This window comes from Pseudomonas sp. 8209, from assembly GCF_028682105.1.
Lineage (GTDB): Bacteria > Pseudomonadota > Gammaproteobacteria > Pseudomonadales > Pseudomonadaceae > Aquipseudomonas > Aquipseudomonas palmensis.
Map to the genome: position 1 here is coordinate 626,941 of NZ_JANIAH010000002.1, position 49,135 is coordinate 676,075.

A 49,135-nucleotide genomic window follows, 5' to 3' on the forward strand; every position below is an offset into this window, starting at 1 on the left:
GGCCTGACCATCCTGCTCAGCGTGCTGGCAATCAACCTGATGGGCGACGGGCTGCGCGATGCGCTGGACCCGAAACTCAAGAATGCCGCCTGAGGAGAAGCCCATGTCACTTCTACACATCAAGAACCTGAGCGTGCGCTTCGGCGACGCCTCGGCGGTACCGGTGGTCGACGGCCTCGACCTGAGCGTGGAAAAGGGCGAGGTGCTGGCGATTGTCGGCGAGTCCGGCTCGGGCAAATCGGTGACCATGATGGCGCTGATGGGCCTGATCGACGCCCCCGGGCGCATCACCGCCGACGCCTTGACCTTCAACGGCAGCGACATGCTCACCCTGAGCGGCCGGCAGCGGCGCAAGGTGGTCGGCAAGGACATGGCGATGGTCTTCCAGGACCCCATGACCGCACTCAACCCCAGCTACACCGTGGGTTTCCAGATCGAGGAGGTGCTGCGCCAGCACCTGGGGCTGCGCGGCAAGGCGGCGCGCCAGCGTGCGCTGGAGCTGCTGGAGAAGGTCGAGATCCCGGCCCCGGAAAGCCGCCTGGATGCCTACCCCCATCAACTCTCCGGCGGCATGAGCCAGCGCGTGGCAATCGCCATGGCGATTGCCGGCGAACCCAAGCTGCTGATCGCCGACGAGCCCACCACGGCCCTGGACGTGACCATTCAGGCGCAGATCATGGAGCTGCTGCTCAACCTGCAGAAAGAGCAGGACATGGCGCTGATCCTGATTACCCACGACCTTGCCGTGGTGGCCGAAACCGCCCGCCGCGTGTGCGTGATGTATGCCGGCCAGGCAGTGGAAGTCGGCCAGGTGCCCGAGCTGTTCGAGGTGCCTGCGCACCCCTACAGCGAAGCCCTGCTGGCAGCGATCCCCGAGCACAGCGAAGGCGCCGAGCGCCTGGCGACCCTGCCCGGCATCGTGCCCGGACGCTACGACCGGCCCCACGGCTGCCTGCTGTCGCCGCGCTGCCCCTACGTGCAGGACCACTGCCGCCAGCAACGTCCGAGCCTGGACCCCAAGGCCCACAGCCTGGCCCGCTGCTTCTACCCGCTCAACCAGGAGGTGGCGTGATGAGCGTCGTACTGACCGCCCGTGACCTCACCCGTCATTACGAAGTGTCCCTGGGCCTGTTCAAGGGCCATGCCCTGGTACGCGCCCTCAATGGGGTGTCGTTCGAACTGGAGGCCGGCAAGACCCTGGCCGTGGTCGGCGAATCCGGCTGCGGCAAGTCGACCCTGGCCCGCGCCCTGACCCTGATCGAGGAACCGTCGTCGGGCTCGTTGCAGATCGCCGGGCAGGAGGTGGCCGGTGCCAGCAAGCAGCAGCGCCGGCAACTGCGCCGCGATGTGCAGATGGTGTTCCAAAGCCCCTATGCCTCGCTCAACCCGCGCCAGAAGGTCGGTGACCAACTGGCCGAGCCGCTGCTGATCAACACCCGGCTGTCCAGGGCCGAACGCCGCGAAAAGGTGCAGGCGATGATGCAGCAGGTGGGCCTGCGGCCCGAGCACTACCAGCGCTACCCGCACATGTTCTCCGGTGGCCAGCGCCAGCGCATCGCCCTGGCGCGGGCCATGATGCTGCAACCCAAGGTGCTGGTGGCGGACGAGCCGACCTCGGCGCTGGACGTGTCGATCCAGGCGCAGGTGCTGAACCTGTTCATGGACCTGCAGAAGGAGCTCAACACCGCCTACGTGTTCATCTCGCACAACCTGGCGGTGGTGCGGCATGTGGCCGACCAGGTACTGGTGATGTACCTGGGGCGCCCGGCGGAAATGGGGCCCAAGGAGGATATCTATGCCAGGCCTTTGCACCCTTATACCCAGGCCCTGCTGTCGGCGACCCCGACCATTCACCCCGACCCGCTCAAGCCAAAGATCAGGATCGTGGGCGAGCTGCCCAACCCGCTGAACCCACCGCCGGGGTGCGCGTTCCACAAGCGTTGCCCGTATGCCACCGAGCGCTGTGCCAGTGAAGAGCCGGCGTTCCGGCCAGTGGGTACACGGCAGGTGGCGTGCCACTATGCGGAGCAGTTTCTCTAGAACCGCTGCGCCAGCAATCGCGGGTCAAGCCCGCTCCCACACGGATCACTGCTGTCCTTGTGGGAGCGGGCTTGACCCGCGATAGGGCCCTGCAGGTATTCTGCTTTCCTACCTCCAATGAGCCAGCCCCATGGCCGCACACCCGATCCCCGACGGCCCCGAACACACCGCCGAAACCGCCGCCACCGTGCTGCGCTACCACCTGTGCTGGAAACACCGCGACCTCGACGGCGTGATGGCGCTCTATCACCCCGACATCCAGTACAACGACTTCTTCCAGAACCGCGTACTGCACCTGGCCGAGCTGCGCGAATACGTGGCCGCCAGCATGCCGCGCCAGGACGGCGAGGACATCGTGCACAGCGACCGCATCCGCACCGACGGCTGCACCGCCTTCATCCAGTACCAGGTAACGCTGCGCGGCGGCGACGGCATCACCGCGTTTCGTGCCAGCGAGGCCATCACCGTGCGCGACGGCCTGATCTGGCAGGTCAACGAATACGCCTCGCTGGTGCGCGAGCCTTCACGCCACACCGGCCACCCCAGCCTGCGCCCGGCCACCAGCCGCCTGGGCCTGTCACCGCGCCAGCTGAGCTTCATGGCCCAGGACCTGCAGCACTACTTCACCCGTCGCCAGCCCTATCTGGACCCGCAACTGGACCTGCAACAGGTCGCCCGCGAGTGCGGCTACAGCCGCAACCAGATCTCCTACCTGCTCAACCAGGTGCTGGGCCAGAGCTTCTACCGCTACGTCAACCAGGCCCGCCTGCAGCATCTGCTGGCTGAACTGGAGCGCGCAGGCCCGGCGCCCAAGGTCGATGACCTGGCCTTCGCCGCCGGCTTCAATTCACTGTCGGCGTTCTACAAGTGCTTTCGCCAGCACACCGGCCTGTCGCCCAAGGCCTACGTGCAACAGATTTCTCTGCGGACACGCACGCAAGACAATCCGCCCGCCCGGCCCTAGCATCGGCCCACACCGTTACGGATGTGGAGCCGAACACAATGCAGGCATGGCGCAGTATCAGCCTTTGGATGGACCAGCTTGACGAGCCGCTGATCGCGCGCCCGGCGTTGCGCCAGGACCTGGACGTGGATGTATGCATCATCGGCGCTGGCTACACGGGCCTGTGGAGCGCCTACTACCTCAAGCGCCAGGCACCGCACCTGAACATCGCCATCGTCGAGGCCAACATCGCAGGCTTCGGCGCCTCGGGGCGTAACGGCGGCTGGCTGATGGGCAACCTGCTGGGCGAAGACCGCCTGCTGGCCGACTGCTCCCCCGAACAGCGCCGCGACGCCTATGACCTGCTGCACGGCATCCCCGACGAAGTGGAAACGGTACTCGAGCGCGAAGGCATCCACTGCGACTACCGCAAGGGCGGCGCCCTTTATTGCGCGGCGCGCTACCCCGAGCAGGAAGCGAGCCTGCGCAGTTACCTGCAAAAGCTCTACCGGCAGGGCCTGAACGAGGCCGAGTATCGCTGGCTGAGCCCGGTCGAGCTGGCCGCGCAGCTGCGCATCGCCAAGCCCTATGGGGCGATCTACACGCCGAACGTGGCCACCGTGCACCCGGCCAAACTGGTGCGCGGCCTGGCCCGGGCCGTCGAGCGTCTGGGGGTGAAGCTCTACGAGAACAGCCCGGTCATCGACTGGCACAAGGGGCAGGTACGCACCGCCCAGGCACAGGTGCGCTGCCAGTGGGTGGTGCCGGCGGTGGAAGGCTATGCCGTCGGGCTGCCGCCGCTGGGTCGCTATCAGTTGCCGGTACAGAGCCTGCTGGTGGCCACCGAGCCGCTGCCCGAGCAGGTGTGGGAGCAGATCGGGCTGAACGCCGGTCAGGCCTTCAGCGAAAACAGCCGCCAGGTCACCTACGGCCAGCGCAGCGCCGACAACCGCCTGGTGTTCGGCGCCCGCGGCGGCTATCGCTTCGCCGGGCGCCTGCGCGAAGACTTCACCCTCAGCGACAGCGAAATCGGCCTGCGCCGCTACCTGTTCGGCGAGCTGTTTCCGCAGCTCAAGAACGTCGACATCACCCACGCCTGGGGCGGCAACCTGGGCATGGCGCGGCGCTTTCGCCCGCACATGCTGTGCGATGCCGAGCAGGGAATCGCCCTGGCCGGTGGCTATGGCGGCGAAGGCGTGGGCGCCAGCAACCTGGGCGGGCGCACCGTGGCGGCGCTGATCCTGGGCCAACGCAACGCACTCACCGCCCAGCCCTGGGTACACCCCGCGGCGCGCCTGAACAGCCTGGCGCGCTGGGAGCCCGAGCCATGCCGCTGGCTCGGCTACAACGCGATCATCAAGAGCTTCGTCCACGAAGACCAGACCCTTGCCAACCCGGCCAGCGCCCCCTGGCGCCGGCGCCTGGCCAGCGGTGTGGCGGACTTCATGGAAAGCCTGATGCACTGACTTCCCCCTGCACAGGACCACCGGCATGCGCATTACCCAGTTCAAGCACACCCATAGCGTCGCTCTCGAACAGTCAAACCCGGTGGCCGTGCCCCTGGGCGAGCCGGTGGCGGTCACCTCGGTGACCTGCGTGGAGCGCAACGACGGCGTCGAAACCGGCATCTGGGAATGTACCCCGGGCCGCTGGCGGCGCCAGATCGAGCAGCAGGAGTTCTGCCACTTCATCAAGGGCCGCTGCACCTTCACCCCCGATGGCGGCGAGCCGCTGACCATAGAAGCCGGCGACGCACTGATGTTGCCGGCCAACAGCACCGGTATCTGGGATATCCACGAGACCGTGCGCAAGACCTACGTATTGATTTTCTGATCCTTTGATCGCCTGCCTCCTTCGACAAAAACAGACCAAGCAAGGAATCCGGACATGCGCCCATTGCTCTTCGCCCCGCTGTTGCTGGCCGCCTCCATCGCCCAGGCGGCCGACTCGGTAAAAATCTACAACTGGTCCAGCTACATCGCCCCCGACACCCTGAAGAACTTCCAGGCCGCCAGCGGCATCGTGCCCACCTATGACGTGTTCGACAGCAACGAGACCCTCGACGGCAAGCTGATGACCGGCAATTCGGGCTACGACGTGGTGTTCCCCTCCAACCACTTCATGGCCCGGCAGATCCAGGGCAAGGCGCTCAAGGCGCTGGACAAGCGCCAGTTGCCCAACTGGAAGAACCTCAACCCGGTGCTGCTCAAGGCGCTGGAAGTCAACGACCCGGGCAACCGCTACGGCTTCCCCTACCTGTGGGGCAGCACCGGCATCGGCTACAACATCGACAAGGTCAAGGCGGCGCTGGGCGAGAATGCCCCGGTGGACTCCTGGGACCTGATCTTCAAGCCAGAGAACATCAGCAAGCTCAAGAGCTGCGGCGTGGCGATCCTCGACAACGGCCCCGAACTGCTGCCGATCGCGCTCAACTACCTGGGCCTGCCGCACCACAGCCAGGACCCGGCCGACTACGAGAAGGCCAAGGCCCTGCTGATGAAGGTGCGCCCGTACATCAGCTACTTCCACTCCTCCAAATACACCGGCGACCTGGCCAACGGCGATATCTGCGTGGTGGTGGGCTTCTCCGGCGACGTGCTGCAGGCCAGAAACCGTGCAGAAGAGGCCAGAAACGGGGTGAAGGTGGGCTATGAGATTCCCAGGGAAGGCGCGCCGATGTGGTTCGACATGGTCGCCATGCCCGCCGATGCCCCGGACGAAAAGGCCGGCTATGCCTACATGAACTACCTGTTGCAACCCGAGGTGATGGCCGACATCAGCAACCATGTGCAGTACGCCAACGGCAACCAGGCAGCCGACCGCCTGGTGGACCCGGCACTCAAGGCCAACAGCATGATCTACCCGACCGATGCCATGCTCGGCAAGCTGTTCGCCCTGCAGGCCATGCCGGCCAAGATCGACCGCCTGCGCACCCGTATCTGGACCAGCATCAAGGCCGGCAACTGAGCCACCCTGCAATAGATACCACCCTCGGCCTGTGTGCCCCGGCAGCCTGAAGCCCTTGCCGGGGCAACAGCGCAGCCCGCCCGTTGCCCGGCGCCCACCCACTGCCGAGCACACACCATGCCCTTGAAGACCCTGCCGTACTTTCACCGCATTGCGCTGCGCCAGCGCTTTGCCGATCACCTGGCACAGGCCCGAGACAGCCTCGATGACGAGGAGCATCGCTGGCTGCAAGGCTGGCTGCAGGCGCCAGGGCCCGACGCGCCGCGAATCGACCGCCTGAGCGCGATCACCGCCAGCGCCCACGCCAGCGAACTGACCGCCAGCCTGCTGCTGAGCCGCAGCACGCACCCCCGTGTTTTTTTCTACCACCCGTTGCTGGGGCTGCTGCGCTTCGAAGACCGTACCCAGCTCAAGCACCACCTTGTTGAACTGCTGAGCAGCGGCCACCCGCACGTACTGCTGCACTACATCGCCCCCAGGGATCGCCTGCTGGCAGGCCAGGGCGGCATCGTGGATGTTCAGGTCGAACGGCTGGAGGACGAGGTGTTCGAGTACCTGATGCTGGTCATCGCCGCTCGCCAGGGCCAGGCGCTGGGCGAGCTGCAGCAGCAGGTACTGGGCCAGCCGCCAGCAGACTCGTTATGGGAGCAGGCCCTGGCCACCACCACCGCTACCGCTGCAGCGGCGCCGCAGCGCCTGGCGGCGGCACGCGACTGCCAACGGCAACTGCACCGGTACTGGCATACCGCCAAGGCCGGCAGCGAAACGCCGGCCCGGCAACTGGCCCGCCTGATGGGCGCGCGCGTGCGCGAGGCGATCACGCGCCAGGCCTGGGCCGGCGCCCTTGCCGAAACCGACCATGCAGCGCTGCTGCAATGGCTGGACACCGAGGCCCTCTCGCCCCTGCAGGCGTTCAGCCTCAACGTCACCACCGCGCAAGGCCACAGCCAACTGCTGGAGGGCGTGCTCGCGCTCGACACCCGTGCCGGCCCGGTGTTCACCTGGTGTGCTGCACGCGGGCTGGAGCGCCATGCCAGCAAGCGGGCGTTGTTATCGTCGCTGGCCGACCCCCGGTTACGCGACAGCTGGCGCCCGGTGGTCAGCCCATCGCGGCAGAGCCAACTGGGCGCCTTGCGCATCAGCGCCCTGCACCTGCAACCGCTGACCGCCCCTGCACTGGACAGCTGGGTTGGCCAGGTGCTGAGCGCCCAGCAACAGGACATCGAAACACAACTGCGCCCTGACAGCGGCCAGGACGGTTATCAGGCATGCCGCCAGGCGCTGGACCTCGACAGTCGACTGGCCGGCGAACTCGCGCGTCTGGGCACCTCGCCCCACGCCCACGACAGCCCGGCCACCCTGGCCCGGCTGCAAGCGTCGGCACAGGCAGCCGGCGCTGGCCTGGAGGAACTGAACCGGCTGGTGAGCGCACTGACCGGCCACGCGCAGGCACTGTTCGAAGAGGTACCAGGCCTGGAGACGGTGACTGCGGCAGGGCTCGACCAGGCCCTTGCCGCAGTGCTGGACAAGGGCCCGCCAGTGCCCCAGGTACGCCTGGGCCAGCCCGGCGCCGGGCGCACCTGGCTGAGCCTGGCCGAGCTGGTGTGGCAGCGGCTCGGCGGTATCGGCACCTCGCTGGATGAGCGCTGGCTGGTCAGCGGCCCGGTGGTGGCCGAACAGCCTGTGGCCTTGCCTGCGCTCGACCTGGCGCTGGCCCGACAGGCTGTCGCACAGGTCGCCGATGCCACCGCCAGCCAACTGACGAGCGCCCTGACGCAGTATCAAGCGCAGCGACGCACGTACCTCAAGCACCTGTGGCAGCTGGCCCTGACCCTCGAGTACCGCCTGCTCGACCACGACTGCCTGCTGCCAGCCCCGGCACGCGCGCTGATTCACGCCGCCCTGTTTCCGGCGCCCTCGCCGGCAGCGCCGGCCTGGGCCTGGCAACTGGCCCTGGACCAGGCACCCAGCAGCGAGGCCCTGCTGCTGACCCGCCAGCCGCTCGAGGCACAGCCAGATCTGTGGCTGCTGTGGACCCTCGACCAGGGCTTTGCCGCATTCACCTCGCGCCTGGCGCTGGAGCAGGCCGTCGCAGCGCGCTACCCCGCCGCGCAACGCTTTCAATGGCTGGCGCTGGCAGGCGCACCTGCGCACCACCTGCAGAGCTGGCAGGCCGAACACGACGTGGCCGCAACGCGGCGCGCCTTCGAGCGGCTCACCCGGCGCGGCCTGCCTGCCGCGCACCTGCCCGACCTGCTGCGCGGCACGCTCGACACGCCTGGCACGCTGCGCTACCTGCAGCGTCTGCAGCGCCTGGCCAGTGCCCGGCGCCTGCGTGGCCATCTGCCTGACTGGCTGGCGCAGGCCGCCCCCACCGAACAGTACGGCTACCTGCAGGTTCTGGGGCGCAACCTGCTGCAAAGCCCGTCACCACAGGACTACCTGTTCGACATCCCGGCGGTGACCGACTATGCCCGCCAACGGGTTCAGGCCCGCCTGGACCAGGACTTCGCGGCCGGCCGCTACCCTGCCGACCAGCTGTTGATCACCACCACGCGCTGGGTCACCGCGTTGCCGCCCACCGGTGAGGTCCCCACAGGCGAAGCGGCCGCCAGCATCCAGCATCGCCAGACGCTGGTCGACTACGCGCTCAACCATTACCGCGACTGGGACCACGCCATCACCGCAATCACGCTTGAGGGCGACATGACCGTGCCTGCGCGCATCGATGCCGCCTACCTGCGGGCGCTGGTGCGCGAACTGGACCTGGGTCAAGGCTATCGCCAGCTGCTGGCCGAGCAACTGGACCGCAACCATGCGAGCTACCCCAGGCGCCTGCGGCTGTTCTGCAGGCAATTGCCGGGGCAACTGCTGGAGGCGGCGTGGCGCGCCCGGCTCCAGGGGCAACTGGGCGCAGCCGACGTCGAGTGCATCCGCGCCGTCGTCGAGCAGCCCGACGCCACCGCCCGTGACCAGCTGCCAGCCCCCGCCGCACAACTGGTGCCCCTGGAACTGATCGCCGACAGCGACCTGCCCCCCGATACCGTGCCCGGGGTGTACCTGTTCATGTACGCCAGCCCCGCGCCCGGCCCCGTGGTGATGTACACGCCGTACCAGGCCGGCGGTCTGTTCCAGGCCTTCAGCAGTTCGGCCGACCTGCTGCAGCAGCTTCGCAGCGTGCCGGCCCTGCAGGCCCGGATACTGGCCTGCATGCCCGACACGATGCGCCCGCGCTACGACCACGGTGGGTTCACCGAGGCCCACCTGCCCTACAGCGCCGAATTCGATTTCGAGCTGCCCCTGTATGCCCAGCAGCCGGTGACCCTGGCCTGGCGCCCGGTGCATGGCAACGCCCTGCAGTACCTGTTCGAGACCAATGCAGCGTTGCTGCAGGGCATGGCCCATACGCAACTGGTGAGCACCGCCGAAGCCCGCTGGGCCACCCTGAAAGAGGTACTCGGGCTGCTCTGGAGCCAACTGACCCTGTTCATCCCCGGCCGCATCGGCCTGCTGCTGGCCGCGTGGCAGGGCGAACTGTCGCTGCTGCAATTGGCCGAGCGCCCCTCAGGCGACTGGGCGCAGGCCTTGTCGGAACTGACCTGCACCCTGGTGCAGGGCCTGCTGGCCGGGCATGGCGTGCGCGAACAGGGCCCTGGCGCGCTGCCGGCCGACGAAGGCGAATTCTGGCGGCGCCTGGGGCAGGCGTCGCACCAGCGGCTGTCCGCCTACGAAGTGCCGCAGCAGTCCCTCGATGGCCTGGCCAGCCGCGAGCAGATCTATACCGACGTCGATGGCCAGACGCAGTTCGCCTGCCTGGAGGGCAAGGTGTACGGCGTTCGCCAGCTGGACCAGCGCTGGCACCTGAGTGCGCCGGACATCGACGAACCAGGGCCACGCCTGCGCAGCGAAGGCAACGGCCGCTGGCAGATCGACCCGCAGCAGGCCATACCCGTGCTAAGTGGTGGCATCATCGGCAGGCTGGGCGGGTGGGCCTCGCGTCAGGTGATGGCCGGCAACGATATCGTCATCCGGGCCGTGGGCATGCGCCAGATCCAGCGACTCATGCCGGCCCGCGCGCGCATGCTGCGCCAGGCTCACCGCACGGCGCTCGACTACCTGGGCATCTGCCTGGACAACCTGCAGCAGGCCAGCCCGGTGCAACGCATGCCGGCACAGACCCGCACGATCCTCAGCGATTTCTTCGGCGTCGAACCCGACGAAGCCCTGCTGCAGCGCGTACGCGAACCGGTGGAAAAACTCTTCGAACTGATGACCTCGCAGGACTATTCGGTCGCCACGTCCAGGCGCTACATCCTGGCCAGCAATATCGGCAACTACACCGGCATCGCCTTCACCTCGCCCCATGACCCGCTCCGGCAACTGTTTCTGCTGGACGCCTATTTCGACGTCAGCTACCTGGGCAGGCTCCAGCTCAGGCCCGAGCTGTCCTGGCAGGAAGCCGATGCCATTGCGCGTGCCAACTGCCTGCTGCACGAGTTCTCGCATATCGCCTATGACACACGCGACATGCGCTACCTGGATGCCTCGCTGGCGTTTGCCGACCTGCTCATGCCCGGCGAGCAGCAGGATTGGCTCAGGCGCCAGCACGACGAGGCGTTCTCTCACCGTTCACCGGCCCGGCGCCTGTTCGTGGTGCGCTCACGCGACGGTACCCGACGCGACATCACCCGTGACGACAACAAGGGCCTGAGCCTGATCCTCAAGATCGCCGACACCCATGACCTGGCGGTCGCGCGCCAGCGCTTTCTGGACGATGCGGTGGTGCGCTCGCGAATCATGCTCAAGAACGCCGACTCGCTGACCTTGCTGGTCTACCGCCTGGGCCAGGCAAGCCATCGCCCACCGGCGGCGGGGGGCTGAAACGAAAACGCCCGCGCAGCCAAGGGCTGCGCGGGCGTGGGGGCGTGCGAAAACTCAGTGGTGTTCGCGGGTGGCGCGGAATTTCACGTCCGGCCAGCGTTCTTCCATCAGCGCCAGGTTGACCCGGGTCGGCGCCAGGTAGGTCAGGTGACCGCCACCGTCGATGGCCAGGTTTTCCACGGCCTTGTTGCTGAATTCCTCGAGTTTCTTCTTGTCGTCGCAGCTGATCCAGCGCGCCGACCACACGGTGATCGGCTCGTAGCCGCACTCGACCTTGTACTCTTCCTTCAGGCGGCTGGCGACCACGTCGAACTGCAGCACACCCACGGCGCCGAGGATGATGTCGTTGCTGCGCTCGGGGAAGAACACCTGGGTGGCGCCCTCTTCGGCCAGTTGCTGCAGGCCCTGGCGCAGCTGCTTGGACTTGAGCGGGTCCTTCAGGCGCACGCGGCGGAACAGCTCTGGGGCGAAGTGCGGAATACCGGTGAAGCCCAGGCTCTCGCCCTCGGTGAAGGTGTCGCCGATCTGGATGGTGCCGTGGTTGTGCAGGCCGATGATGTCGCCGGCGAACGCCTCTTCGAGCTGCTCGCGCTCGGACGAGAAGAACGTCAGGGCGTCGCCGATGCGCAGGTCCTTGCCGGTGCGCACGTGGCGCATCTTCATGCCCTTCTCGTACTTGCCCGAGCAGATGCGCATGAACGCGATGCGGTCGCGGTGCTTGGGGTCCATGTTCGCCTGGATCTTGAACACGAAGCCGCTGAACTTCTCTTCGGTCGGCTCCACGGTGCGCTCATGGGCCACACGTGGCAGCGGACGAGGCGCCCAGTCGACCACCGCGTCGAGCACATGGTCGACACCGAAGTTGCCCAGCGCGGTACCGAAGAACACCGGGGTCAGCTGGCCGTTGATGAACTCGTCCTGGTCGAACTCATGGCAGGCGCCCTGCACCAGTTCCAGTTGCTCGATGAAGCGCTCGTACTCGTCACCCAGGTGGGCGCGGGCTTCGTCCGAGTCGAGCTTCTCGATGATCTTCACCTCGGTACGCTCGTGGCCGTGGCCCGGGGTGTACACGATGATGTAGTCACCGGCCAGGTGGTACACGCCCTTGAAGTCGCGGTAGCAGCCGATCGGCCAGGTGATCGGCGCGGCCTTGATCTTGAGAACCGCCTCGATCTCGTCGAGCAGCTCGATCGGGTCGCGGATATCGCGGTCGAGTTTGTTGATGAAGCTGACGATGGGCGTGTCACGCAGACGGCACACGTCCATCAGGGCGATGGTGCGTGGCTCTACGCCCTTGCCGCCGTCGAGCACCATCAGCGCCGAGTCCACTGCGGTCAGGGTGCGGTAGGTGTCTTCGGAGAAGTCTTCGTGGCCGGGGGTATCGAGCAGGTTGACCATATGGTCGCGATACGGGAACTGCATCACCGAGGTGGTGATGGAGATGCCGCGCTGCTTTTCCATTTCCATCCAGTCGGAGGTGGCATGGCGGTCGGACTTTCGCGATTTCACCGTACCGGCGACGGCAATCGCCTTGCCCATCAGCAGCAGCTTCTCGGTGATGGTGGTCTTACCCGCATCGGGGTGGGAAATAATGGCGAAGGTGCGGCGTTTCGCGACTTCGGCGGCCTGGTTGGTCATGGGAAATCGCCTGACTGGAGATTCAAAAAAGGGCGGCGATTATAGCCCAAACTCACCCCCTAACTGAACCACTGGGTCGATCTGCGCTGGCCAAATGCCGCTTCGGATGGGAACCTTTGCGACTGCGGAGACGTCCACTGCCCTGTTACGAGATGTTACGTATACGGTTTTCAACCGTTCGTCAGGGTGGGTTTCATCGGCAACATGCGCCTGACGAGGCTGCGCTCATGGCGTGTTCCGCTCTACCGGAGCGACCCGCTGCTTATCGCGATCACACTGCCTGCTGCCTGGACCGGCAGCCGCCACGGGAGTGTGCCCGCCGACAAAAAAAGGAGTCCGCCTGTGGCTAAACGCTATGGCAAGGGGCTGATGGGATGGGCCGCCGCGCTCGTCATCCTGGCCCTGCTGATCCACTGGATCGGCATCGATACGATCGCGCACTACCGCGCCGATCTGTGGTTCTACCTGCAAGCGCACCTGATGCTGGTGGCGTGCTCGATGGTGGCGGCGCTGGCCGTGGGTATCCCCGCCGGCATTGCCTTGAGTCGACCGCACCGGGTCGACCGCGCCGAACGCTTCATGCAGATCTTCAACATTGGCAACACCGTTCCCCCCCTGGCCGTTCTGGCCATCGCCCTGAGCTTTCTGGGCATCGGCGCAGGCCCGGCAATCTTCGCGCTGTTCCTCGCCTCCCTGCTGCCCATCGTGCGCAACACCTACGAAGGCCTGAAAAACGTCCCCGCCTCGCTCAAGGAAGCCGCCACCGGCATCGGCATGACCCCGCGTCAGACGCTGTGGCGGGTCGAGCTGCCCAATGCGGTACCGATCATCGTCGGCGGCGTTCGAGTGGCACTGGCAATCAACGTGGGTACCGCGCCGCTGTCGTTCCTGATCGGCGCCAACAGCCTGGGCAGCCTGATCTTCCCCGGCATCGCCCTTAACAACCAGCCGCAACTGTTGCTGGGCGCCGCCACCACGGCCTTGCTCGCCCTGCTGCTCGATGCGCTGGTCAGCCAATGCAGTCGCCGCTGGCTCGAACGCGGCCTGGCCAACTAAGCGAAGGAACCCCCATGAAAAGAATCGCCTTGTTGCTGGGTGCGGCCCTGCTGTTCGCAGGATTCGCCCAGGCCGCCGACAAACCCCTGATCCGCCTCGGCGCGCGGGTGTTCACCGAACAGACCGTGCTGGCCGAAATCACCGCGCAGTACCTGCGCAGCCACGGCTTCGACGTGCGCATCACCGGCGGCCTGGGCAGCACCCTGGCGCGCAGCGCGCAGGAAAGCGGCCAACTGGACATGGTGTGGGAATACACCGGCGTGTCGCTGGTGTCCTACAACCATATCGACGAACGCATGGACAGCGCCGAGGCCACCTACGCCCGGGTCAAGCAGTTGGACGCGAAGAAGGGCCTGGTGTGGCTGGCACCCTCGAAGTTCAGCAACACCTATGCCCTGGCGCTGCCGCGCAACATCGCCGAGCAGTACCCGCAGGTCAACACCATCAGCCAGCTCAATCAGGTGCTGCGCGACGAGCCCGACCGCAGCCATGTACTGGCGCTGGACACCGAGTTCGCCAACCGCCCCGACGGCCTGGTGGGCCTGACCCAGACCTACGACCTGCAGTTCACCCGCCGCGACATCCGCCAGATGGACGCCGGGCTGGTGTACACCGCGCTGCGCAACGGCCAGGTGTTCAGCGGGCTGGTGTACACCACCGACGGGCGCCTGAGCGCCTTCGACCTCAAGCTGCTGGACGACGACCTGCACTACTTCCCCGACTACACCGCCGCCCCGGTGGTGCGCCAGGCCGTACTCGACGCCCATCCGCAACTGGCCGGCCTGCTCAAGCCGCTGGCCGAGCAACTGGATGACGAGACCATGCGCCAGCTCAATGCCAAGGTGGACGTCGAGCACCAGAGCCCGAGCAAAGTCGCCGCCGCCTACCTGCGCCAGCATCCACCTGCCGAGGAGCAACCATGAGTCTGCTTGATACCTTCGCCCACCTGGACTGGGCCCAGGTGCTGCAACTGACCTGGGAGCACATCACCCTGGTCGGCATCGCGGTCACCCTGGCCATTCTGATCGGCGTACCGCTGGGCATCCTGATGACCCGCTTTCCGGTGCTTGCCGGGCCTCTGCAGGCCAGCGCCACGGTGCTGCTGACCGTGCCGTCGATCGCCCTGTTCGGCCTGCTGCTGCCGTTCTATTCCAAGTTCGGCCAGGGCCTGGGCCCGTTGCCGGCGATCACCGCAGTGTTTCTGTATTCACTGCTGCCGATTCTGCGCAACACCTACCTGGCGCTGACCAACGTCGAGCCCGGCATACGCGAAGCCGCCCGCGGCATCGGCATGACCTTCGGCCAGCGCCTGCGCATGGTCGAGCTGCCGATTGCGGTGCCGGTGATTCTGGCCGGTGTACGCACCGCCGTGGTGATGAACATCGGCGTGATGACCATTGCCGCGACCATCGGTGCCGGTGGCCTTGGCGTACTTATCCTGACCTCCATCAGCCGCAGCGACATGTCGATGCTGCTGGTCGGCGCCGTGCTGGTGAGCCTGCTGGCCATCTTCGCCGACCTGCTGCTGCAAGCCCTGCAACGCTCGCTGACTCCAAAAGGACTGCTCAAATGATCGAACTTCAGAACCTGTGCAAGACCTTCCACAGCAACGGCAAGGACGTAAAGGCCGTCGACTCGGTAAGCCTGACGGTCAACGAAGGCGAGATCTGCGTGTTCCTCGGCCCGTCCGGATGCGGCAAGAGCACCACCCTCAAGATGATCAACCGCCTGATCGCGCCCACCTCGGGCAAGGTGCTGATCAATGGCGAAGACACCACCGACCTGGACGCGGTGACGCTGCGTCGCACCATCGGCTATGTGATCCAGCAGATCGGCCTGTTCCCCAACATGACCATCGAGGAGAACATCACCGTGGTGCCGCGCCTGCTCGGTTGGGACAAGCACAAGTGCCACGAGCGGGCCCGCGAGCTGATGAGCATGATCAAGCTCGAGCCCAAGCAGTACCTGCACCGCTACCCGCGTGAACTGTCCGGTGGCCAGCAGCAGCGTATCGGCGTGATCCGCGCGCTGGCGGCGGATGCGCCGCTGCTGCTGATGGACGAGCCGTTCGGTGCGGTCGACCCGATCAACCGCGAGATGATCCAGAACGAGTTCTTCGAGATGCAGCGTGCATTGAACAAGACCGTGATCATGGTCAGCCACGACATCGACGAGGCGATCAAGCTGGGCGACAAGATCGCCATCTTCCGCGCCGGCAAGCTGATCCAGATCGACCACCCCGACACCTTGCTGGCGCACCCGGCAGATGACTTCGTGAGCAACTTCGTGGGCCAGGACAGCACCCTCAAGCGCCTGCTGCTGGTGCGTGCCGAGGATGCGGCGGACAACGCGCCATCGGTGAGCCCCGAGACGTCGGTGGCCGATGCGCTGGAGCTGATGGACGAACATGACCGTCGCTACGTGGTGGTCACCGATGGCCAGAACAAGGCGATGGGCTATGTGCGCCGGCGCGACCTGCACCGTCAGCAGGGCACCTGCGCGGACTTCCTGCGCACGTTCAACGCCACCGCCGCGCATGACGAGCACCTGCGCATCCTGCTGTCGCGCATGTACGAGTTCAACCGTTCGTGGTTGCCGGTGCTGGACGCCGAGAACGTGTTCCTGGGCGAGGTCACCCAGGAATCGATTGCCGCGTACCTGAGTTCGGGGCGTTCGCGGGGCATGAAGACCAGCATCGTGTCGCCGGCTGAGGCGGTGGCCTGAATAGCTCCACCGCGATCTACTGCCGAACAGACAAGGCTGACAACGCCGGTCCGGCAGGCCATGGCCTGTGTGATCGGCGTAGCGAAGGCGTTGTCAGAACCCTACACTGGCCTGCACATAGAACGTGCGCGGCTCGCCCAGGTAGATCCCCGAATTGTTGTCGCTGGAACGGGTGAAGAACTGCTTGTCGAAGATGTTCTTCACCCCCGCCGCCAGCTTCAGGTTCGACAGCTGCGCACCAAAGTCATACCCGCCCCGCGCACTCCAGGTCACATACCCCGGAATGTCGCCATACTGCCCATCAGCCGTCGGTTCGGTGATGTAGTCGCCGGTGAAGGCACCTTTGCTGGTCATGCCGGTACCCGGAGCACGCTGTTTGGATTGCGCATAGGCGTCCACATTCCAGGTCCAGCGGTCCACCTGGTAACGCAGCCCGGCATTGGCGATCTGTCGTGAGTAGAACGGCAGGTCGCGCCCTTCGAAGCCCGGGATCGCCCCTTCATAGGTGGCGCGGGTGTAGGTGAAGCCGGCGTTCGCGCTCAAGCCCTGCAGACGCGGGTCCAGCCCTGCCAGGTCGTAGTGCATCGAGGCCTCGATGCCCTGGTGCTTGGTCGCGCCCAGGTTGGTCCAGCCCACGTCGTTGCTGATGTACTGCAGCTCGTCATCGAAGTCGATGTAGAACGCGGTCAGCTCGCCGCCCCAGTTGCCGTTGTCATAGCGCGTGCCGATCTCGTAGGTCTTGGCCTTCTCGGCCTGCAGGCCGTTGGCGGTCTGGTCGCCCTGCCCGCCCTGGCCCAGCTGGAAGTACTGCAGGCTGCCGAACGAGGTCTCGTAGTTGGCGAACAGCTTCCACGCATCGGACAGGTGATACATCACACTCAATGCCGGCAGCGGTTCGTTGCTGGTCACGCTGCGGCTCTTGGCCACCACCGGCTTGTTGCCCAGGCCCATGACCGGGCGATCGTTCCAGTCGGTGTTGATGTGCTCGAAACGCACGCCCGGGGTGATGGTCCAGTTGCCCACGTCGATCTTGTTGTCGATGTAGTAGGCGCTGGCCTCGGTGCCGCCGGTACGGTCCTGGTACACGTGGCCGTCGGATTCCGGGGTCACGGTGGGCACGTTGTCGATCAGCGCCAGGCGCGTGGCCTGCTCGTGCATGGCTTCCTTGAGGTAGCGATAACCGACGCTGACCTCCTGGGTGGCCGGGCCGGTGACGAACACCCGCGACAGGCGCGGCTCGACGGCAAAGGTGTGGTAACTGCGCGGGTACGACGACAGCGTCTGCTGGTCGCGCGCGGCAATGCTGCTGCCACGGAAGCTGTCGGTGTAGTAGGTCTGCACCTCGAACTGGGTCACGTCGTCGATCTGGCGCAGGTACTTGAGCGAGACATCCTTGCGCCGACCGGTGAAGTTGTCGTGGTCGCGGTCGGACTGGTAGGGGTTCTTGTCGAACTGGGCCTGGGTCAGGCCGCCGGGCATGTCGGCCTTGCCATCGTAGTAATGGAAGTTCAGCGACAGCTCGTCACGGTCGGTCAGCGCCCAGTGGGTCTTGAACAGCACGTCGTCGATGTCGTTGCTGTTGTTGCTGCTGCGGTAGCCATTGCCCTTGACCCCGGAGTACAGCAACGCCGCACCCAGGCCATTGTCGGCGGTGCCGCCAAGGAAGGCCGACTCGATGTGCTTCCAGCCGCCATGACGCGAGGTCTGGATCGTGGTGCCCAGCTCGCCGGTGGCCTTCTCGGGGATGGCTCGGGTGACGAAGTTGATCACCCCGCCGACGTTCTGCGGCCCATAGCGCACCGAGCCTGCGCCGCGCACCACGTCGATGCTGTCCAGGTTGCCCGAGGAAATCGGCGCCATCGACAACTGCGGCTGGCCATACGGGGCGAATGCGGCGGGAATGCCGTCGATCAGCACCGTGGAACGCGGCGACAGGCGCGAGGTGAGCCCGCGCACGCCGACGTTCAGCGCGATGTCGCTGCCGCCGGTGCCGTTGGAGTCCTGCACCTGCACACCCGGCACCCCGCGCAGCACGTCGCGCACGCTCAGCGCGCCCTGCTCGACCATGGCTTCACGGCGTACCACGGTGCGCGCACCGGGGTGGTTCTGCACCACGCTTTCCTGGGCGTCGCCCAGCCAGTCGCCGACCATGCTGATGTCGGTAGGCGCCAGCTCCAGGGTGCCGGGCGCCGTGCTCACTGGCTGCGCTGCGTGCAGCACCACGGTGCCCTGGGAAATCTCGTAGGTCAGCCCGCTGCCCTGCAGCAGGGCCTGCAGCGCCTGTTCAGGGGCCAGGTTGCCGGACACCGCCGGGGCCTGCTTGCCGGCCACCAGGTCGGGGCTGAAGAACAGTTGCAGCGATGTCTGCCGGCCCAGCTGGCCCAGTGCCGCGGCCAGCGGCTGGGCCTGGATCTGGATGCTGGTGGGTGCCGAATCGGCGTAGCTGTTGGCGATGCCGCCGCTGACGGCCAATGCCAGTGCCAGCGGCAGCCAGCGTTTGGAAACCTTGTTGTTGTTCACGTCGTCGAGAAGTCCTGAGGGTCAGAAAATCGGCCACCGCCTGCGAATGAAAATGCTTGGCAGTTGCAGTTGGGCAGGAAGACGAACAACGCGAAAAAAACCTGAATCTATTTTGCGATTATTTCTTGCGAGCCATCGGCATGGGCCTTGATGGCCACCGGCAGGATGCTGGGCAAGGCGCGCAGCAGGGCGTCGGTGTCATCGGTGCTGAAGCTGCTGCTGAGGCGCAGCGCCGCCGTTTTGCCGGGGGCCACGCGCAGCGGGTGTTCGCGGTAGCGCGACACCTCGCGCACCACCTCGCCCAGCGGCACATCGTTGAACACCAGTTTGCCGCCGCGCCAGGCGGTCAACGCGGCGGCGTCCACCGTATAGGGCGCTGCCACCGCGCCATGGGCATCGATGTGCGAACCGAGGCCGGCGCTCAGCAGCGCCTGCGCCTGGCCGTCGCCCTGCACGCGCACCGAACCCTGCTCGACCGCCACGCGGGTCTGCTCGCTGTCGCGGCGCACATCGAAGCGCGTACCGGTGACCGTGACCTTGCCATGGCCGGTGCTGACCACGAAGGGGCGGGCCGTATCATGGGCAACGCTGAACATCACCTCGCCCTGCTCCAGGCGAATGTCCCGCTGCCCGGCACTGAAACTCACCTGCACCCGCGTGCGGCCGTTGAGCTCCAGGCGCGAGCCATCGGGCAGGTCGAGCTGGCGACGCTCGCCCAGGCCGGTCTGCATCTGGCCCTGGTAATTGAGCTGGTGCTGCTGCCAGCCGAACCAGCCAAGCCCTGCCGCGACCGCCACCACACTGGCTGCCAGGGCCTGGCGCAACAGGCGTCGACGCGGCAGCTGGCGCACCGGGTCGGGCGCACACAAGGCCTGCAGGCGCTCGCGCGGCAGCAGGTCGGCCGCGCCCCACAGGCGCCCGAGCAGGTCGTACTCATATTTATGCTGGGGGTGCTGCGCCAGCCAGGCATGCAGTTGCGCCTGCTGCTGGGGCGTCAGGGGCGCATCGCGGCCACGGGCGAACCATTCGGCGGCCTGCTCGCGCACGGCGTCATCGCCGCAGGGGCATGTGCCCTGATTCATGAAAACATTTGCCTGACTCATCTCGTTGACACATCCAGGTGCTCACGCAGATGCCGGAGCGTGCGGATCATATACTTTTCGACCATGTTCTTGGTCAAGCCCATGCGCTCGGCGATCTCGGCCTGGGTCAGGCCTTCGAGCTTCTGCCAGATGAACACCTTGCGGCAGTTGAGCGGCAACTCGGCCAGGGCGCGTTCCACGCTGTCGGCCAGCTCCAGTGCATGCACATAGGCCTCGGGGTCATCGCCCGGGGTGGGCGACAGGTCCAGCCCTTCCTGCTCCAGGGCCTGGCGCCGGTCTTCGCGCCGGTAGCCGTCCACGGCAATGTTGCGTGCCGTCTGGTGCAGATAGGCGCGCGGCTGCTCGACTGGCAGGGCGGGGTTTTCCAGCACCCGCACAAAGGCATCGTGCGCGAGGTCCTCGGCCTGCTGACGACTGCGCAGCTTGCGTGTCCAGGTGCCGATCAGCTCATGGTAGTGGTCGAGGAAGCCTTTGTGTCGAGACACGGTGCGGGGGTCGTCGCTAGGCGGGAGGGAGGTTGCGAATAGTAATGTTTCTTATTAAACCCGGCAATCACCGCCGAGCGATTGCCCTGCAACAGCGCCCATGCGAGCGGCTAAAAATTATGCACACACGCCCCGCTGCGAACGGTGCCCGTGCCCTGCCCGTTCAAGCTGTTTGCGTGCGCTTGCCCAACCTTTTGGGGCCATCGTCGCCGAAGTTGACGCCATCGTTGTTTTAGCTGAGTTGGCCTGCAAAAGCTGCGAACGTGCGGTTATTTTTAACGCTTCGCAAAACTTCGGGAACATCTGCCTGTCATCCGGGTCGGTTAAAACGAGGGGTGTCTGCAACGTGCGTCAGCGTAGCGAAAAAACGCGAGATTTTTTGTTGATCTTGAATCCTTCAGGTCCTAAAGTTCGCGCCGAGCGTCCATGCTGGAAACGATCCATCCGGCTCAAGTACTGACGACGAGACAGCAAGGTCACCCGCTGCGCAGCTTCTGCGACCCGGTTGACCTTTTTGCTTTCGGCGACATGCCTTGGGAAGTAGGCGAACCAAAGTGGGGATACGGAGGGCGCTCAGTTGCAGCCACTTATTCATTCAGTTTGCCCATGGAGTCCCCCAGCATGTCGATCCAGGTCGAAGACTACTTCGCACGCGATACCTTCAACAAAATGAAGGCGTTCGCCGACAAGCAAGAAACCCCGTTCGTGCTCATCGACACGGCCATGATCAGCAAGGCCTATGACGACCTGCGCGCCGGTTTCGAATTCGCCAAGGTGTACTACGCGGTCAAGGCCAACCCTGCGGTCGAAATCATCGACCTGCTCAAGGACAAGGGCTCGAACTTCGACATCGCCTCGATCTACGAGCTGGACAAGGTAATGGCCCGCGGCATCGGCCCGGAGCGCATCAGCTACGGCAACACCATCAAGAAATCCAAGGACATCCGCTACTTCTACGAGAAGGGCGTGCGCCTGTACGCCACCGACTCCGAAGCCGACCTGCGCAATATCGCCAAGGCCGCACCGGGCTCGAAAGTGTATGTACGCATCCTTACCGAAGGCTCCACCACCGCCGACTGGCCGCTGTCGCGCAAGTTCGGCTGCCAGACCGACATGGCCATGGACCTGCTGATCCTGGCCCGCGACCTGGGCCTGGTGCCTTACGGCATTTCCTTCCACGTGGGTTCGCAGCAGCGCGACATCAGCGTGTGGGATGCGGCCATCGCCAAGGTCAAGGTGATCTTCGAGCGCCTGAAGGAAGAAGACGGCATCGTGCTCAAGCTGATCAACATGGGTGGTGGCTTTCCGGCCAACTACATCACCCGTACCAACAGCCTGGAAACCTACGCCGAAGAGATCATTCGCTTTCTCAAGGAAGACTTCGGCGACGACCTGCCGGAAATCATCCTGGAGCCTGGCCGCTCGCTGATCGCCAACGCCGGCATCCTGGTCAGCGAAGTGGTGCTGGTGGCGCGCAAGTCGCGTACCGCCGTGGAGCGCTGGGTATACACCGACGTGGGCAAGTTCTCCGGCCTGATCGAAACCATGGACGAGTCGATCAAGTTCCCGATCTGGACCGAGAAGAAAGGCGAGATGGAAGAGGTGGTGATCGCCGGCCCGACCTGCGACAGCGCCGACATCATGTACGAACACTACAAGTACGGCCTGCCGCTGAACCTGGCCATCGGTGACCGCCTGTACTGGCTGTCGACCGGCGCCTACACCACCAGCTACAGCGCGGTGGAGTTCAACGGCTTTCCGCCGCTGAAGGCGTACTACCTGTAACCACGGGTCAGTTGCACACGAAAGGCGACGGTTGCAACCGTCGCCTTTTTTCATGGGCCCACGCGGTCAGCTCAGCACACGCAGTACATGTGCCTCGAACTCGAGGTTCTCCCCGCTGATCACATTCAGGTAATCCATGCCGTCGGAGTGACGGTAGTTGCCGATGCTGCACTCGTAGGTGTCATAGAGCTTCAGTCGCAGCACGTCATGGTCGCCCCACTCCCCCAAGGGCTTGACCAGCCAGGGCTCGCTGGTACCCCCCGGGAACAGGCCCACATAGTGATTGAAGTTCTTGCCCACTGCCGCACCCCGATAGAACCCGGTATCCGAAGAGCTGGAGATGTTGTAGGTAATGCGCCGGTCGGTGTGGGAGACGTAGTCGAAACGAAAATTGACCGGCTTGATGAACCGGGTGTCGGTCATCACCTGCAACCAGCCATCGTTGTCGATGCCGCCTTCGACCAAGCTGATACCGATACGGCCCTTGTGGCCCGGTGTCACCGAGTAGAGGCTGGCGATGAACGAGAAATTCCAGGTGTCACTCATGGCGACCCCCTGCGCAGGCAAGGCCCGGGTGACTGGCAAGACGGTGGTGGCTGTTCATGGTCGATCTTCCTTGAGAAGCATGGGAGTGATCGAGCATAGAAAGGCGGCAGGCTAAACCCGAGAGTGAAGGCTTTCCGTGGCCTGCCGCGACACCTGCTCCAGACGCTGCCGATAGGCCCCCGCCATCGCCTGGATCTGCGGCTGCTGGGCCTGCTCCAGGCTGGCCACTGCAGCACGCAGGAAGTTGCCGTTACCCTGCTCCAGGGCCTTTTGCAGCCACACCAGCGACTGCTCCATGTGGCCTTGCTCGGCGAGGATCGCCGCATGGCTGAACTGCCCGCGAAAATCGCCGGCCTCGGCAGAAAGACGATACCAGTGCATGGCGGCGTGCCGGTCGGCCGCGCAGGCCAGCCCCTGCTCCAGGTAACGTCCCAGCAGGTTCATCGACTTGGCGTGGCCGGCGTGGGCGGCCTGCTGATACAGGTGCAGGGCCGCAGCATGGTCCTGGCCCACACCCCGCCCCGTGGCCAGCAGGTTGGCCAGGTTGTACTGACCCCAGTCCAGCCCTGCGGCAGCGGCCGCACGGTAGTGACCGGCCGCCGCCGCCAGGTCGGCCTGCCCTCCCCACCCATGCTCCAGGCAGCGCCCGAGCATGTTGTGCCCCATCGCACTGCCCTGGCGGGCGGCAATGCCGAACCAGGTCCGCGCCAGTGCCGGGTCCTGCTCGATGCCACGCCCGTCGAGCAGGATCTGCCCCAGCAGCAGCTGGGCCTCGACAACGTTCTGCGCGGCAGCCGCCAGCAGGGCCTGGGCCGCCTTGCCCGGGTTGTGTTCGATGAGTTGATGCAACTGGTCGATATCGACCTGTTCTTCACGACGCAGGCTGAAGGTCACGGCTCAGACCTCTGCCCAGCGGCGCAGCAGGTTGTGGTAGGTGCCGGTGAGCTGAATCAGCGACGGGTGGTCGGGCACATCCACCGTGAGCTGCTGGATGGCGTTGTCCATCTCGAACAGCAAGGCCCGCTGGCTGTCCTCGCGCACCATGCTCTGGGTCCAGAAAAACGCCGCATAGCGCGCCCCGCGGGTTACCGGGTTGACCTTGTGCAGGCTGGTGCCGGGGTACAGCACCATGTCGCCTGCCGCCAGCTTGACCTGCTGCAGGCCATAGGTGTCCTGGATCTCCAGCTCGCCACCGTCGTATTCGTCGGGGTCGCTGAAGAACAGCGTCGACGACAGGTCGGTACGTACCCGCTCATGGCTGCCACGCGGCTGGCGGATGGCGTTGTCGATGTGAAAGCCGAAGCTGCCCCCTTCGCGGTAGCAGTTGACCAACGGTGGGAACACCTTGAACGGCAGCGCCGCCGACATGAAGCGCGGGTTGCTCCACAGGCGCTCGATCATCGCGCTGCCGATTTCCTTGGCCAGCGGGTGCGCCTCGGGCAGCTGCAGGTTGTGCTTGGCCTTGGCCGACTGGTAGCCCGCGGTGATCTTGCCGTCGGCCCAATCGGCCTGCTCCAGCGCCTGGCGAATACGCTGCACTTCTTCGCGGGTGAACAGGCCGGGAATGTGTAAAAGCATGGCGCAGGCACCAGGGGTCGGCTAAAGGGCGTCAATGGTATTGATTCTTATTGAGCCAGTACAAGCCCCTTGCGAGGGGCGGGACGTTTCAGCAGGCATAAACCGCCACACAAAGGTGTAAAGAATGTAAATTCATCACGAATAGCAATTGATCTCAATTGTTACTCATATTTGTTTACATTATATTTCGGCGCCTTCACACCTTGGGGACCTTCCGATGTCGCGCCATTACGTGCCTACCGCTGTCAGTTCACCACGCCTGCTTGCTTCTGCCATCGGGGTCGCGTTGAGCGCCACGTCCGCCGGCCACCTGGCCTGTGCGGCCGACGCAGCCCCGGCCACAAGCGGCTCGATCGCGCTGGATGCCACCAGCATCAATGGCCAGGCCGATACTGCCAGCACCGACTACAAGGTCGAGAAGTCCTCATCGCAGAAGTACACGGCGCCGCTGGTGGACATCCCGCGCAGCGTGACCGTGGTGCCGCAACAGGTCATCAAGGACACCAACGCCCTGACCCTGCAGGATGCCCTGCGTACCGTGCCGGGCATCACCATGGGCGCCGGCGAAGGCGGCAACCCGTCGGGCGATCGCCCGTTCATTCGCGGCTTCGACTCGCAAGGCTCGATGTACCTGGACGGCGTGCGTGACGTGGGCTCGCAGACCCGCGAGATCTTCGCCATCGAATCGGTTGAAGTGGCCAAGGGCCCCAACTCGACCATCGGCGGGCGCGGTGCAGCCGGTGGCACCATCAACCTGGTGACCAAGAAGGCCCACCTGGGCAACAGCACCGACGGTGCCTTCACCTGGGGCTCGGACCAGACCAAGCGCTACACCTTCGATGGCAACTACCAGTTCCTCGACACCGCAGCGTTTCGCCTGAACCTGATGAGCCACGAAAGCAACGTGGCCGGTCGCGACGAGGTCAACTACGACCGCTGGGGCGTGGCCCCGTCCCTGGTGTTCGGCCTGGGTACCCCGACCCGCGTGAGCCTGGACTACTACCACGTGGAGAGCGACGACCTGCCGGATTCGGGCATCCCCTACGGCCTGCGCTCGGGCAGCACCGCCGGGCGCACCTCGGCCAACCCGGACAAGCCTGACGATGGCGGCCGCAGCAGCAACTACTACGGCCTGGTCGATCGCGACTTCTACAAGACCCGTGCCGATATCGCGACCATCGCCGTCGAGCACGACCTGAACGATGCGCTGACCCTCAAGAACACCCTGCGCCACGGCAACACCCTGCAAGACTTCATCTACAGCCAGCCCGACGACAGCAAGGGCAACATCCTCAACGGTGAAGTCTGGCGCCGCCCGAACAACCGCGTGGCCAACACCCGCACCACCACCAACCAGACCGACCTGTTCGGCGAGGTGTACATCGGCGGGTTCAAGAACACCTTCTCCACCGGTATCGAGCTGAGCCGCGAGGCCTCCACCAAGGAAGGCTACGACATCACCGGCTTCCGTTCCGGCAACTGCTCTTCGGCCACCGGCCAGATCCCGGGTGTGTGCACCTCGTTCCCCAATCCCAACCCGAACGAGGCCTGGGGCGGCGACGTGACCCGTACCGATGCCGGCGCCGACACCACCAGCAGCACCCGCGCCATCTACCTGACCGATACCCTGGAGCTGAACCCGGCCTGGCTGCTGACCATGGGCCTGCGCTACGACCACTTCGACACCAAGGCCAAGACCAAGGTGGCGGGCGGTGCGACCAGCTTCAAGACCGAAGACACCAGCGAGTTCGTGACCGGCCAGCTGGGCCTGACCTGGAAGCCGACCGACAACGGCAGCGTGTACATCTCGTATGCGACCTCGGCCACCCCGGCCGGCGCTTCGCTGGGTGAAGGCAGCGACGGCAACCCGCTGCTGACGCCGACCACCACCAGCGACCTGAAGGCCGAAGAGACCACCAACTACGAAATCGGCACCAAGTGGGACCTTCTCGATCAGCGTCTGAACCTGACCGCCGCGATCTTCCGCACCGAGAAGGAAAACGCCCGCGTACTGGTCGATGCCAACACCTACCAGAACGCCGGCAAGAGCCGCGTCGATGGCCTGGAGCTGACCGCCACCGGCAAGCTGACCAATGACTGGCAGGTGTTCGCCGGCTACACCTACATGGACGCCAAGCTGGTCGACGGTGGCGCGCAGTCGGTCGGCGGTGTGCTGGTGGACGGCTACAACGACGGCAACCAGATGCCCAACACGCCGAACAACAGCCTGACCCTGTGGACCACCTACAACGTCACGCCAAAACTCACCCTCGGCGGTGGTGCCTTCTACGTCGACGACGTGTTCGGCAACGTGACCAACAGCGTGATGGTCGATTCGTACTGGCGCTACGACGCCATGGCCAGCTACAAGCTGACCAAGAACGTCGACCTGCAGCTGAACGTGCAGAACCTCACCAACGAGGTCTACTACGACAAGGCCTACGCGGCGCACTACGCCAACCAGGCGGCCGGTCGCACGGCGCTGCTGACCACCAGCTTCCACTTCTGACGGCAGCTGGCAGGCCCGGCCCCGTTCACTTCGGTGATCGGGGCCTTTGTGTATCAAGGCATAATGCGCGGCGCATTCACGCAACCCGCAACACAAGGTGGTCGATGTGGTGAAGAAAAGCCTGTTTCAACTGCACTGGTTCTTCGGCATCACCGCCGGGCTGGTGCTGGCGCTGATGGGAGTGACCGGGGCAACCTGGTCGTTCCAGGACGAATTGCTGCGCCTGTTCAACCCACAGGTGCTCAAGGTGCAGGTGCGCGACGAAGGCGTGCTGCCGCCGGCCGAACTGGTGCGCCGCGTCGAGGCCGAACAGGGCGACAAGGTGTCGATGCTGTGGGTGAACGTGCGCAGCGACGAAGCTGCGCGCATCTTCTTCACCCCACCGCCGGGCGAGCGCCGCGGCACCCTGCGCTATGCCGACCCCTACACCGGCAAGCTGCAGCCCCCGGTCAGTGGCCAGGGGTTCTTCGACCTGATGCTGCAGTTGCACCGCTTCCTCGCCATGGGCGACACCGGCCGGCAGATCACCGGCGCCTGTACCCTGATGCTGATCTTCTTCTGCCTGTCGGGGCTGTACCTGCGCTGGCCGCGTCAGGCGCTGAACTGGCGAACCTGGCTGACCCTGGACTGGGCGAAGAAAGGTCGTGTCTTCAACTGGGACCTGCACGCGGTGGCCGGTACCTGGTGCCTGCTGTTCTACCTGCTGTTTGCCCTGACCGGGTTGTTCTGGTCCTACGAGTGGTACCGCGAGGGGCTGAACCGGTTGCTGGGCGATGCACCGGCCGCTGGCGAACAGCGCAAGCGCGGCGAAGGCCGTGGCCGCCCGCCCGCACCCGGCAAGGATGCGGCGCCGCTGGTGGTGGACTACGACGCCATCTGGACCAGCCTGCAGGCAGCGGCCGGCCCGGGCCTGCGCACCTATAACCTGCGCCTGCCACCGGCCGGCGGCCAGCCCGCCACCCTGTTCTACCTGCTCGACAACGCCGAGCACGAGCGCGCGCTCAACACCCTGAGCCTGGACCCGGCCACCGGCGTGGTACGCCAGCACGATCGCTACGCCGACAAGTCGTTCAAGGCGCAGCTGCTGGCCAGCGTGTATGCCCTGCATGTGGGCAGCTACTTCGGGCTCACCGGGCGCATCCTGGTGACCCTCGCCAGCCTGAGCATGCCGCTGTTCTTCATCACCGGCTGGCTGCTGTACCTGGACCGCAGGCGCAAGAAGCGCCAGGTACGCGAGGCCCGCAAGGGCCTGAACCCGACCGGCGACACAGGCAACGGATGGCTGGTGGGGTTTGCCAGCCAGAGCGGCTTCGCCGAACAACTGGCCTGGCAGAGCGCCGGGCAACTGCAGGCGGCGGGCCTGGCGGTTCGCGTGCAGCCCCTGGCGACGCTGACCGAAACCGATCTGCAGCAGGCGCAACGCGCGCTGTTCGTGGTCAGCACCTTTGGCGACGGCGAGGCGCCGGACAGCGCCCGCGGCTTCGAGCGCAAGGTGCTTGGCCAGCCGTGGACGCTGGGTAACCTGAACTACGCCCTGCTCGCACTGGGTGACCGCCAGTACCCGCATTTCTGCGGGTTTGCGCGCAGCTTGCAGCACTGGCTGGAGGCTCGCGGCGCCACCGCCAGTTTCTCTGCCGTGGAAGTCGACAGTGCAGATCCTGCTGCCTTGCAGCAATGGCAGCAGCAGTTGGCGGCATTGACCGGCGCAGCGCCGCTGTCTGCCTGGCAGCCGCCGCAGTTCAGCGCCTGGACCTTGACCCGACGCGAGCTGCTCAACCCCGGCAGCCAGGGCGCACCGGTGTACCTGCTCGGTCTGCAACCGTCGCAGCCAGAGCGCTGGGATGCCGGGGACCTGGTCGATGTACTGCCGCGCAATGCCGGTTCGACGGTCAAGGCGTTGCTCGACGGGCTTGGCCTTGAGCCTCACACGCTTGTGCGTGTGGACGGCCTGGAGGAGCGCCTGGACCATGCACTGGGCGGGCGGCTGTTGCCGGCCAGCCGCGGCCACCTGATCGGCCTGCACGCGCAGGCGCTGGTGGATGCGTTGATCCCGGTGGCAGCGCGCGAATACTCCATCGCCTCGATTGCCAGTGACGGTGTGCTGGAGCTGATCGTGCGCCAGGAGCGTCATCCGGACGGCACGCTGGGCCTGGGCTCGGGCTGGTTGACCGAACACCTGGCGCTGGGCGCGAGCGTGAGCGTGCGGTTGCGCCGCAACAGCGGTTTCCATCTGCCGACGGCTCCGGCACCGATGATCCTGATCGGCAACGGTACCGGGCTGGCCGGGTTGCGCAGCCTGCTGAGGGCGCGAATCGTGGACGGCGAGCAACGCAACTGGCTGCTGTTTGGCGAGCGTAACCGGGCGCATGACTTCCTGTGCGAGGAGGAACTGCAGGGCTGGCTGGCAAGTGGTGAACTGGCGCGGCTGGATCTGGCGTTCTCGCGGGATCAGGCGCAGAAGGTGTATGTGCAGGATCGGCTGCGCGAACAGGCTGATGAGCTGCGCCGATGGCTGGCGGAGGGAGCGTCGATCTATATCTGTGGCAGCCTTGAAGGCATGGCGGCGGGTGTGGATGCGGTGCTGGCCGAGGTGCTGGGGGCTGAAGAGCTTGAGCAGTTGATCGAGCTGGGGCGGTACCGGCGGGATGTGTATTGAGCGTCACTCTTTGCCGGCAAGGCCGGCGCCTACGGGGCTGGTGGATGCCCGTAGGCGCCGGCCTTGCCGGCGAAGGGGTCAGTGCAGGTCGAAGGTATCGGCATCCAGGTTGGCCGGAAACCGCGTGCGGTACGCAGCCAGGTCCGCCGCACTCAGCACCACGGTGAACACGCCGTCGGCCTCGCCGGCACTGAGCAGGCTCTCGCCCTGGAAGTCCAGCACCTGGCTGTCGCCGCTGTAACCAAAGCCCTTGCCATCGGTGCCCACGCGGTTCACCGCCGCCACGTAGCACAGGTTCTCGATGCCCCGTGCCGGCAGCAGGCGGTTCCAGTGCAGTCGCCGCGCCGCCGGCCAGTTGGCGGTGTACAGCAGCAGGTCGGTGTCCTGTGCATCACGGCTCCACACCGGGAAGCGCAGGTCGTAGCAGATCAGCGGGCGCACCCGCCACCCCTTGAGCTCGAACTGCACCTGGCGCTCGCCGGGGGTGTAGTGCTTGTGCTCGCCGGCCATGCGGAACAGGTGGCGCTTGTCGTAGAACAGGATCTCGCCGTCCGGGCGCGCCCACAGCAGGCGGTTGCGGTGGCTGCCGTCCTCGGCCTGGATGATCACGCTGCCGGTCACCACGGCATCGAGCTTCCTGGCCTGGCTCTTGAGCCATTTGTAGGTGGGGCCGTTTTCCGGCTCGGCCAGGCTTTCGGAGTCCATCGAAAAACCGGTGGTGAACATCTCCGGCAGGATGATCAGGTCCGCGCCGCGGGCCTGCTCCAGCAGCACCTCGAAATGCTCGTAGTTGGCCATGCGGTCCTGCCAGGCCAGGCTGGTCTGCACCAGCGCCACGGTCAGGTTGGGCAATGTACTCAGATCGCGCATAGTTTTTCCGCTGCCTGACGCAGCGTCTCCTCGCGTTTGGCGAAACACAGGCGCACCAGGCGCTGCTCGGGAATGGGTTGCTGGTAGAACACCGACACCGGAATGGTCGCCACGCCGTGTTCGCGGGTCAGCCATACCGACATCTGCACGTCGTCGAGGTCCGGGCGAATCGCCGAATAGTCCACCAGCTGGAAATACGTACCGGCCACCGGCTTGAACTGGAAGCGAGAGCCTTGCAGCAGGCCACAGAACAGGTCGCGCTTGGCCTGGTAGAACGCCGGCAGCTCTTCGACATGTTCCGGGTGCTCGGCCATGAAATCGGCCAGCGCCCACTGCAGCGGCGTCACGCCGCAGAAGTTGACGTACTGATGCACCTTGCGCAACTCGGCACTCAGGGCTGGCGGCGCGATCACATAGCCGGTCTTCCAGCCGGTCACGTGGTAGGTCTTGCCGAACGAACTGACCACGAAGGCCCGCGCGTACAGGGCCTCGTGGGCCAGCACGCTGGCGTGGCGCGCGCCGTCGTACACCAGGTGCTCGTACACCTCGTCGCTGAGCACATAGATGTCACGGTCGGCGATCAGCGCCGCCAGCTGGTCCAGCTCGGCACGGGTAATCAGCGCGCCGCTGGGGTTGTGCGGCGAGTTGATGACGATCATGCGGGTACGCGGGCTCAGCGCATCGCTGAGTTTCTGCCAGTCGATGGCAAAGCTGTCGGCGCCCAGTTGCACGTGCACGCAACGGCCACCGGCCAGTTCCACGGCGGGTTCGTAGCTGTCGTAGCAGGGGTCGAAGACGATGACTTCGTCGCCGGGGCGGATCACCGCGTGGATGGCGCAGAAGATCGCGGCCGTAGCGCCGGGGGTGATGGTCACCTCGTGGTCGGCATCGACCGTCACGCCATACTGGCGAGCGACCTTGGCCGCTACCTGCTGACGCAGGGCCGGCAGGCCGGTCATGGGGGAATACTGGTTGTGGCCGGCACTGATGTGCCGCCCTACCGCGTCCAGCAGCGCTTGCGGGCCGTTGAAATCGGGAAAGCCCTGGGACAGGTTCAGGGCGCCGGTTTGCACGGCGAGCTGGGACATGGTGGTAAAGATGGTGGTGCCGACGTTCGGCAACTTGCTGCTGATCATGGAGCCCTCTTTCCTGCGCGGTCAGGCTCCGAGCATAGCGGATTGGACCGCCAGGTTGTAGGAGCCAGCGTTGCTGGCGAAAGGGTAAGCGCGGTTCAGTTGATCCGCGCTGCCCATTTCGCCGGCAAGGCCGGCTCCCGCACCATCAGCGCTTGTCCTTGCGCTTCTTGGCCGACTTCTTGTGGTGCGACATCAGGCGGCGCTTCTTGTTGACCTGGCGGTCGGTCAGGGTGTTCTTGTTGCCTTCGTACGGGTTCTCGCCACCCTTGTACTCGATGCGAATCGGCGTACCGACCAGCTTGAGCACACGGCGGTAGGTGTTTTCCAGGTAGCGCGAGTAGGACTTGGGCACCTTCTCCACCTGGTTGCCGTGGATCACGATGATCGGCGGGTTGGCACCCCCCAGGTGGGCATAGCGCAGCTTGATGCGACGGCTGTTGACCATCGGCGGCTGGTGCTCGCTGACCGCGTCTTCGAGGATCTGGGTCAGGCGGCTGGTCGGCCAGCGGGTGACCGCCGACTTGAACGAGTTCTGCACCGACTGGTACAGGTTGCCCACGCCAGTGCCGTGCAGTGCCGAAATGAAGTGAATGTCGGCGAAGTCGACGAAAAACAGCCGTCGTTCCAGCTCGGTCTTCACGTAGTCACGCTCGCCCGGCTGCATGCCATCCCACTTGTTGAGCGCGATCACGATGGCGCGACCGGCTTCCAGGGCGAAGCCCAGCAGGTTCAGGTCGTGGTCCACCACGCCTTCGCGGGCATCCATGACGAAGATCACCACGTTGGCGTCCTTGATCGCCTGCAGGGTCTTGACCACCGAGAACTTTTCGACTTCCTCGTGGATCTTGCCGCGCTTGCGCACACCGGCGGTGTCGATCAGCGTGTACTTCTCGTCATTGCGCTCGAAGGGAATGTAGATGCTGTCGCGGGTAGTGCCGGGCTGGTCGTACACGATCACACGGTCTTCACCGAGCATGCGGTTGACCAGGGTCGACTTGCCGACGTTGGGGCGACCGATGATGGCGATCTTGATGCCATCCTTCTCGCTGGGGCCAGGAATGCGCACGGCTTCCTCGCCCTCGGCGACGTTCATGTCGATCTCTTCTTCTTCCTTGTCCCGCGGGAAGTCGCTGAGCACAGCCTCGAGCAGGTTGTTCACGCCACGGCCCTGGGCGCCGGCCACGCCGATGGCGTTGCCCATACCCAGGGGGGCGAACTCGGCAATGGCGGTGTTCGGGTCGATGTTGTCGATCTTGTTGGCCACCAGGAACGAGCGCTTGTTGCGCTTGCGCAGGTGCTCGGAAATCATCTGGTCGGCAGCGGTCAGACCGGCACGGGCATCGACCAGGAACAGCACCACATCGGCTTCTTCGATGGCCAGCAGCGACTGCTCGGCCATTTTTTCGTCCATGCCATGTTCGTCACCGGAGATACCACCGGTGTCGACCAGGATGTAGGAGCGCCCTTGCCAGCGCGCCTCGCCATATTGACGGTCACGGGTCAGGCCAGACAGGTCGCCAACGATGGCATCGCGGGTCCTGGTCAGGCGGTTGAACATTGTAGATTTGCCGACGTTCGGTCGGCCCACCAGGGCGATTACGGGAACCATGCGGCTCTCCACTGCTTGAATTCAAAAAATACAAAGGCCGCTGCAGTGCAGCGGCCGGAGTTCGGGCGGCGCCCCGAAGGCGCCGCAGCCCGAGGCCCGCAGGCCTCAAGCATAGACTCAGCGAATGGTCAGCGCCTCGAGTTTGCCGCTGTTGCCAAACACATAAATCATGTCACCTACCACCAGCGGGCGTGCACGCAGGCCATCGCTGTCGATGCGCTCGCGACCCACGAAGCGGCCGTCCACCTGGCTCAGCAGGTGCAGGTAACCTTCCAGGTCACCCACGGCCACGTAGCTGGAGAACACTTCCGGTGCCGACAGCTGGCGACGGGCCAGCGAGTCGTTGCTCCACAGCGCCGACGAAGAACGCTCGTCGATGCCTTCGACCGTACCGGACGCCAGGCTCACGTAGACGTTGCCAAAGCCCTGGGCCACACCGGCGTAGCTGGAGGCATCGCGCTGCCACAGCACGCGACCGCTTTCCAGCTCGAGGCCGGCGACGCGCCCCTGGTAGCTGGCCACGTACAGCACACCGCCCGACAGCAGCAGGCCGCCGTCGATATCCACCACGCGGTCAAGCTCGGAACGCCCTTGCGGAACGGCAACACGTTGCTCCCAGACCGGCACGCCGTTCTGGGTGTCCAGCGCCACGACCTTGCCGGTCGAGAGGCCGGCCACGGCCAGGCGGTTGGTCACGATCGGCGCACCGGTACCGCGCAGGGTCAGTACGGCCGGGGTGCTTTCGTAGATCCAGCGGCGGTCGCCGGTGCTGGCATCCAGGCCGATCACGCGATCGTCCTGGGTCTGCACCACCACCACGTCACCGTTGGTCGCCGGGGGCGCCAGTACTTCACTGGTGACCCGCGCACGCCACTTTTCTTCGCCGGTGCTGGCATCCATGGCGATCAGTTCACCCTTGAGGGTGCCGAGCATGACCAGGCCGTAGCCGACACCCACCGCACCGGATACCGGCAGGTCGAGGTCTTTCTTCCAGATCACGTCGCCGTTCATGCGGTCCAGCGCCATCACCACGCCGGTCACATCGGCGGCGTAGATGCGGTCGTTCTCGATGGCCGGGACGAGCATGTTGAAGCTCTCGCCCTGGCCGTCACCGATCGAACGGCTCCACTGCTTCTTCAGTACCACCTCTTCGGTGAACTTGGTCAGCTCGGCCGGCGGCAGTTCCTTTTTGCTGTTGCTGCTGCAACCAACGGCCAGAAGGGCCACGGCCAGCACTGCTGCATGTTTCCAACCGATCACGTCACGCATCCCCTTTGGCAAGGTCGTCGAGCTTGAGTTGCAGGCCACCGATCGCGGCGTCATCCGACAGCGCGGCCTTGGCCTTCTGATACGCGGCGTGAGCATCATCGGCGCGACCCAGCTGTACCAGCAGGTCGCCCTTGAGTTCTTCACGGCTGGCCAGGAAGGCCTTGTCGGCATCGCCATCGAGCAGCTTCAGGGCGTCATCGACCTTGTTCTGCGCGGCCAGTACACGGGCCAGGCGCTGACGGGCAATTTCGCCCAGGGTGGCGTCGGCCGGCTTGTCGAGCACGCTTTTCAGTTCGCTGGCGGCGTCGTCGAGCTTGCCGCTCTCGACCGCGACCTTGGCCACGAACAGGCTGGCGTACTGCGCGTAGGCCGTGCCGCCGAACTCGCTCTTGAGCTTGCCCGACAGGTCCGCGACCTGGGCCATGTCCGGCTGGCCGGTCGGCGTCAGGGTGGTTTCAAGCAGGGCCTGATATAGGTTCGAAGCACCTTGGGACTGGTTGCCCTGGTACTTCTGCCAGGTCTGCCAGCCCAACACTACCACCAGCGCCAACAGGCCACCGGTCAGCAGTGGTTTGCCGTTGCGCTGCCACCAATCCTTGAATGCGGCCAGTTGTTCATCATCGCTACTCGACACCCCAATACTCCTTTTCACCAAATCGGCTGTTGACCCGCTTCACGCCTGCGCGAGGGAAGCTTCCAGGTGCTCGGCCAGAGCATCCCAGGCAATGTTTTGTTGTTCGCCCTGACCACGCAGGGGTTTGAAACCTACCACTTGTTGCGCCAGTTCGTCGTCCCCCAGGATCAAGGCATACAGAGCGTTGCTCTTGTCGGCCTTCTTGAACTGGCTCTTGAAGCTGCCGCCACCGGCATTGACCTGCAGGCGCAAGCCCGGCAGGCGGTCACGCAGACGCTCGCTCAGGGCCAGCCCGGCGAGTTCGGCCTGTTCGCCAAAGGCGCACAGGTAGACGTCGATCTGACGCGAAATCGACTCGGGCACCTGGCCCAGGGTCTCGATCAGCAGCAGCAGACGCTCGATGCCCATGGCAAAACCCACGCCCGGGGTCGGCTTGCCGCCCATCTGCTCGACCAGGCCGTCGTAGCGGCCACCGGCACATACGGTGCCCTGGGAACCGAGCTTGTCGGTGACCCACTCGAACACGGTCTTGCTGTAGTAGTCCAGGCCACGCACCAGCTTGGTGTTGATCACGAACGGAATGCCGGCGGCGTCCAGACGAGCCTTGAGGCCCTCGAAGTGCACGCGCGATTCTTCGTCCAGGTAGTCTTCGAGCTTCGGTGCACCCACCAGCGCCGCCTGGGTGTTGGCGTCCTTGCTGTCGAGGATGCGCAGCGGGTTGGTCTTGAGACGACGTTGGCTGTCTTCGTCCAGTTGCTCCAGGCGCGCCGAGAGGAACTCGACCAGCGCGTCACGGTAACGGCCACGGGCTTCGCTGGTGCCCAGGCTGTTGAGTTCGAGCTTGACCGCATCGCGGATGCCCAGCAGGCCCCACAGGCGCCAGGTGAGCACGATCAGCTCGGCGTCGATGTCCGGGCCATCGAGGTTGAACACCTCCAGGCCGATCTGGTGGAACTGGCGATAGCGGCCCTTCTGCGGGCGCTCGTGGCGGAACATCTGGCCGATGTACCAGAGCTTCTGCACCTGGCCACCACCGCTGATGCCGTGCTCGAGCACGGCGCGCACGCAGGCGGCGGTGCCTTCGGGGCGCAGGGTCAGGGAGTCGCCGTTGCGGTCGGCGAAGGTGTACATCTCTTTTTCGACGATGTCGGTCACTTCACCGATGGAACGCTTGAACAGCTCGGTCGGCTCGACGATCGGGGTGCGGATCTGGCGATAGCCGTAGGTGTCCAGCAGGCCAGCCACGGTGCTCTCGAAATAGCGCCACAGCGGGGTCTGCTCGGGCAGGATGTCGTTCATGCCACGAATGGCTTGCAGCGATTTGCTCACGGTAAATCCTTAACGAAATCGGTGTCGGTCAACCGCGGGCAATCACTGCCGCGTCGGCCTCGGCCTTCTCGGCCGCTTTCTGGCGGATGAGTTTTTCCAGCTCATCCACCAGGTTGTCATTGGTCAGCTTCTGCGCCGGCTTGCCATCGATGTAGATCAGGTTCGGCGTGCCGCCGGTGAGCCCCACGTGGGCTTCCTTGGCTTCGCCGGGGCCGTTGACCACACAGCCGATCACCGCCACGTCCAGCGGTACCAGCAGGTCTTCGAGGCGCCCTTCGAGCTCGTTCATGGTCTTGACCACATCGAAGTTCTGCCGCGAGCAGCTCGGGCAGGCGATGAAGTTGATGCCACGCGAACGCAGGTGCAGCGACTTGAGGATGTCGTAGCCGACCTTCACTTCCTCGACCGGGTCGGCGGCAAGCGAGATGCGGATAGTATCGCCAATCCCTTCGGCAAGCAGCATACCGAGGCCCACGGCCGATTTCACCGTGCCCGAGCGCAGGCCGCCGGCTTCGGTGATGCCCAGGTGCAGCGGCTGCACGATCTGCTTGGCCAACAGGCGATAGGCCTCGACGGCCATGAACACGTCGGAGGCCTTCACGCTGACCTTGAAGTCCTGGAAGTCCAGGCGATCGAGGTGCTCCACATGACGCATGGCCGACTCGACCAGGGCCGCCGGGGTGGGCTCGCCGTACTTCTTCTGCAGGTCCTTTTCCAGGGAGCCGGCGTTGACGCCGATACGGATAGGGATGCCGCGATCACGCGCGGCATCCACCACCGCACGCACGCGGTCTTCACGGCCGATGTTGCCGGGGTTGATGCGCAGGCAGTCCACACCCAGCTCGGCCACGCGCAAGGCGATGCGGTAGTCGAAGTGGATATCGGCCACCAGCGGCACGCTGACCCGCTGCTTGATGCGGCCGAAGGCTTCGGCCGCGTCCATGTCCGGTACCGAGACGCGCACGATGTCGACGCCGGCATCCACCAGGCGGGTGATCTGTGCGACGGTGGCATCGACGTCGTTGGTGTCGGTGTTGGTCATGCTCTGGACGGCGATGGGTGCATCGCCGCCGACAGGCACATTACCTACCCAGATTTTGCGCGATTCGCGACGTTTGATCGGAGATTCGCCGTGCATGACTTATTGTCCCAACTTCAGGCGAGCAGTCTCGCCACTGGTGAACGGCGCCACGTCGACGGGCTGGCCGTTGAAACTGATCTGTGCGCCACGGGCAAAGCCCAGGCGTACCGCGAACGGCGGCTTGCCGGTCAGCTCGAGGGTCTCGCCCTTGCGCTTGGTGGCATTGACCAGCACCTTGCCGTTGCCGTCGGTGACCGAAGTCCAGCAATCGGCAACGAACTGCATGTGCAACGAGGCGCTGCCGGCAGCCGGTGCAGCCGCTGGCGCAGCGGGGGTGGCGGGGTTTGCAGGCGCAGGGGCGGCAGCCACAGCCGGGGCGCTGGCCGCAGGGGCCGGCGCTACGGGAGCCGGGGCTACGGGTGCGGCAGGCGCAGCTGGCGCCGGGTTGCTGGCGGCCGGGGCCTGTGCGGCAGCCTCGTCGGTGGCAGGCTGGGCCTGCTCGGCCGGTGCGCTGGCAGCCGGCGCTTCCTGGCTTTCGGCCACGGCCTGGTCTTCAGGCTCGTCCAGCGGGTGGATCTGGGTGGTACCGTCGGCGCTCTCGACCTCGACGTGTTCCATGGCCAGGCTGGCCAGGTCCTTGCCGCGCAGGCTGGTCTGGTCCTGCCACCAGAAGAAGCCACCGCCGATCACCAGGATCAGCAGCAACAGGCTGACGATGCGCAGGATGTTGTGCGACAGGCGTACCGGCTCTTCGATACGCCCCAGCGCATGCACGTCGCTGCCCTGGGAATTGCTGCCGGTGGCCTGGTCGAAGGCCAGCACCAGTTCGGCCTGGTCCATCTCGAACAGCTTGGCGTAGGCACGGATATAGCCGCGGGCGAAGGTATGCCCTGGCAGCTTGTCGAACGCGCCGGTTTCAAGGTTGTTCAGGGAACTCACGGTCAGGTTGAGCTTGCGGGCCACTTCGGCCTGCGACAAGCCCTTGCTTTCACGGGCCTGACGCAAGGTCTCACCGGGATTCTGGCGAGTCGCTGCTGCTACTTCGGGATGCGCCGCTTTCATCATTGCTCCGACAGGTATTGCTGATATTCCGGCGTACCGGGATAAAGTCGTTGTAATTGCACGCCCAGTTCGGCGGCCTTGTCAGGTTCTTCGAATACAGTTGCCAGGCGCGAACCCAGCAGCAGGCTGCGGGGGCCGTGATCGCTCAGCTGGCTGAAACGATCGTAGTAGTCGCGCGCCGGCACATAATGCCTGTCTTCGTAAGACAACTCAGCCATTTCGAGCAACGCGCGCGGTTGCTGCTGGTTGAGCCGTAAAGCCTTTTGCAGGTGTTCACGCGCCTGCTCGCGCTGACCCAGCTTGATGGCGGTCAGGCCAAGGTTCTCGAAAACCCGGGAGCGTTCAGGATACAGGGTATCGGCCGCCGCTTGGCGAAACATCTGCTGCGCCTGGGCATAGCGCCCCTGTGCATACAGGAAACTGCCGAAATTGTTGCGAATACGGGGGTCGTCGGGGTTGGCAGCCAGGGCCTTGCGGTAATACCCCTCGGCCAGCGCCGGCTCGTCCTCGCGCTGGAACACCAGGGCCAGCGCGGCATTGGCTGCCGGGTCGCGAGCGTCCAGTTCAAGGGCCTTTTTCAGCGGCACCTTGGCGCGTTCGGTCAAACCTTGTTGCAAATAACCCAGGCCCAGTTGCACATAGGCCTGGCGTGCCTCTTCGCGCCCCTTGCCGCTTTGCAGCGGGTCGGAACTGCCGCTGCCGACGCAGCCGGCAAGCAGCGTCAGCAACAGGGTTGGCAGCGCGGCGCGCAGGCCCATGTCGGCCTCAGTTGCCCGCCGCGCCGGTTTGCGGCATATCGGCGTCGGCATTGAGCTGCCGTACCGCGATATAGCGCTCACTGCGGCGCGTGCGGTCCATCACCTGCCCCACCAGCTGACCACAGGCCGCGTCGATGTCCTCGCCACGGGTGGTGCGCACGGTAACGTTGTAGCCGGCCTGGTGCAGGTGGTCCTGGAAGCGGCGGATCGCGTTGTTGCTCGGACGCTCGTAGCCGGAGTGCGGGAACGGGTTGAACGGAATCAGGTTGATCTTGCACGGGATGTTCTTGAGCAGCTCGACCATCTCGACCGCGTGCTCGAGCTTGTCGTTGACGTCCTTGAGCAGGGTGTACTCGATGGTCAGCACACGCTTCTCGCCGAGTTCGGCCATGTAGCGCATGCACGACTCGAGCAGCATCTTGAGCGGGTACTTCTTGTTGATAGGCACCAGCTCGTTGCGCAGGGCGTCGTTGGGTGCGTGCAGCGACAGCGCCAGGGACACGTCGATGTGCTTGGCCAGCTGGTCGATCATCGGCACCACGCCGGAGGTGGACAGGGTCACACGGCGCTTGGAAATGCCGTAGCCCAGGTCGTCCATCATCAGGTGCATGGCGGCGACCACGTTGTCGAAGTTGAGCAGCGGCTCACCCATGCCCATCATCACCACGTTGGTGATGGCGCGATCGATGGTGGCGGGAATGCTGCCGAACGACTTGTTGGCAATCCACACCTGGCCGATCACTTCGGCGGCGGTGAGGTTGCTGTTGAATCCTTGCTTGCCGGTGGAGCAGAAACTGCAGTCCAGGGCGCAACCGGCCTGGGACGAGACACACAGGGTGCCACGCTTGCCCTGGGGGATGTACACGGTCTCGACGCAGCTGCCGGACGCCACGCGCACCACCCACTTGCGGGTGCCGTCGCTGGAGATGTCCTCGCTGACCACTTCGGGGCCGCGAATCTCGGCAACGGCCTTGAGCTTCTCGCGCAGGGCCTTGCCGACATTCGTCATGGCGTCGAAATCATCGACGCCAAAGTGGTGAATCCATTTCATTACCTGGCCGGCACGGAAACGCTTCTCCCCGATGGACTCGAAGAATTTTTCCATTTCCGGCTGGGTCAGGCCCAACAGGTTAGTTTTACCAGTCGATGTCGTCATGGATTCACCCTCACTCGTAAGCTGTCGCTTAGCGAGCGGTTACCTCGGTAGCTGCGAAGAAGTACGAGATTTCGCGAGCAGCAGCGGCTTCGGAGTCCGAACCGTGAACGGCGTTGGCGTCGATCGACTCGGCGAAGTCGGCACGGATGGTACCGGCAGCAGCTTCTTTAGGGTTGGTGGCGCCCATCAGCTCACGGTTCAGAGCGATGGCGTTTTCGCCTTCCAGAACCTGTACAACGACCGGGCCGGAGATCATGAAGGCAACCAGGTCACCGAAGAAGCCGCGCTCTTTGTGCTCGGCGTAGAAGCCTTCGGCTTCGGCTTTGGACAGTTGCTTGAGTTTCGAGGCAACGACGCGCAGGCCGGCTTTTTCGAAACGGGTGGTGATCTCGCCGATCACGTTCTTGGCAACGGCGTCAGGCTTGATGATGGAGAAAGTACGTTGAACAGCCATGGTGTAACTCCAGAAACAGTAAGTGAAGCGAAAAATTAAACCCGCGAATTATACGCGGGTTCCGGGGGATTGCCTAACCTGCCGAGTGCGCTCAGTCGGCTTCTTCGATCCAGGCGGCCTGAATGGCTTCAAGCACCTTCTCTCCGCCACGGTTCGGATCGTCGCTGAAGTCGGGCAGGGCCTGCACCCAGCGGCTCAGTTCGACGAAATTCACGTAGCGAGGATCGACTTCCGGCTTGCTTTCGGCAAGCTGAATTGCAATTTCAAGTACATCAACCCATTTCAGGCTCATGATGACTCCAACGGTCAGTGCGGCGCTTCGGCGGCGTGGTTGAGCGAGTATTTCGGGATCTCGACGGTCACGTCCTCGGTGCCGACCTTGGCCTGGCAGGTCAGGCGCGACGTGGGCTCCAGGCCCCAGGCGCGGTCGAGGTAGTCCTCTTCCAGCTCGTCGGCCTCGTTCAGCGAGTTGAAACCCTCGCGGATCACGCAGTGGCACGTGGTGCAGGCGCAGACGCCGCCGCAGGCGCTTTCGATCTCGATGTGGTTGTCATGGGCCACTTCAAGGATGGACTTACCGGTTTCGGCCTCCACCACCATTCCGTCCGGACAGAACTTCTCGTGGGGCAGAAAAATCACCTGCGGCATCAGTTATTCCTCGATCTCATTCAGGTTGCGCCCGGCCAAAGCGGCTTTTACCGTCGAATCAAGGCGACGGGCGGCAAAGGCATCGGTCACTTGCGACAGACGCTTGGTCTGCTGCTCGATGGCGGCGCCATCGGTACCGTTCATCAAATCACGCAAGTCTTGCATCTGTTGTTCGATCGCCAGACGCTCTTCGGCGTCCAGCAGGCGCTCGCCATCGGCGTCCAGCGCGCCCTGCACCGCTTCGAGCAGACGCTCGGCGTCGACCTGGTGCTCGCGCAGCTGGCGCGCCACCTTGTCGTAGCCGGCATGTTCGAAGGAGTCCTTGAGCATGCGAGTGATCTCGCCGTCGGTCAGGCCGTAGGACGGCTTGACCTGAATGCTCGATTCCACACCCGAGCCCAGCTCGCGCGCCGAAACGCTGAGCAGGCCGTCGGCGTCGACCTGGAAGGTGACGCGAATCTTCGCCGCACCGGCCACCATGGCCGGAATGCCGCGCAGTTCGAAGCGCGCCAGGGAGCGGCAGTCGCTGATCAGCTCACGCTCACCCTGCAGCACGTGGATCATCATGGCCGACTGGCCGTCCTTGTACGTGGTGAATTCCTGGGCACGGGCAACCGGGATAGTGGTGTTGCGCGGGATCACCTTCTCCATCAACCCGCCCATGGTTTCCAGCCCCAGGGACAGCGGAATCACGTCGAGCAGCAGCAGTTCGCCGCCGTCGCGCTTGTTGCCGGCCAGGGTATCGGCCTGGATCGCGGCGCCGATGGCCACCACCTGATCGGGGTCGATCTCGGTCAGCGGGGTACGCCCGAACAGCGCGCCCACCGCCTCGCGCACACGCGGCACGCGAGTGGAACCACCGACCATGACCACGGCTTCGACTTCATCCAGCTCGATGCCACTGTCGCGCACGGCGCGGCGACAGGCCTTGAGGCTGCGCGCCACCATCGGTTCGATCAGCGCGTCGAAGCCGGCACGGGTCAGCTCGCCCTGCCAGGCGCCATGGCTCACGGACACGACATCGCTGTTGGTCAACGCTTCCTTGGCCGCACAGGCAGCTTGCAGCAGTTGACGCTGGGTGCCGGGGTCGAGGTCGGCAGACAGGCCCGCCTGCTCGATGATCCAGCCGGCCACCGCATGGTCGAAGTCATCGCCGCCCAGGGCGCTGTCGCCGCCGGTGGCCATCACCTCGAACACACCGCCGGTCAGGCGCAGGATGGAAATGTCGAAGGTGCCGCCGCCCAGGTCATAGATGGCCACCACGCCTTCGGCGTTCTGGTCCAGGCCATAGGCCACAGCCGCAGCGGTCGGTTCGTTGAGCAGGCGCAGCACGTTCAGCCCGGCCAGGCGCGCAGCGTCCTTGGTGGCCTGGCGCTGAGCGTCGTCGAAGTACGCCGGCACGGTGATCACCGCGCCGACCAGCTCGCCACCCAGGGTGGCTTCGGCGCGCTGGCGCAGCACCTTGAGAATGTCGGCCGAGACTTCCACCGGGCTTTTCGGGCCCTGCACCGTGTCGATGAACGGCATGTGCGACTCGCCGCCGACAAAGCGGTAGGGCAGTTGCTCGCCCAGTTGCTTGACGTCGGCCAGGCCGCGCCCCATCAGGCGCTTGACCGACAGCACGGTGTTCAGCGGGTCGCTGGAGGCCGCGTCACGGGCACTGTAGCCCACGTCGACATGGTTGGCGTGATAGCGCACCGCCGACGGCAGGATGACCCGGCCCTCGGCGTCTGGCAGCGGTTCGGAAATGCCGCTGCGCAATGCAGCGACCAGCGAATTGGTGGTGCCAAGGTCAATGCCCACGGCCAGGCGGCGCTGATGGGGCTGTGGCGTCTGACCGGGTTCGGCGATCTGCAGTAGGGCCATGCTTATCTGATACCAGGGGTGTCGCCAACGGCGCCACCGGGTTAATCGTCGAGGCGCTCTTCCAGCTGGCGCACTTCATAGGCGAGCTTGTCGAGGAACTGCATGCGGCGCATCAGGCGCTCGGCCTGTTCACGCTGCGCAGCATCCTCCCAGCAGGCGGCGAAGTCCTCGTTGAGTGCTTCCTGGGCGACCTTCAGGCGGCGCTTGAACGCGGCCACGCCATCGAGGTCGGCACTGTCCTGCAGGTCTTCGAGCTCTTCTCGCCATTGCATCTGCTGGAAGAGGAACTCGGGGTCGTGGACAGTGACTTCCTGCGGCACTTCGTGGCCCCCCATCGCCAACAGGTAGCGCGCCCGCTTGGGCGCACTCCTGAGGGTCTGGTAGGCGTCGTTGAGGCCGGCCGAGCGCTCCAGCGCCAGGCGCTGTTCACGCTCGGGGGCATCGGCGAAGCGGTCCGGGTGAACCTCGCGGGCCAGCTCGCGATAGCGCGCGGCCAGCTTGTCGAGGTCCAGGCGAAAGCCCGGCTGCAGGTCAAACAGGGCGAAATGACAAGGAGTACCCACGCGTAGCCTCAGACGTTGAAGCTTTCGCCGCAGCCACACTCACCGCGCACGTTGGGATTGTTGAACTTGAAGCCTTCGTTCAACCCTTCCTTGACGAAATCCAGTTCGGTTCCGTCCAGGTACACCAGGCTTTTCGGGTCGATGATCACCTTGACGCCGTGACTTTCGAACACCTGGTCCTCGCTGTCCGGCGCGTCGACGAACTCCAGCACGTAGGCCAGGCCCGAGCAGCCGGTGGTGCGAACGCCCAGGCGAATGCCGTCACCCTTGCCGCGTCCTTCGAGGGAGCGCCGCACGTGGTTGGCGGCGGCTTCTGTCATGCTGATAGCCATCGAGACTCCTTACCTGCAACAGGCGAACTTAGAGCAAACCTTTCTTCTGCTTGTAATCGCGCACGGCCGCCTTGATGGCGTCCTCGGCGAGTACCGAGCAGTGGATCTTCACCGGCGGCAACGCCAGTTCTTCGGCCAGCTGGGTGTTCTTGATGGTTTCGGCTTCGTCCAGGGTCTTGCCCTTCATCCACTCGGTAGCGAGGGAGCTGGAAGCGATGGCCGAACCACAGCCGTAGGTCTTGAACTTGGCATCTTCGATGACGCCCTGCTCGTTGACCTTGATCTGCAGGCGCATCACGTCGCCGCACGCAGGCGCGCCGACCATGCCGGTACCGACATCCGGGTCCTCGGCATTCATCTTGCCGACGTTGCGTGGGTTTTCGTAGTGGTCGATGACCTTTTCACTGTAAGCCATGGTGCTATTCCTTCCTCATCAGAGAGCCGCTCTTGCTGGCGACTACTTAGTGCGCAGCCCACTCGATCTTGGAGATGTCGACGCCGTCTTTGTACATATCCCACAGCGGCGACAATTCGCGCAGCTTGGTCACGGCCTCGCAGACCTTCTGCGCGGCGTAGTCGATTTCTTCTTCGGTGGTGAAGCGACCGAAGGTGAAGCGGATCGAGCTGTGCGCCAGTTCGTCGTTGCGGCCCAGGGCGCGCAGCACGTAGGACGGCTCGAGCGATGCCGAGGTGCACGCCGAACCCGAAGACACTGCCAGGTCCTTGAGGGCCATGATCAGCGACTCGCCTTCGACGTAGTTGAAGCTCAAGTTCAGGTTGTGCGGAATACGCGCGGTCATGCTGCCGTTGATGTACAGCTCTTCAAGGTTCTCGACCTGCTTGTAGAAGCGGTCGCTCAGGGCCTTGATACGCAGGTTCTCGCTGGCCATCAGCTCCTTGGCGATGGCGAAGGCTTCGCCCATGCCGACGATCTGGTGGGTAGCCAGGGTGCCCGAACGCATGCCGCGCTCGTGACCGCCGCCGTGCATGGTGGCTTCAAGACGCACGCGCGGCTTGCGGCTGACGTACAGCGCGCCGATGCCTTTGGGGCCGTAGGTCTTGTGCGCCGAGAACGACATCAGGTCGACCTTCAGCTTCTGCAGGTCGATCTCGACCTTGCCGGTGGACTGCGCGGCATCGACGTGGAACATGACGCCACGCGAGCGGGTCAGCTCGCCGATGGCGGCGATGTCGTTGATGGTGCCGATTTCATTGTTCACGTGCATGATCGACACCAGGATGGTGTCTTCACGCAGGGCTGCCTCGACCATGGCCGGGGTGATCAGGCCATCGGCGCCCGGCTCGATGTAGGTGACTTCGAAGCCTTCACGTTCCAGCTGACGGGTGCTGTCCAGAACGGCCTTGTGCTCGATCTTGGAGGTGATCAGGTGCTTGCCCTTGGTGCCGTAGAAGTGCGCGACGCCCTTGATTGCCAGGTTGTCGGACTCGGTGGCGCCACTGGTCCAGACAATTTCCCGCGGGTCGGCGTTGACCAGGTCGGCGACCTGGCGGCGAGCGTTCTCGACCGCTTCTTCGGCTTTCCAGCCAAAGACGTGGGACCGCGAGGCCGGGTTACCGAAGTTCCCGTCGACCAGCAGGCAATCGCTCATCTTCTGGGCGACACGTGGGTCGACCGGGGTGGTCGCGGAGTAATCGAGGTAGATCGGCAACTTCATTGAATATCTCCTATCAGGCGGGCTCATCGCGCAGTCGAAACGGTCATTCGACGGCGGATGTCTCAATCTTGTCCAGATGCGGTGTCCGGCCCGCCATGCGGCGCAGGTCCTGACGCTGGGCGACTTCTTGCACCTCACGGCGAGTAACAAGGTCAGCCAGGCTGATACCGCTCAGAAATTCGTGAATCTGCTGGCTGAGATCACACCACAAGTGGTGGGTCAGGCAGGTATCGCCAGCGTGGCAATCACCCAGGCCCTGGCAGCGTGTAGCGTCGACCGATTCGTTGACCGCATCGATCACCTGGGCTACCTGGATGCTTTCCATCACGCGCGACAGCTGGTAGCCGCCGCCTGGACCGCGCACACTGGAAACCAGACTGCTGCGACGCAGCTTGGCAAACAGCTGCTCCAGATAGGAAAGGGAGATGCCTTGGCGCTCGGAAATGTCGGCCAGGGACACCGGCCCGTTTTGCGCGTGCAACGCCAGGTCAAGCATGGCAGTCACGGCGTATCGGCCTTTTGTAGTCAGTCGCATGGCTATTTGGTACCACGGGAGTTACGGGATGTGTGCGAGTATGCGATTCCCGAGCATTTAAGTCAACTATAAGACCTACTGCTTTAGTCGGGATTGCGCCTGAGAGGCGGCGCAGAGTGTAGCAAAGTCGGGCGCGCCAGCGCACGCCCTTCTGTCAATGCGTCGACGCGTCGCTGCGGGCGTCGACCTTCACGTCCGCGAAGTCTTCGTCACGCAGGGCCGGCAGTTCCTTGGCGCAGTAGTCGCTACCCAGGTTCTTGAGCGCACCGCACATGTCCTCCAGGCGCCCGTCCACCGCTTGCAAGTGGTCGAGCAACTGGCCGATGGCGCGGGCCACCGGGTCGGGCATGTCTTCGCTCACGCCGTAGGCGTCGAAGCCGATCTTCTCGGCCATGGCCTTGCGCCGGGCCTCCTGCTCGGCGTCGGACTTGACGATGATACGCCCCGGGATGCCCACCGCCGTGGCGCCGGCCGGCACCGCCTTGGTGACCACCGCATTGGAGCCGATCTTGGCCCCCGCGCCCACGGTGAACGGGCCCAGCACCTTGGCGCCGGCCCCCACCACCACGCCGTCCTCCAGGGTCGGGTGGCGCTTGCCCTTGTTCCAGCTGGTGCCGCCCAGGGTCACGCCCTGGTACAGGGTCACGTCATCGCCGATCTCGGCGGTTTCGCCGATCACGATGCCCATGCCGTGGTCGATGAAGAAGCGCCGGCCTACCTTTGCACCGGGGTGAATCTCGATGCCGGTCATCCAGCGACCGAAGTTGGACACCAGCCGCGCCAGCCATTTCCAGTCCCGTACCCACAGGGCATGCGCCGCGCGGTGCAGCCAGATCGCATGCATGCCCGGGTAGCAGGTCAGCACTTCAAAGGCATTGCGCGCCGCCGGGTCACGGTGGAAAACGCTTTGGATATCTTCACGCAGACGCTCGAACATTTACTGATCCTTCCGCTTGTGCGCATCGCCCCGGGCCGCTTTCTGGGTTTCGGTGAGGATGCCGCGCAAAATGCTTATTTCCGATCGACTCACCGCGCTGCGCCCGTACAGGCGACGCAAACGCGGCATCAGGTGCTTGGGCTTGGTCGGGTCGAGAAAGCCGATGTCCACCAGCGCGGACTCCAGGTGCTGGTAGAACAGCTCCATTTCGTCCATGGTCGCCAGCTCTGCGCTGCGCACCGAGGCCACTTCGACCTTCTCGACTTTCGACGCCTGCCCGTCGGCTGCCAGCCAGGCCATGCGCACTTCATAGACCAGGACCTGGACCGCAGCCGCCAGATTCAGCGAACTGAAATCCGGGTTGGACGGGATATGCACGTGATAATGACATCGCTGCAGCTCGTCGTTGGTCAGGCCGGCATGTTCACGGCCGAACACCAGCGCCACCTCGGCACCCTCGCCTGCCTGCTCGACGACCTTGGCGCCGCATTCGCGCGGATCGAGCAGGGGCCACGGGATGCGCCGGTCGCGGGCACTGGTGCCCACCACCAGGGTGCAGCCCACCAGCGCATCCTCGAGCGTGGCCACCACCTCGGCACCCGCCAGCACGTCATCGGCGCCGGAGGCACGGGCACTGGCCTCGTGGGAAGGAAAGTCGTTCGGCTCGACCAGCACCAGGCGCAACAGGCCCATGTTCTTCATGGCGCGCGCAGCCCCGCCGATATTGCCGGGGTGACTGGTATTGACCAGGACGACACGAATTCTTGGCAGCACGGGACGGCTCACAGACACGGAAGGAAGGGAGCAAATCTTACAGAAGCGACCGGCATTACGCTATGAAAGCAAATGTCGCCCTTCTTCGTTCAAAGTTTTCTGCTAGAATGTTCGGCTTTCTTTAACGACCCAGGTGAAACGTCCATGCAGCCCATGCTGAATATCGCGCTGCGCGCCGCCCGCAGCGCCAGTGAATTGATTTTCCGCTCCATCGAGCGCCTGGATACCATCAAGGTAGATGAGAAAGACGCCAAGGATTACGTCTCCGAAGTCGACCGCGCGGCGGAAAAAGTCATCGTCGACGCCCTGCGCAAGGCGTACCCGAACCACTCCATCTACGGTGAAGAAACCGGCCTGCATGCTGGCAACGGCGAAGAAGGCAAGGACTACCTGTGGGTCATCGACCCGCTCGACGGTACCACCAACTTCCTGCGTGGCGTCCCTCACTTTGCCGTGAGCATCGCGTGCAAGTACCGCGGCCGCCTGGAACACGCCGTGGTCCTCGACCCGGTACGCCAGGAAGAATTCACCGCCAGCCGTGGCCGTGGCGCCCAGCTCAATGGTCGCCGCCTGCGCGTCAGCGGTCGCACCAGCCTGGACGGCGCCCTGCTGGGTACCGGCTTCCCGTTCCGTGACAACCAGATGGACGGCCTGGACAACTACCTGGGCATGTTCCGTGCCCTGGTCGGCCAGACCGCCGGCATCCGCCGCGCCGGCGCCGCGAGCCTGGACCTGGCCTACGTGGCCGCCGGCCGCTTCGATGCGTTCTGGGAGTCGGGCCTGAGCGAGTGGGACATGGCGGCAGGCGCACTGCTGATCCAGGAAGCGGGCGGCCTGGTGAGCGACTTCACCGGTGGTCATGACTTCCTCGAGAAGGGCCACATCGTTGCCGGTAACATCAAGTGCTTCAAGGCGGTGTTGACGGCGATCCAGCCGCACCTGCCGGCCTCGCTGAAGCGCTGAGTTTCAGCCGGGCAATAAAAAAGCACCCTTCGGGGTGCTTTTTTGTGGCTGG

At 64.9% G+C, this 49,135-nt stretch carries 44 protein-coding genes (1 of these 44 cut by a window edge); 16 read left to right on the forward strand and 28 right to left on the reverse strand.

Annotated elements, in window-relative coordinates:
• The 8 genes from NP552_RS06545 to NP552_RS06580 form a co-directional block, all read left to right on the forward strand.
• Positions 1-93 carry the 3' end of an ABC transporter permease subunit gene (locus NP552_RS06545; protein ID WP_253087176.1) on the forward strand. 837 nt of this gene lie to the left of the window's left edge, so only the last 93 of its 930 coding nucleotides appear in the window; its start codon lies beyond the left edge, outside the window; it ends in the stop codon at positions 91-93.
• 10 nt (positions 94-103) lie between these two features.
• The gene (locus tag NP552_RS06550; RefSeq protein WP_274096563.1) at positions 104-1,072 is read left to right on the forward strand and encodes an ABC transporter ATP-binding protein; all 969 of its coding nucleotides are present in this window, start codon (positions 104-106) and stop codon (positions 1,070-1,072) included.
• Entirely contained in the window at positions 1,072-2,040 is a 969-nt protein-coding gene (locus NP552_RS06555; RefSeq protein WP_274096564.1) for a peptide ABC transporter ATP-binding protein, read from the forward strand. The genes NP552_RS06550 and NP552_RS06555 overlap by 1 nt, the downstream gene beginning before the upstream one ends.
• Positions 2,041-2,170: 130 nt before the next feature.
• Positions 2,171-3,004, forward strand: coding sequence for an AraC family transcriptional regulator (locus NP552_RS06560; protein WP_054916394.1), 834 nt, complete (start codon positions 2,171-2,173; stop codon positions 3,002-3,004).
• 38 nt (positions 3,005-3,042) lie between these two features.
• The gene (locus NP552_RS06565) at positions 3,043-4,449 is read left to right on the forward strand and encodes an NAD(P)/FAD-dependent oxidoreductase (protein ID WP_054916395.1); all 1,407 of its coding nucleotides are present in this window, start codon (positions 3,043-3,045) and stop codon (positions 4,447-4,449) included.
• Between the two features lie 25 nt (positions 4,450-4,474).
• Positions 4,475-4,816, forward strand: coding sequence for a cupin domain-containing protein (locus tag NP552_RS06570; RefSeq protein WP_043862498.1), 342 nt, complete (start codon positions 4,475-4,477; stop codon positions 4,814-4,816).
• Positions 4,817-4,870: 54 nt separating this feature from the next.
• On the forward strand, positions 4,871-5,950 hold the full coding sequence (locus tag NP552_RS06575) for a polyamine ABC transporter substrate-binding protein (protein ID WP_054916396.1): 1,080 nt from the start codon (positions 4,871-4,873) through the stop codon (positions 5,948-5,950).
• Between the two features lie 117 nt (positions 5,951-6,067).
• Positions 6,068-10,831 (forward strand): dermonecrotic toxin domain-containing protein, encoded by a 4,764-nt coding sequence (locus tag NP552_RS06580; RefSeq protein ID WP_274096565.1) that lies wholly within the window; start codon positions 6,068-6,070, stop codon positions 10,829-10,831.
• Between the two features lie 54 nt (positions 10,832-10,885).
• On the opposite strand, the gene NP552_RS06585 is transcribed toward NP552_RS06580, so the two are convergent.
• Positions 10,886-12,469, reverse strand: a complete 1,584-nt coding sequence (locus NP552_RS06585; RefSeq protein WP_043862501.1) for a peptide chain release factor 3 — start codon at positions 12,467-12,469, stop codon at positions 10,886-10,888.
• Between the two features lie 342 nt (positions 12,470-12,811).
• On the opposite strand from NP552_RS06585, the gene NP552_RS06590 reads away from it, so the two are divergent.
• Genes NP552_RS06590 through NP552_RS06605 form a run of 4 tightly spaced genes read left to right on the forward strand, consistent with a single transcriptional unit; the run spans position 12,812 to position 16,249 of the window.
• Positions 12,812-13,525: an ABC transporter permease gene (locus tag NP552_RS06590; protein WP_054916398.1), complete on the forward strand. Its 714-nt coding sequence runs from the start codon at positions 12,812-12,814 to the stop codon at positions 13,523-13,525.
• A 14-nt stretch (positions 13,526-13,539) separates the two neighbouring features.
• Positions 13,540-14,448: a glycine betaine ABC transporter substrate-binding protein gene (locus NP552_RS06595; RefSeq protein ID WP_043862503.1), complete on the forward strand. Its 909-nt coding sequence runs from the start codon at positions 13,540-13,542 to the stop codon at positions 14,446-14,448.
• On the forward strand, positions 14,445-15,098 hold the full coding sequence (locus NP552_RS06600; RefSeq protein ID WP_043862504.1) for an ABC transporter permease: 654 nt from the start codon (positions 14,445-14,447) through the stop codon (positions 15,096-15,098). The genes NP552_RS06595 and NP552_RS06600 overlap by 4 nt, the downstream gene beginning before the upstream one ends.
• Entirely contained in the window at positions 15,095-16,249 is a 1,155-nt protein-coding gene (locus NP552_RS06605; RefSeq protein WP_058541415.1) for an osmoprotectant ABC transporter ATP-binding protein OsmV, read from the forward strand. The genes NP552_RS06600 and NP552_RS06605 overlap by 4 nt, the downstream gene beginning before the upstream one ends.
• A 93-nt stretch (positions 16,250-16,342) precedes the next feature.
• On the opposite strand, the gene NP552_RS06610 is transcribed toward NP552_RS06605, so the two are convergent.
• The 3 genes from NP552_RS06610 to NP552_RS06620 form a co-directional block, all read right to left on the reverse strand.
• Positions 16,343-18,769: a TonB-dependent siderophore receptor gene (locus NP552_RS06610; protein ID WP_043862506.1), complete on the reverse strand. Its 2,427-nt coding sequence runs from the start codon at positions 18,767-18,769 to the stop codon at positions 16,343-16,345.
• Between the two features lie 107 nt (positions 18,770-18,876).
• A complete protein-coding gene (locus tag NP552_RS06615; RefSeq protein WP_213606974.1) occupies positions 18,877-19,851 on the reverse strand; it encodes a FecR family protein in 975 nt (324 codons plus the stop codon).
• 17 nt (positions 19,852-19,868) lie between these two features.
• Positions 19,869-20,357 (reverse strand): RNA polymerase sigma factor, encoded by a 489-nt coding sequence (locus NP552_RS06620; protein ID WP_043862508.1) that lies wholly within the window; start codon positions 20,355-20,357, stop codon positions 19,869-19,871.
• A gap of 621 nt (positions 20,358-20,978) precedes the next feature.
• On the opposite strand from NP552_RS06620, the gene NP552_RS06625 reads away from it, so the two are divergent.
• On the forward strand, positions 20,979-22,142 hold the full coding sequence (locus NP552_RS06625; RefSeq protein WP_043862509.1) for a type III PLP-dependent enzyme: 1,164 nt from the start codon (positions 20,979-20,981) through the stop codon (positions 22,140-22,142).
• Positions 22,143-22,208: 66 nt separating this feature from the next.
• On the opposite strand, the gene NP552_RS06630 is transcribed toward NP552_RS06625, so the two are convergent.
• The 3 genes from NP552_RS06630 to NP552_RS06640 form a co-directional block, all read right to left on the reverse strand.
• Positions 22,209-22,688, reverse strand: coding sequence for a hypothetical protein (locus tag NP552_RS06630; RefSeq protein WP_274096566.1), 480 nt, complete (start codon positions 22,686-22,688; stop codon positions 22,209-22,211).
• A 111-nt stretch (positions 22,689-22,799) separates the two neighbouring features.
• Positions 22,800-23,582, reverse strand: a complete 783-nt coding sequence (locus NP552_RS06635; protein WP_274096567.1) for a tetratricopeptide repeat protein — start codon at positions 23,580-23,582, stop codon at positions 22,800-22,802.
• Positions 23,583-23,585: 3 nt separating this feature from the next.
• Entirely contained in the window at positions 23,586-24,266 is a 681-nt protein-coding gene (locus NP552_RS06640; RefSeq protein ID WP_043862512.1) for a Fe2+-dependent dioxygenase, read from the reverse strand.
• 217 nt (positions 24,267-24,483) lie between these two features.
• Here NP552_RS06640 and NP552_RS06645 point away from each other — a divergent pair, with 217 nt between their 5' ends.
• On the forward strand, positions 24,484-26,775 hold the full coding sequence (locus NP552_RS06645; RefSeq protein WP_274096568.1) for a TonB-dependent receptor: 2,292 nt from the start codon (positions 24,484-24,486) through the stop codon (positions 26,773-26,775).
• Positions 26,776-26,881: 106 nt separating this feature from the next.
• A complete protein-coding gene (locus NP552_RS06650) occupies positions 26,882-29,431 on the forward strand; it encodes a sulfite reductase flavoprotein subunit alpha (protein ID WP_274096569.1) in 2,550 nt (849 codons plus the stop codon).
• 78 nt (positions 29,432-29,509) lie between these two features.
• Here NP552_RS06650 and NP552_RS06655 read toward each other — a convergent pair whose 3' ends face one another.
• The 21 genes from NP552_RS06655 to trmJ all read right to left on the reverse strand — a co-directional run bounded on the left by NP552_RS06655 (position 29,510) and on the right by trmJ (position 48,120).
• Positions 29,510-30,301 carry an amidohydrolase gene (locus tag NP552_RS06655; RefSeq protein ID WP_043862515.1) on the reverse strand — a complete coding sequence of 264 codons (792 nt, stop codon included), beginning with the start codon at positions 30,299-30,301 and terminating at the stop codon, positions 29,510-29,512.
• A complete protein-coding gene (locus tag NP552_RS06660; protein ID WP_116052914.1) occupies positions 30,289-31,437 on the reverse strand; it encodes a pyridoxal phosphate-dependent aminotransferase in 1,149 nt (382 codons plus the stop codon). Before NP552_RS06660 ends, NP552_RS06655 begins: the two co-directional genes overlap by 13 nt.
• A gap of 145 nt (positions 31,438-31,582) precedes the next feature.
• Entirely contained in the window at positions 31,583-33,046 is a 1,464-nt protein-coding gene (gene der, locus NP552_RS06665; RefSeq protein WP_043862517.1) for a ribosome biogenesis GTPase Der, read from the reverse strand.
• A 117-nt stretch (positions 33,047-33,163) separates the two neighbouring features.
• Positions 33,164-34,315, reverse strand: a complete 1,152-nt coding sequence (gene bamB, locus NP552_RS06670; protein WP_274096570.1) for an outer membrane protein assembly factor BamB — start codon at positions 34,313-34,315, stop codon at positions 33,164-33,166.
• Positions 34,308-34,949, reverse strand: a complete 642-nt coding sequence (locus tag NP552_RS06675) for a YfgM family protein (protein WP_043862519.1) — start codon at positions 34,947-34,949, stop codon at positions 34,308-34,310. Before NP552_RS06675 ends, bamB begins: the two co-directional genes overlap by 8 nt.
• A 39-nt stretch (positions 34,950-34,988) precedes the next feature.
• Entirely contained in the window at positions 34,989-36,278 is a 1,290-nt protein-coding gene (hisS, locus tag NP552_RS06680) for a histidine--tRNA ligase (RefSeq protein WP_054916601.1), read from the reverse strand.
• Between the two features lie 28 nt (positions 36,279-36,306).
• The gene (gene ispG / locus NP552_RS06685) at positions 36,307-37,416 is read right to left on the reverse strand and encodes a flavodoxin-dependent (E)-4-hydroxy-3-methylbut-2-enyl-diphosphate synthase (RefSeq protein ID WP_043862521.1); all 1,110 of its coding nucleotides are present in this window, start codon (positions 37,414-37,416) and stop codon (positions 36,307-36,309) included.
• A gap of 3 nt (positions 37,417-37,419) precedes the next feature.
• On the reverse strand, positions 37,420-38,421 hold the full coding sequence (locus tag NP552_RS06690; protein ID WP_274096571.1) for a RodZ domain-containing protein: 1,002 nt from the start codon (positions 38,419-38,421) through the stop codon (positions 37,420-37,422).
• Entirely contained in the window at positions 38,421-39,179 is a 759-nt protein-coding gene (pilW, locus tag NP552_RS06695; RefSeq protein WP_043864471.1) for a type IV pilus biogenesis/stability protein PilW, read from the reverse strand. Before pilW ends, NP552_RS06690 begins: the two co-directional genes overlap by 1 nt.
• A 7-nt stretch (positions 39,180-39,186) precedes the next feature.
• Positions 39,187-40,335: a 23S rRNA (adenine(2503)-C(2))-methyltransferase RlmN gene (gene rlmN / locus NP552_RS06700; RefSeq protein WP_054916603.1), complete on the reverse strand. Its 1,149-nt coding sequence runs from the start codon at positions 40,333-40,335 to the stop codon at positions 39,187-39,189.
• Positions 40,336-40,363: 28 nt separating this feature from the next.
• A complete protein-coding gene (gene ndk / locus NP552_RS06705) occupies positions 40,364-40,789 on the reverse strand; it encodes a nucleoside-diphosphate kinase (RefSeq protein ID WP_043864469.1) in 426 nt (141 codons plus the stop codon).
• A gap of 91 nt (positions 40,790-40,880) precedes the next feature.
• Positions 40,881-41,081, reverse strand: coding sequence for a Fe-S cluster assembly protein IscX (gene iscX, locus NP552_RS06710; RefSeq protein ID WP_043864468.1), 201 nt, complete (start codon positions 41,079-41,081; stop codon positions 40,881-40,883).
• Positions 41,082-41,095: 14 nt separating this feature from the next.
• Positions 41,096-41,437 (reverse strand): ISC system 2Fe-2S type ferredoxin, encoded by a 342-nt coding sequence (gene fdx / locus NP552_RS06715; protein ID WP_043864467.1) that lies wholly within the window; start codon positions 41,435-41,437, stop codon positions 41,096-41,098.
• Between the two features lie 3 nt (positions 41,438-41,440).
• Complete coding sequence (gene hscA, locus NP552_RS06720) at positions 41,441-43,303, reverse strand: Fe-S protein assembly chaperone HscA (RefSeq protein ID WP_043864466.1); 1,863 nt, start codon at positions 43,301-43,303, stop codon at positions 41,441-41,443.
• 41 nt (positions 43,304-43,344) lie between these two features.
• Positions 43,345-43,866, reverse strand: a complete 522-nt coding sequence (hscB, locus tag NP552_RS06725; RefSeq protein ID WP_043864465.1) for a co-chaperone HscB — start codon at positions 43,864-43,866, stop codon at positions 43,345-43,347.
• 8 nt (positions 43,867-43,874) lie between these two features.
• Positions 43,875-44,198: an iron-sulfur cluster assembly protein IscA gene (iscA, locus tag NP552_RS06730; protein WP_043864464.1), complete on the reverse strand. Its 324-nt coding sequence runs from the start codon at positions 44,196-44,198 to the stop codon at positions 43,875-43,877.
• A 28-nt stretch (positions 44,199-44,226) separates the two neighbouring features.
• On the reverse strand, positions 44,227-44,613 hold the full coding sequence (gene iscU / locus NP552_RS06735; RefSeq protein WP_002552476.1) for a Fe-S cluster assembly scaffold IscU: 387 nt from the start codon (positions 44,611-44,613) through the stop codon (positions 44,227-44,229).
• Positions 44,614-44,659: 46 nt separating this feature from the next.
• Complete coding sequence (locus NP552_RS06740; RefSeq protein ID WP_043864463.1) at positions 44,660-45,874, reverse strand: IscS subfamily cysteine desulfurase; 1,215 nt, start codon at positions 45,872-45,874, stop codon at positions 44,660-44,662.
• 43 nt (positions 45,875-45,917) lie between these two features.
• Entirely contained in the window at positions 45,918-46,409 is a 492-nt protein-coding gene (gene iscR, locus NP552_RS06745; protein ID WP_043864462.1) for a Fe-S cluster assembly transcriptional regulator IscR, read from the reverse strand.
• A 154-nt stretch (positions 46,410-46,563) separates the two neighbouring features.
• A complete protein-coding gene (cysE, locus tag NP552_RS06750; protein WP_043864461.1) occupies positions 46,564-47,346 on the reverse strand; it encodes a serine O-acetyltransferase in 783 nt (260 codons plus the stop codon).
• Positions 47,347-48,120: a tRNA (cytosine(32)/uridine(32)-2'-O)-methyltransferase TrmJ gene (gene trmJ, locus NP552_RS06755; protein ID WP_274096572.1), complete on the reverse strand. Its 774-nt coding sequence runs from the start codon at positions 48,118-48,120 to the stop codon at positions 47,347-47,349.
• Between the two features lie 144 nt (positions 48,121-48,264).
• On the opposite strand from trmJ, the gene suhB reads away from it, so the two are divergent.
• Positions 48,265-49,083 carry a type III secretion system regulator SuhB gene (gene suhB / locus NP552_RS06760; protein ID WP_043864459.1) on the forward strand — a complete coding sequence of 273 codons (819 nt, stop codon included), beginning with the start codon at positions 48,265-48,267 and terminating at the stop codon, positions 49,081-49,083.
• The last annotated feature ends 52 nt before the right edge of the window (positions 49,084-49,135 follow it).

Excerpts from the sequence above, each read along its gene's own strand:
- NP552_RS06595 (WP_043862503.1), top strand. The coding sequence starts at position 13,540 with ATGAAAAGAATCGCCTTGTTGCTGGGTGCGGCCCTGCTGTTCGCAGGA.
- NP552_RS06580 (WP_274096565.1), top strand. The coding sequence starts at position 6,068 with ATGCCCTTGAAGACCCTGCCGTACTTTCACCGCATTGCGCTGCGCCAG.
- ndk (WP_043864469.1), bottom strand. The coding sequence starts at position 40,789 with ATGGCTGTTCAACGTACTTTCTCCATCATCAAGCCTGACGCCGTTGCC.
- NP552_RS06690 (WP_274096571.1), bottom strand. The coding sequence starts at position 38,421 with ATGAAAGCGGCGCATCCCGAAGTAGCAGCAGCGACTCGCCAGAATCCC.
- pilW (WP_043864471.1), bottom strand. The coding sequence starts at position 39,179 with ATGGGCCTGCGCGCCGCGCTGCCAACCCTGTTGCTGACGCTGCTTGCC.
- NP552_RS06600 (WP_043862504.1), top strand. The coding sequence starts at position 14,445 with ATGAGTCTGCTTGATACCTTCGCCCACCTGGACTGGGCCCAGGTGCTG.
- NP552_RS06570 (WP_043862498.1), top strand. The coding sequence starts at position 4,475 with ATGCGCATTACCCAGTTCAAGCACACCCATAGCGTCGCTCTCGAACAG.
- NP552_RS06615 (WP_213606974.1), bottom strand. The coding sequence starts at position 19,851 with ATGAATCAGGGCACATGCCCCTGCGGCGATGACGCCGTGCGCGAGCAG.
- rlmN (WP_054916603.1), bottom strand. The coding sequence starts at position 40,335 with ATGACGACATCGACTGGTAAAACTAACCTGTTGGGCCTGACCCAGCCG.
- hscA (WP_043864466.1), bottom strand. The coding sequence starts at position 43,303 with ATGGCCCTACTGCAGATCGCCGAACCCGGTCAGACGCCACAGCCCCAT.
- iscU (WP_002552476.1), bottom strand. The coding sequence starts at position 44,613 with ATGGCTTACAGTGAAAAGGTCATCGACCACTACGAAAACCCACGCAAC.
- NP552_RS06575 (WP_054916396.1), top strand. The coding sequence starts at position 4,871 with ATGCGCCCATTGCTCTTCGCCCCGCTGTTGCTGGCCGCCTCCATCGCC.
- ispG (WP_043862521.1), bottom strand. The coding sequence starts at position 37,416 with ATGCACGGCGAATCTCCGATCAAACGTCGCGAATCGCGCAAAATCTGG.
- NP552_RS06660 (WP_116052914.1), bottom strand. The coding sequence starts at position 31,437 with ATGATCAGCAGCAAGTTGCCGAACGTCGGCACCACCATCTTTACCACC.
- NP552_RS06585 (WP_043862501.1), bottom strand. The coding sequence starts at position 12,469 with ATGACCAACCAGGCCGCCGAAGTCGCGAAACGCCGCACCTTCGCCATT.
- NP552_RS06630 (WP_274096566.1), bottom strand. The coding sequence starts at position 22,688 with ATGAGTGACACCTGGAATTTCTCGTTCATCGCCAGCCTCTACTCGGTG.
- iscA (WP_043864464.1), bottom strand. The coding sequence starts at position 44,198 with ATGGCTATCAGCATGACAGAAGCCGCCGCCAACCACGTGCGGCGCTCC.
- NP552_RS06625 (WP_043862509.1), top strand. The coding sequence starts at position 20,979 with ATGTCGATCCAGGTCGAAGACTACTTCGCACGCGATACCTTCAACAAA.
- iscR (WP_043864462.1), bottom strand. The coding sequence starts at position 46,409 with ATGCGACTGACTACAAAAGGCCGATACGCCGTGACTGCCATGCTTGAC.
- cysE (WP_043864461.1), bottom strand. The coding sequence starts at position 47,346 with ATGTTCGAGCGTCTGCGTGAAGATATCCAAAGCGTTTTCCACCGTGAC.
- NP552_RS06655 (WP_043862515.1), bottom strand. The coding sequence starts at position 30,301 with ATGCGCGATCTGAGTACATTGCCCAACCTGACCGTGGCGCTGGTGCAG.
- NP552_RS06555 (WP_274096564.1), top strand. The coding sequence starts at position 1,072 with ATGAGCGTCGTACTGACCGCCCGTGACCTCACCCGTCATTACGAAGTG.
- NP552_RS06550 (WP_274096563.1), top strand. The coding sequence starts at position 104 with ATGTCACTTCTACACATCAAGAACCTGAGCGTGCGCTTCGGCGACGCC.
- fdx (WP_043864467.1), bottom strand. The coding sequence starts at position 41,437 with ATGCCGCAGGTGATTTTTCTGCCCCACGAGAAGTTCTGTCCGGACGGA.
- suhB (WP_043864459.1), top strand. The coding sequence starts at position 48,265 with ATGCAGCCCATGCTGAATATCGCGCTGCGCGCCGCCCGCAGCGCCAGT.
- NP552_RS06565 (WP_054916395.1), top strand. The coding sequence starts at position 3,043 with ATGCAGGCATGGCGCAGTATCAGCCTTTGGATGGACCAGCTTGACGAG.
- NP552_RS06740 (WP_043864463.1), bottom strand. The coding sequence starts at position 45,874 with ATGAAGTTGCCGATCTACCTCGATTACTCCGCGACCACCCCGGTCGAC.
- NP552_RS06605 (WP_058541415.1), top strand. The coding sequence starts at position 15,095 with ATGATCGAACTTCAGAACCTGTGCAAGACCTTCCACAGCAACGGCAAG.
- NP552_RS06645 (WP_274096568.1), top strand. The coding sequence starts at position 24,484 with ATGTCGCGCCATTACGTGCCTACCGCTGTCAGTTCACCACGCCTGCTT.
- NP552_RS06560 (WP_054916394.1), top strand. The coding sequence starts at position 2,171 with ATGGCCGCACACCCGATCCCCGACGGCCCCGAACACACCGCCGAAACC.
- iscX (WP_043864468.1), bottom strand. The coding sequence starts at position 41,081 with ATGAGCCTGAAATGGGTTGATGTACTTGAAATTGCAATTCAGCTTGCC.
- NP552_RS06640 (WP_043862512.1), bottom strand. The coding sequence starts at position 24,266 with ATGCTTTTACACATTCCCGGCCTGTTCACCCGCGAAGAAGTGCAGCGT.
- bamB (WP_274096570.1), bottom strand. The coding sequence starts at position 34,315 with ATGCGTGACGTGATCGGTTGGAAACATGCAGCAGTGCTGGCCGTGGCC.
- der (WP_043862517.1), bottom strand. The coding sequence starts at position 33,046 with ATGGTTCCCGTAATCGCCCTGGTGGGCCGACCGAACGTCGGCAAATCT.